This is a genomic window from Piscibacillus salipiscarius (genome assembly GCF_042685285.1).
Classification (GTDB): domain Bacteria; phylum Bacillota; class Bacilli; order Bacillales; family Alkalibacillaceae; genus Piscibacillus; species Piscibacillus salipiscarius.
The window spans coordinates 1-57,671 of record NZ_JBHUMZ010000019.1; the positions used below are offsets into that span (position 1 = coordinate 1).

General features: G+C 38.3%; 61 protein-coding genes, 2 pseudogenes and 1 riboswitch (1 of these 64 running past the window's edge). Of the genes and pseudogenes, 20 read left to right on the forward strand and 43 right to left on the reverse strand.

Annotation, left to right across the window (positions count from 1 at the left end):
• Window positions 1-125: 125 nt before the first annotated feature.
• Window positions 126-953 (reverse strand): tryptophan 2,3-dioxygenase, encoded by an 828-nt coding sequence (kynA, locus tag ACFSW4_RS06885; RefSeq protein ID WP_054752275.1) that lies wholly within the window; start codon window positions 951-953, stop codon window positions 126-128.
• Window positions 954-1,107: 154 nt separating this feature from the next.
• Between kynA and cysK the strand changes: the two genes are divergently transcribed.
• The 7 genes from cysK to ACFSW4_RS06920 all read left to right on the forward strand — a co-directional run bounded on the left by cysK (window position 1,108) and on the right by ACFSW4_RS06920 (window position 8,784).
• Window positions 1,108-2,037 carry a cysteine synthase A gene (gene cysK, locus ACFSW4_RS06890; protein WP_377328295.1) on the forward strand — a complete coding sequence of 310 codons (930 nt, stop codon included), beginning with the start codon at window positions 1,108-1,110 and terminating at the stop codon, window positions 2,035-2,037.
• A gap of 164 nt (window positions 2,038-2,201) precedes the next feature.
• Window positions 2,202-3,239, forward strand: a complete 1,038-nt coding sequence (locus ACFSW4_RS06895) for a Fe(3+) ABC transporter substrate-binding protein (protein WP_377328297.1) — start codon at window positions 2,202-2,204, stop codon at window positions 3,237-3,239.
• 159 nt (window positions 3,240-3,398) lie between these two features.
• A complete protein-coding gene (locus ACFSW4_RS06900) occupies window positions 3,399-4,991 on the forward strand; it encodes an ABC transporter permease (RefSeq protein WP_377328669.1) in 1,593 nt (530 codons plus the stop codon).
• Between the two features lie 4 nt (window positions 4,992-4,995).
• The gene (locus ACFSW4_RS06905; RefSeq protein WP_377328299.1) at window positions 4,996-5,733 is read left to right on the forward strand and encodes an ABC transporter ATP-binding protein; all 738 of its coding nucleotides are present in this window, start codon (window positions 4,996-4,998) and stop codon (window positions 5,731-5,733) included.
• 373 nt (window positions 5,734-6,106) lie between these two features.
• On the forward strand, window positions 6,107-7,348 hold the full coding sequence (locus ACFSW4_RS06910) for an MFS transporter (protein ID WP_054752277.1): 1,242 nt from the start codon (window positions 6,107-6,109) through the stop codon (window positions 7,346-7,348).
• A gap of 83 nt (window positions 7,349-7,431) precedes the next feature.
• The gene (gene pdxK / locus ACFSW4_RS06915; protein WP_054752279.1) at window positions 7,432-8,241 is read left to right on the forward strand and encodes a pyridoxine/pyridoxal/pyridoxamine kinase; all 810 of its coding nucleotides are present in this window, start codon (window positions 7,432-7,434) and stop codon (window positions 8,239-8,241) included.
• A 72-nt stretch (window positions 8,242-8,313) separates the two neighbouring features.
• On the forward strand, window positions 8,314-8,784 hold the full coding sequence (locus tag ACFSW4_RS06920; RefSeq protein WP_054752281.1) for an S-ribosylhomocysteine lyase: 471 nt from the start codon (window positions 8,314-8,316) through the stop codon (window positions 8,782-8,784).
• A gap of 39 nt (window positions 8,785-8,823) precedes the next feature.
• Here ACFSW4_RS06920 and ACFSW4_RS06925 read toward each other — a convergent pair whose 3' ends face one another.
• Together ACFSW4_RS06925 and ACFSW4_RS06930 are read right to left on the reverse strand one after the other, a co-directional pair.
• Window positions 8,824-9,741, reverse strand: coding sequence for an ABC transporter permease subunit (locus ACFSW4_RS06925; RefSeq protein ID WP_377328301.1), 918 nt, complete (start codon window positions 9,739-9,741; stop codon window positions 8,824-8,826).
• Entirely contained in the window at window positions 9,734-10,600 is an 867-nt protein-coding gene (locus ACFSW4_RS06930) for an ABC transporter permease subunit (RefSeq protein ID WP_377328303.1), read from the reverse strand. Before ACFSW4_RS06930 ends, ACFSW4_RS06925 begins: the two co-directional genes overlap by 8 nt.
• A gap of 252 nt (window positions 10,601-10,852) precedes the next feature.
• Here ACFSW4_RS06930 and ACFSW4_RS06935 point away from each other — a divergent pair, with 252 nt between their 5' ends.
• Window positions 10,853-11,467: a spore coat protein gene (locus ACFSW4_RS06935; protein WP_054752291.1), complete on the forward strand. Its 615-nt coding sequence runs from the start codon at window positions 10,853-10,855 to the stop codon at window positions 11,465-11,467.
• A 290-nt stretch (window positions 11,468-11,757) separates the two neighbouring features.
• On the opposite strand, the gene ACFSW4_RS06940 is transcribed toward ACFSW4_RS06935, so the two are convergent.
• Window positions 11,758-12,426, reverse strand: a complete 669-nt coding sequence (locus tag ACFSW4_RS06940; protein ID WP_377328305.1) for a polysaccharide deacetylase family protein — start codon at window positions 12,424-12,426, stop codon at window positions 11,758-11,760.
• Between the two features lie 217 nt (window positions 12,427-12,643).
• On the opposite strand from ACFSW4_RS06940, the pseudogene ACFSW4_RS06945 reads away from it, so the two are divergent.
• From ACFSW4_RS06945 to phoU, 7 genes and pseudogenes are all read left to right on the forward strand, one after another.
• Window positions 12,644-12,883 (forward strand): annotated as a pseudogene (locus ACFSW4_RS06945) (DMT family transporter); the annotation flags it as partial.
• Window positions 12,883-13,203, forward strand: a complete 321-nt coding sequence (locus ACFSW4_RS06950) for a DMT family transporter (RefSeq protein WP_377328309.1) — start codon at window positions 12,883-12,885, stop codon at window positions 13,201-13,203. The pseudogene ACFSW4_RS06945 and the gene ACFSW4_RS06950, both read left to right, overlap by 1 nt.
• A gap of 176 nt (window positions 13,204-13,379) precedes the next feature.
• Window positions 13,380-14,354: a PstS family phosphate ABC transporter substrate-binding protein gene (locus tag ACFSW4_RS06955; RefSeq protein WP_377328311.1), complete on the forward strand. Its 975-nt coding sequence runs from the start codon at window positions 13,380-13,382 to the stop codon at window positions 14,352-14,354.
• Between the two features lie 69 nt (window positions 14,355-14,423).
• The gene (pstC, locus tag ACFSW4_RS06960; RefSeq protein WP_377328313.1) at window positions 14,424-15,359 is read left to right on the forward strand and encodes a phosphate ABC transporter permease subunit PstC; all 936 of its coding nucleotides are present in this window, start codon (window positions 14,424-14,426) and stop codon (window positions 15,357-15,359) included.
• A gap of 1 nt (window position 15,360) precedes the next feature.
• Window positions 15,361-16,245 (forward strand): phosphate ABC transporter permease PstA, encoded by an 885-nt coding sequence (gene pstA / locus ACFSW4_RS06965; protein WP_377328315.1) that lies wholly within the window; start codon window positions 15,361-15,363, stop codon window positions 16,243-16,245.
• Window positions 16,246-16,298: 53 nt separating this feature from the next.
• Window positions 16,299-17,108: a phosphate ABC transporter ATP-binding protein PstB gene (pstB, locus tag ACFSW4_RS06970; protein WP_054752295.1), complete on the forward strand. Its 810-nt coding sequence runs from the start codon at window positions 16,299-16,301 to the stop codon at window positions 17,106-17,108.
• A gap of 28 nt (window positions 17,109-17,136) precedes the next feature.
• Window positions 17,137-17,793 (forward strand): phosphate signaling complex protein PhoU, encoded by a 657-nt coding sequence (gene phoU, locus ACFSW4_RS06975; RefSeq protein ID WP_054752297.1) that lies wholly within the window; start codon window positions 17,137-17,139, stop codon window positions 17,791-17,793.
• Between the two features lie 314 nt (window positions 17,794-18,107).
• On the opposite strand, the gene ACFSW4_RS06980 is transcribed toward phoU, so the two are convergent.
• The 10 genes and pseudogenes from ACFSW4_RS06980 to ACFSW4_RS07025 all read right to left on the reverse strand — a co-directional run bounded on the left by ACFSW4_RS06980 (window position 18,108) and on the right by ACFSW4_RS07025 (window position 26,159).
• Window positions 18,108-18,644 carry a YdeI/OmpD-associated family protein gene (locus tag ACFSW4_RS06980; protein ID WP_377328671.1) on the reverse strand — a complete coding sequence of 179 codons (537 nt, stop codon included), beginning with the start codon at window positions 18,642-18,644 and terminating at the stop codon, window positions 18,108-18,110.
• Between the two features lie 87 nt (window positions 18,645-18,731).
• A complete protein-coding gene (locus ACFSW4_RS06985) occupies window positions 18,732-19,127 on the reverse strand; it encodes a glutamate ligase domain-containing protein (protein ID WP_377328317.1) in 396 nt (131 codons plus the stop codon).
• Window positions 19,040-20,197, reverse strand: a pseudogene (locus ACFSW4_RS06990) (Mur ligase family protein). Before ACFSW4_RS06990 ends, ACFSW4_RS06985 begins: the two are co-directional and overlap by 88 nt.
• Window positions 20,198-20,353: 156 nt before the next feature.
• On the reverse strand, window positions 20,354-20,998 hold the full coding sequence (locus ACFSW4_RS06995; RefSeq protein WP_377328319.1) for a queuosine precursor transporter: 645 nt from the start codon (window positions 20,996-20,998) through the stop codon (window positions 20,354-20,356).
• A complete protein-coding gene (gene queF, locus ACFSW4_RS07000; protein ID WP_054752305.1) occupies window positions 20,991-21,398 on the reverse strand; it encodes a preQ(1) synthase in 408 nt (135 codons plus the stop codon). The genes ACFSW4_RS06995 and queF overlap by 8 nt, the downstream gene beginning before the upstream one ends.
• A gap of 431 nt (window positions 21,399-21,829) precedes the next feature.
• Window positions 21,830-22,735, reverse strand: a complete 906-nt coding sequence (locus ACFSW4_RS07005) for a glycine betaine ABC transporter substrate-binding protein (protein ID WP_377328321.1) — start codon at window positions 22,733-22,735, stop codon at window positions 21,830-21,832.
• Between the two features lie 10 nt (window positions 22,736-22,745).
• Window positions 22,746-23,390 carry an ABC transporter permease gene (locus tag ACFSW4_RS07010; protein ID WP_377328323.1) on the reverse strand — a complete coding sequence of 215 codons (645 nt, stop codon included), beginning with the start codon at window positions 23,388-23,390 and terminating at the stop codon, window positions 22,746-22,748.
• A complete protein-coding gene (locus ACFSW4_RS07015; RefSeq protein ID WP_377328325.1) occupies window positions 23,383-24,354 on the reverse strand; it encodes an ABC transporter ATP-binding protein in 972 nt (323 codons plus the stop codon). The genes ACFSW4_RS07010 and ACFSW4_RS07015 overlap by 8 nt, the downstream gene beginning before the upstream one ends.
• A gap of 115 nt (window positions 24,355-24,469) precedes the next feature.
• The gene (locus tag ACFSW4_RS07020) at window positions 24,470-25,756 is read right to left on the reverse strand and encodes a M20 family metallo-hydrolase (RefSeq protein WP_377328327.1); all 1,287 of its coding nucleotides are present in this window, start codon (window positions 25,754-25,756) and stop codon (window positions 24,470-24,472) included.
• A gap of 10 nt (window positions 25,757-25,766) precedes the next feature.
• Window positions 25,767-26,159, reverse strand: coding sequence for a hypothetical protein (locus ACFSW4_RS07025; protein ID WP_054752307.1), 393 nt, complete (start codon window positions 26,157-26,159; stop codon window positions 25,767-25,769).
• A 75-nt stretch (window positions 26,160-26,234) separates the two neighbouring features.
• Between ACFSW4_RS07025 and ACFSW4_RS07030 the strand changes: the two genes are divergently transcribed.
• Window positions 26,235-26,702 carry an ASCH domain-containing protein gene (locus ACFSW4_RS07030; RefSeq protein WP_377328329.1) on the forward strand — a complete coding sequence of 156 codons (468 nt, stop codon included), beginning with the start codon at window positions 26,235-26,237 and terminating at the stop codon, window positions 26,700-26,702.
• Here the strand turns inward: ACFSW4_RS07030 and ACFSW4_RS07035 are convergent.
• From ACFSW4_RS07035 to ACFSW4_RS07090, 12 genes are all read right to left on the reverse strand, one after another.
• Window positions 26,699-27,031, reverse strand: a complete 333-nt coding sequence (locus ACFSW4_RS07035) for a thioredoxin family protein (RefSeq protein ID WP_279401361.1) — start codon at window positions 27,029-27,031, stop codon at window positions 26,699-26,701. The genes ACFSW4_RS07030 and ACFSW4_RS07035 overlap by 4 nt on opposite strands.
• 42 nt (window positions 27,032-27,073) lie before the next feature.
• Complete coding sequence (locus ACFSW4_RS07040) at window positions 27,074-27,529, reverse strand: SRPBCC family protein (RefSeq protein WP_054752310.1); 456 nt, start codon at window positions 27,527-27,529, stop codon at window positions 27,074-27,076.
• Window positions 27,530-27,759: 230 nt separating this feature from the next.
• Window positions 27,760-28,683, reverse strand: a complete 924-nt coding sequence (locus ACFSW4_RS07045; RefSeq protein ID WP_279401362.1) for a type II secretion system F family protein — start codon at window positions 28,681-28,683, stop codon at window positions 27,760-27,762.
• Between the two features lie 3 nt (window positions 28,684-28,686).
• A complete protein-coding gene (locus ACFSW4_RS07050) occupies window positions 28,687-29,661 on the reverse strand; it encodes a type II secretion system F family protein (RefSeq protein ID WP_377328331.1) in 975 nt (324 codons plus the stop codon).
• Window positions 29,662-31,086 (reverse strand): CpaF family protein, encoded by a 1,425-nt coding sequence (locus ACFSW4_RS07055; protein WP_377328333.1) that lies wholly within the window; start codon window positions 31,084-31,086, stop codon window positions 29,662-29,664.
• Window positions 31,087-31,112: 26 nt separating this feature from the next.
• Window positions 31,113-31,901: an AAA family ATPase gene (locus ACFSW4_RS07060; protein ID WP_054752314.1), complete on the reverse strand. Its 789-nt coding sequence runs from the start codon at window positions 31,899-31,901 to the stop codon at window positions 31,113-31,115.
• Window positions 31,902-31,921: 20 nt separating this feature from the next.
• Complete coding sequence (gene cpaB / locus ACFSW4_RS07065; RefSeq protein ID WP_377328335.1) at window positions 31,922-32,632, reverse strand: Flp pilus assembly protein CpaB; 711 nt, start codon at window positions 32,630-32,632, stop codon at window positions 31,922-31,924.
• 14 nt (window positions 32,633-32,646) lie between these two features.
• Window positions 32,647-33,540 carry a pilus assembly protein TadG-related protein gene (locus ACFSW4_RS07070; RefSeq protein WP_377328337.1) on the reverse strand — a complete coding sequence of 298 codons (894 nt, stop codon included), beginning with the start codon at window positions 33,538-33,540 and terminating at the stop codon, window positions 32,647-32,649.
• A gap of 15 nt (window positions 33,541-33,555) precedes the next feature.
• Window positions 33,556-33,939, reverse strand: coding sequence for a TadE/TadG family type IV pilus assembly protein (locus tag ACFSW4_RS07075; RefSeq protein ID WP_054752320.1), 384 nt, complete (start codon window positions 33,937-33,939; stop codon window positions 33,556-33,558).
• A gap of 1 nt (window position 33,940) precedes the next feature.
• Window positions 33,941-34,450, reverse strand: a complete 510-nt coding sequence (locus tag ACFSW4_RS07080; protein WP_054752322.1) for an A24 family peptidase — start codon at window positions 34,448-34,450, stop codon at window positions 33,941-33,943.
• 33 nt (window positions 34,451-34,483) lie between these two features.
• Window positions 34,484-34,672: a Flp family type IVb pilin gene (locus ACFSW4_RS07085; RefSeq protein ID WP_054752324.1), complete on the reverse strand. Its 189-nt coding sequence runs from the start codon at window positions 34,670-34,672 to the stop codon at window positions 34,484-34,486.
• A gap of 15 nt (window positions 34,673-34,687) precedes the next feature.
• Window positions 34,688-35,038 (reverse strand): DUF192 domain-containing protein, encoded by a 351-nt coding sequence (locus ACFSW4_RS07090; RefSeq protein WP_377328339.1) that lies wholly within the window; start codon window positions 35,036-35,038, stop codon window positions 34,688-34,690.
• A gap of 141 nt (window positions 35,039-35,179) precedes the next feature.
• Window positions 35,180-35,269, reverse strand: a riboswitch (cyclic di-GMP riboswitch).
• A gap of 343 nt (window positions 35,270-35,612) precedes the next feature.
• On the opposite strand from ACFSW4_RS07090, the gene ACFSW4_RS07095 reads away from it, so the two are divergent.
• On the forward strand, window positions 35,613-37,013 hold the full coding sequence (locus ACFSW4_RS07095; protein WP_377328341.1) for a hypothetical protein: 1,401 nt from the start codon (window positions 35,613-35,615) through the stop codon (window positions 37,011-37,013).
• A gap of 95 nt (window positions 37,014-37,108) precedes the next feature.
• On the opposite strand, the gene ACFSW4_RS07100 is transcribed toward ACFSW4_RS07095, so the two are convergent.
• The 4 genes from ACFSW4_RS07100 to ACFSW4_RS07115 all read right to left on the reverse strand — a co-directional run bounded on the left by ACFSW4_RS07100 (window position 37,109) and on the right by ACFSW4_RS07115 (window position 39,872).
• Window positions 37,109-37,342 (reverse strand): 4a-hydroxytetrahydrobiopterin dehydratase, encoded by a 234-nt coding sequence (locus tag ACFSW4_RS07100; RefSeq protein WP_279401365.1) that lies wholly within the window; start codon window positions 37,340-37,342, stop codon window positions 37,109-37,111.
• A gap of 62 nt (window positions 37,343-37,404) precedes the next feature.
• Window positions 37,405-37,965, reverse strand: a complete 561-nt coding sequence (locus ACFSW4_RS07105) for a cupin domain-containing protein (RefSeq protein ID WP_377328343.1) — start codon at window positions 37,963-37,965, stop codon at window positions 37,405-37,407.
• 121 nt (window positions 37,966-38,086) lie between these two features.
• A complete protein-coding gene (locus ACFSW4_RS07110; RefSeq protein WP_377328345.1) occupies window positions 38,087-39,451 on the reverse strand; it encodes a sensor domain-containing phosphodiesterase in 1,365 nt (454 codons plus the stop codon).
• A gap of 268 nt (window positions 39,452-39,719) precedes the next feature.
• Entirely contained in the window at window positions 39,720-39,872 is a 153-nt protein-coding gene (locus tag ACFSW4_RS07115; protein WP_279401367.1) for a hypothetical protein, read from the reverse strand.
• A 184-nt stretch (window positions 39,873-40,056) separates the two neighbouring features.
• On the opposite strand from ACFSW4_RS07115, the gene ACFSW4_RS07120 reads away from it, so the two are divergent.
• Window positions 40,057-40,965, forward strand: coding sequence for a helix-turn-helix domain-containing protein (locus ACFSW4_RS07120; protein WP_377328347.1), 909 nt, complete (start codon window positions 40,057-40,059; stop codon window positions 40,963-40,965).
• Window positions 40,966-41,067: 102 nt separating this feature from the next.
• On the opposite strand, the gene ACFSW4_RS07125 is transcribed toward ACFSW4_RS07120, so the two are convergent.
• Both ACFSW4_RS07125 and ACFSW4_RS07130 read right to left on the reverse strand, forming a co-directional pair.
• The gene (locus tag ACFSW4_RS07125) at window positions 41,068-41,637 is read right to left on the reverse strand and encodes a hypothetical protein (protein WP_377328349.1); all 570 of its coding nucleotides are present in this window, start codon (window positions 41,635-41,637) and stop codon (window positions 41,068-41,070) included.
• A gap of 109 nt (window positions 41,638-41,746) precedes the next feature.
• Window positions 41,747-42,187, reverse strand: coding sequence for an Rrf2 family transcriptional regulator (locus ACFSW4_RS07130; RefSeq protein WP_377328351.1), 441 nt, complete (start codon window positions 42,185-42,187; stop codon window positions 41,747-41,749).
• Between the two features lie 178 nt (window positions 42,188-42,365).
• On the opposite strand from ACFSW4_RS07130, the gene hmpA reads away from it, so the two are divergent.
• Complete coding sequence (hmpA, locus tag ACFSW4_RS07135; RefSeq protein ID WP_377328353.1) at window positions 42,366-43,592, forward strand: NO-inducible flavohemoprotein; 1,227 nt, start codon at window positions 42,366-42,368, stop codon at window positions 43,590-43,592.
• A 50-nt stretch (window positions 43,593-43,642) separates the two neighbouring features.
• Here the strand turns inward: hmpA and ACFSW4_RS07140 are convergent, their stop codons facing one another.
• From ACFSW4_RS07140 to ACFSW4_RS07190, 11 genes are all read right to left on the reverse strand, one after another.
• Window positions 43,643-44,590, reverse strand: coding sequence for an ABC transporter permease (locus ACFSW4_RS07140; protein ID WP_377328355.1), 948 nt, complete (start codon window positions 44,588-44,590; stop codon window positions 43,643-43,645).
• Complete coding sequence (locus ACFSW4_RS07145; protein WP_377328357.1) at window positions 44,583-45,503, reverse strand: ABC transporter ATP-binding protein; 921 nt, start codon at window positions 45,501-45,503, stop codon at window positions 44,583-44,585. Before ACFSW4_RS07145 ends, ACFSW4_RS07140 begins: the two co-directional genes overlap by 8 nt.
• A gap of 261 nt (window positions 45,504-45,764) precedes the next feature.
• Window positions 45,765-47,351 carry a cation:proton antiporter gene (locus ACFSW4_RS07150; RefSeq protein ID WP_377328359.1) on the reverse strand — a complete coding sequence of 529 codons (1,587 nt, stop codon included), beginning with the start codon at window positions 47,349-47,351 and terminating at the stop codon, window positions 45,765-45,767.
• Window positions 47,352-47,467: 116 nt separating this feature from the next.
• Window positions 47,468-48,847, reverse strand: a complete 1,380-nt coding sequence (locus tag ACFSW4_RS07155) for an SLC13 family permease (RefSeq protein ID WP_377328361.1) — start codon at window positions 48,845-48,847, stop codon at window positions 47,468-47,470.
• A gap of 16 nt (window positions 48,848-48,863) precedes the next feature.
• Window positions 48,864-50,354, reverse strand: coding sequence for a tripartite tricarboxylate transporter permease (locus tag ACFSW4_RS07160; RefSeq protein WP_377328363.1), 1,491 nt, complete (start codon window positions 50,352-50,354; stop codon window positions 48,864-48,866).
• A 15-nt stretch (window positions 50,355-50,369) separates the two neighbouring features.
• Window positions 50,370-50,828 carry a tripartite tricarboxylate transporter TctB family protein gene (locus tag ACFSW4_RS07165; RefSeq protein WP_377328365.1) on the reverse strand — a complete coding sequence of 153 codons (459 nt, stop codon included), beginning with the start codon at window positions 50,826-50,828 and terminating at the stop codon, window positions 50,370-50,372.
• Between the two features lie 76 nt (window positions 50,829-50,904).
• Complete coding sequence (locus ACFSW4_RS07170) at window positions 50,905-51,957, reverse strand: tripartite tricarboxylate transporter substrate binding protein (RefSeq protein WP_377328367.1); 1,053 nt, start codon at window positions 51,955-51,957, stop codon at window positions 50,905-50,907.
• A 468-nt stretch (window positions 51,958-52,425) separates the two neighbouring features.
• The gene (locus ACFSW4_RS07175) at window positions 52,426-53,100 is read right to left on the reverse strand and encodes a response regulator (RefSeq protein ID WP_054752357.1); all 675 of its coding nucleotides are present in this window, start codon (window positions 53,098-53,100) and stop codon (window positions 52,426-52,428) included.
• A 6-nt stretch (window positions 53,101-53,106) separates the two neighbouring features.
• The gene (locus ACFSW4_RS07180) at window positions 53,107-54,693 is read right to left on the reverse strand and encodes an ATP-binding protein (RefSeq protein ID WP_054752359.1); all 1,587 of its coding nucleotides are present in this window, start codon (window positions 54,691-54,693) and stop codon (window positions 53,107-53,109) included.
• A gap of 94 nt (window positions 54,694-54,787) precedes the next feature.
• Window positions 54,788-55,522, reverse strand: coding sequence for an aspartate/glutamate racemase family protein (locus tag ACFSW4_RS07185; protein WP_054752361.1), 735 nt, complete (start codon window positions 55,520-55,522; stop codon window positions 54,788-54,790).
• A complete protein-coding gene (locus ACFSW4_RS07190; RefSeq protein ID WP_377328369.1) occupies window positions 55,523-56,254 on the reverse strand; it encodes a maleate cis-trans isomerase family protein in 732 nt (243 codons plus the stop codon).
• Window positions 56,255-56,594: 340 nt separating this feature from the next.
• On the opposite strand from ACFSW4_RS07190, the gene ACFSW4_RS07195 reads away from it, so the two are divergent.
• Window positions 56,595-57,671: the 5' portion of an L-aspartate oxidase gene (locus tag ACFSW4_RS07195; protein ID WP_377328371.1), read on the forward strand. Its footprint extends 546 nt past the window's final position; the window shows 1,077 of its 1,623 coding nt (coding positions 1-1,077); the start codon lies at window positions 56,595-56,597; the stop codon falls past the right edge of the window.

Below are 57,671 nucleotides of genomic sequence, written 5' to 3' on the forward strand. Positions count from 1 at the left end.
ATCGATTTTTACCCATAAAGAAAAACACCTCCTAAATTGTCGAATACTTTTACATACGACATAGGGGGTGTTTTTTCCTGTCTCATATTATTGGGTCACTCTATTTTGATGACGGGGGTCTTCTATTATAATTTCGTACGAACGTTCCAGAGCTCTGGGAAAAAGTAATGATCCAGTACTTTTTTCAAATAACCAACACCTGATGAGCCCCCAGTTCCAGTTTTATGCCCAATGATTCTCTCGACCGTTTTCATATGACGGAAACGCCACTGCTGCATCCAGTCTTCGATATCAACTAACTTTTCGGCTAACTCATATAAATCCCAATACTTTTCAACATTTTGATAGACTTCGATCCAAGCCGCCTCAACACTCTCATTCGCCTCATAAGTCTTTGTATAGTCACGTTCTAATACTTCTTGATTAATGTCAAAACCTGATTTTGCTAAGGCTTCGATTGCTACATCATATAATCCAGGTGCTTCATAAGCCTCTTTTAACATGGCATGAAGTTCAGGGTCCTTTTCGTAAATTTTTAACACGTGAGGCGTTTTATAACCTAAAGCGAATTCAACCATACGATATTGATACGACTGAAAACCAGAGGCCTGACCTAAGTAGTCGCGAAACTCGAGATATTCAGCCGGCGTCATAGTAGCTAACACATCCCATGCCTGTATAATCTGGTTCTGTATTTTAGACACACGCGCTAGCTTTTTAAACGCGCTATCAAAATTTCCGGATTGAATGGCTTCGCTAGCCGCCTGAATTTCATGAATCGTTAACTTCAGCCACAGCTCACTCACCTGATGAATGACGATAAATAACATCTCATCATGGTGACCGGACAATCGATGCTGCGCATTCAATATGGAATCTAAATCTAAATAATCACCATACGTCATTCGCTCTTTAAAATCAGTATGGATTCCTTTTTCATTCTTAAATGTCATACAGTTAGCCCCTACCTTTTTTCTTTTATCTTAACACATAATTCATGGCCAAAATTAAGATGCTATAATAAGATAAACTAAGCATTTGAATTCAACTAATCCCTATTGATAAACTATGATTAGGTTGAATGAAAATTGTAAGGGATGTGAAAACATGCGTGTTGTCAATAATATAGCTGAATTAATCGGAGATACACCACTTGTTAAACTAAATCGACTAAGTCCAGCAAACGGAGCTGACGTCTATTTAAAGCTTGAGATGTTTAATCCAAGCGGAAGTGTTAAAGATCGCGCGGCTTATAACATGATTGTCGAGGCTGAAAAAGAAGGTCTACTAAAAGAAGGTTCAACGATTATCGAGCCAACGAGCGGCAACACAGGCATTGGCCTGGCGATGAATGCGGCTGCACGTGGTTATAAAGCGATTCTAGTGATGCCGGATACGATGACAAAGGAACGCATCAATTTACTAAAAGCTTACGGAGCTGAAGTCGTGTTAACGCCTGGCGATCAAAAAATGCCTGGCGCAATTGAAAAAGCCAAACAGCTTTTAAACGAAATTCCAAACAGCTTTATGCCAATGCAATTTGAAAACAAAGCGAATCCAGATGCCCACCGAAACTCCACTGCTAAAGAGATTAAAGAAGCAATGGACTTCTTAGGCAAACCCCTTTCAGCATTTGTAGCAAGTTCAGGAACTGGCGGAACGGTGACAGGCACTGGTGAAGAACTTAAGAAGATTTATCAAGATTTAACGGTTCATGTCGTGGAACCAGCAGGGTCACCTGTCTTATCAGGTGGTAAACCTGGGAAACATAAACTAGTCGGAACAAGCCCAGGCTTTATTCCTGATACACTTAACTTAGATGTTTGCGATGAAATTTTAAAAATTGAAGACGATCAAGCCTATAACGTGACTCGTCGCCTCGCACGTGAAGAAGGTATTCTCGTTGGACCTTCAGGCGGTGCTACGACTTACGCTGCGTTAGAGGTTGCTAAGCGCAAACAACCAGGTGATGTGATTGTCGCCATTGCCCCTGACACAGGTGAACGTTATCTATCTGGTGACTTATTTGATTTTTAATCGGCTAAAATCCACTCTTTTAATGGGAGTGGATTTTTTTATTTGTGAAAAAACTAAAGTTATTTCTAAAAACATCTTGACTTGAGAATGATTATCATTAACAATATAAATTGAAATTGATAATTATTCTCATCCATTACAAATCTAGAAAGGACGTTACTAACATGCATAAAAAAATATTATTAATCGGTTCACTTGTATTATTAATGTTTTTCCTAGCTGCTTGTGGCGGGGAACAAAGTGCATCTAAGGATGACGAGCTTAACTTATACACAAGTCGCCATTACGATATTGACGATGAACTTTATAAACAATTTGAAGAGGAAACAGGTATTAAAGTTAATGTCATTGAAGGTAGTGCAGATGAATTAATTGAGCGCATGAAACGTGAAGGTGAACAAACGGCTGATCTTTTCTATACATCAGATGCAGGACGTCTTCATCGAGCTAAAGAAGAAGGCTTATTGCAAAGTGTTGAGAGCGACACTTTAAATAAAAATATACCAGAGAAGTTACGCGACAAAGATCAAGAGTGGTACGGATTAACTAAGCGTGCACGTGTCATTGTCTATCATAAAGATCGCGTTGATCCGAGTGAACTTTCTACTTACGAAGATTTAACTAACTCTAAATGGGAAGACCGAATTTTAATTCGCTCTTCTGAAAACATTTATAACCAATCACTATTAGCTTCATTAATCGAATTAAATGGTCGCGAGGAAGCTAAGGCTTGGGCTGAAGGCATCGTAAATAATATGGCACGTGACCCTCAAGGTGGTGACCGAGACCAAGCGAAAGGTGTTGCAGCTGGCGAAGGTGATATTGCTGTCATGAATACTTATTATTTAGGCGGTATGTTAAATTCAGCTGATGAAGAAGAAGTTAAAGTAGCTGAACAACTAGGTGTCTTCTTCCCTAACCAAGAAACGACAGGAACACACGTAAACGTTAGTGGTATTGCTGTTACTAAGCATGCACAAAACAAAGAAAACGCAATAAAGCTAATTGAATTCCTATCGTCAGAAGACGTTCAAAAACAATTTGCAAGTGCAAACTACGAATACCCAGTTAATCCAAATGTCGAACCTGCTGACACACTTAAGCAATGGGGAGACTTTAAAGAACAAGATATCAATTTATCAATTTTAGGCGAAAATAACGCTGAAGCAGTCAAGATTTTTAATGAAGTCAATTGGAAATAAGCATCATCAGGTTGTTGTCCTCAACAACCTGATTTTGTCTATTTTATAACAAGTAGTTAAAACGCTTACTCTAGGCTTTATTTTTTTGTAAGATGGATATGGTGATAGAACTAAAGGGCGTGAACACTTTTGAGTTGGATTAGAAATATTAAAAACAACATGAATAGCTGGACGATTTTAAGCATCATATTTGTCAGCCTTATATTACTCCCAAACTTATCCATCATTATTCAATTTTTTAGTGAATCAAATGAAAACTGGACTCATATTAGAGAATACATGCTTGGTACTTACATCACGAATTCTCTTACTCTAATTATATTTGTTGGTTTACTGACTGCATTGATTGGTTCAAGTCTCGCATGGATTATTTCAGCTTATGATTTCCCTTTACGAGGCTTTTTTCAGTGGGGATTAATCTTACCACTCGCGATCCCACCTTATATTGGTGCATACACATATCACGGTATCTTGAACTATACAGGCGTCATTCAAACAACTTTAAGAAACCAATTTGATCTCACAGTTAATCAAGATTATTTCAATATTATGAACATGCCTGGGGCTGTTTTTATATTTGTCATGTTCTTATTTCCATATGTATTTACAATCACGAAAGCCTTTCTTGCTCGCCAGTCAACATCTTTAATTGAAAACGCCAGAATCTTAGGTAGTAGCTCTTGGCGAATTTATTTTAAAATCGTCCTTCCAATTACAAGAGCATCGATCGTTGCAGGTGTCAGTTTAGTTATTTTAGAAGTTTTAAATGACTATGGTGTTGTAAAATATTATGGGATTCAAACGTTTACAACTGCCATATTCCAGACCTGGTTTGGATTGGGTGATTTAAACTCAGCGATTAAACTATCAGGCACTCTTATGCTGATCATTTTAGGGTTACTTATATTAGAACGGGTGCTTCGTGGTCGTAAGCGGTTTAGTTTTACAACTACTAAAGTAAAGCTTTTAAAGCCCATTAAGTTAAAAGGGCGACATAAGTGGCTAGCCTTTAGCTATTGCATGGCCATTTTTCTGTTAGCATTTATGATTCCATTTATACAATTAATCGGTTGGAGCTTGTTAACTTACGAACAATTTTTCTCAAGTGAATTATTAACCGTCATTGGAAACACCGTACTTGTGGCATTCACTGGTGCAACACTGATCACAATTATGGCAATTGTTATAAGTAATTTCTCTAGGCTAAATCGCGGTTTAACTGCAAAACTCTTCCCTAAAATTACTATTTTAGGTTATTCTATACCTGGTGCTGTCATCTCAGTTGGAGTTGTCACCTTATTCATAGGGATTGACAAAATAATTTACAATTGGGGATGGACATCATCTTACGTATTAAGTACAAGTGTATTTATGTTAATTTTTGCATATATCGTACGTTATCTTGCTGTTGCATATAATTCTGTTGAATCTGGATTTGAACGCATCGGAACGAATTTCACAGAAGCATCTCGTATGCTAGGAAATAGTGTGACACAATCATTTTTTAGAGTAGACATCAAATTAATTCGCGGTGCTATATTCGGAGGATTTATTCTAGCTTTTATAGATATACTAAAAGAACTACCTTTAACTTTAATCTTAAGACCCTTTAACTTTGAAACACTTGCGACAAACGCGTTCAACTATGCCACGAATGAAATGATTCAAAAGGCGGCAGTTCCATCGATTTTAATTATATTGATCAGCGCATTATCAATTTATGTTTTCCATTATGTGTTAGAAAGGGAGTAAACCTATGTTTGTTCATATCCGAGACTTACATTTCCAATATCAAAATACTGATGAGCGAACAATTGACCAGTTTAATTTAACTATTAATCAAGGTGAAATTACGACTATTCTTGGCGAATCTGGCAGCGGTAAAAGTACATTATTAAGATTAATTGCCGGGTTAGAAATGCCAACGAAAGGTAACATTATGGTTGGTGATGACTGCATGTGCAGTCAGTCAAAGTTTGTTCAGCCTGAAAAACGTGGAATTGGCATGGTATTTCAAGATTATGCTTTATTCCCACACATGACTGTAAAGGAAAATATACAATTTGGCCTATTAAAGTGGTCACGCAAAGAAAAAAAGGCACGCTTGCAAGAAGTTTTAGAGCTAGTAAACTTAGAAGGCTACGAAAAGCGTTATCCGTATGAATTAAGTGGTGGCCAGCAGCAACGAGTCGCCTTAGCACGTGCACTTGCACCTAAACCTAAATTATTACTCTTTGATGAACCTTTCAGTAATTTAGATGCTGATTTACAAATTAAAATTAGAGAAGAACTACGTAAAATTTTAAAAACAACTGGAGTAACCTCTATTTTTGTAACCCATGACCAGGAAGATGCACAAGCACTAGCAGATCGCATAGTCATTTTAAAAAATGGTCAGATTACTGATACAGGAACTCCTGAAGAAATCTTCGGTACAGACTGCGACATTTCTGAGCGATTAGCCGTTAAACCAAGAGTGCTGTCGAAGTTATAACTAAACTCCCTCTCGCTTTAAACAAGCGAGAGTTTTTATTTTGCCTACCTCCTCCCCTCTCTCTGGAAATGCGAACAGTTTTCTAGCAGATGCATACAGTTCTCCCTGATATGCGAACAGTTTTCTCCCAAATACGGACAGTTGAACTACAAACGTGAACAGTTCCTGCGAAAATACGAACAGTTTCATCGAAAATGTGGACACTTCGTTCGAAAATGTGGACAATCAATTGATTGAACACGACCCCAAGCTGTCTTAAATCTTTGCTGTTACTCCGCCTAAGCAGGTTATTCGACATCAACTTGGAATTGTGATATTATTTAGCCTAGCGAAATAAACGTGTTCCGAAACATTAGAAAGAAGGGTCTATATAATGGATCAGCATTCACGAGCAAAGCGTAATTTGGCGATCATGTGGTTCGCCAATTTTTTTGTGGCAGGTAGTATGACAATGGTGATGCCGTTCCTCTCACTTTATATCGAGACGTTCGGCAATTTCTCAGATGATTATGTACAAAAATGGGCAGGATATACATTTGGAATTACATTCTTAACCGCGTTCTTAGTATCCCCGCTCTGGGGTCGTATAGGTGACCGTTACGGAAGAAAACCAATCCTAATCATAGCGGCATTTGGTTTAGGTACAAGTGTCTTCCTAATGGGAGAAGTTCAAACGGTCTTTCAATTATTTTTACTAAGATTTGTCATGGGTGTCTTTACTGGGTTTATCCCTTTATCACAGGCGCTCATATCGACTCAAACTGAAAAAGGCATCTCTGGGCGCGTTTTGGGGACGCTACAAACAGGTACCGTCACTGGTACGCTAATGGGACCGATGCTTGGTGGTGTATTAGCCGATACATTTGGTTATGCTCAAGCCTTTCAGTTCACATCAGGTACTATTTTCTTAGCAGGCGTCCTTGTCATCATTGGATTAAAAGAGTTCAAAGTAAAAGATGATGAAAACGAACAAGAAAGTTATTCTAGAAAAGAAGTAGTAACTTTTATTTTAAAACAACCGATGCTAATTTCAGTCATCATTCTATCAATGTTTATCCAAGTGGCTCACTTCGCGGTGCAGCCGATTCTAGCACTGTATGTCAGTGAATTAAATGGTCCGGAAAACTTAGCATTCATTTCAGGAATCGCATTTTCCATAACTGGACTTGGTAACTTACTTATGACGAGACGCTGGGGCCGTATTGCCGATAAAGTCGGTTATGAAAAGATCCTAATTGCATTGCTCTTAGCAGCTGGATTAGTTTATTTACCTGGTGCGTTCGTTACTGAAGTATGGCAGCTTGTTATTGTGAGATTCTTGCTCGGAGTCACACTCGGCGGAATTATTCCGGTTAGAATGGCATACATTCGCCAGGTCGCACCAATTAACATGCAAGGTGAAGTGATGGGTTACAATACAAGCCTCCGATTCTTAGGTAACATGCTCGGACCTGTCTTAGGCGGAGTGGTGGCTGGTTTTTACAACATTTCATCTGTCTTTATCATGACAAGTGCAATGCTATTTGCCTGTGGTCTTATTCTCTTTTTCATCAAATTCAGAGAAGATCATGCAGAATCATCGGTTCGTTCTAGGACCAAGCATTCTACGTCTTAAAAATTTACTAATATAACTTATTTGTCATAAGTATGAAATTGTCTTAAAATACAAACAGGAACTAAGAAAGTGAGGGAGTCTCCATGAAAAAAGCGTTAGTATTAGCTGGCTCTGACACCAGTGGTGGAGCAGGCATTCAAGCAGATATTAAAACATCTCAAGAAATTGGCATCTATCCGATGACAGCTTTAACAACGATTGTTGCACAAAACCCATCGACAAGCTGGGCGCATGATGTGTATCCAATCGAGCTTGATACAGTAAAAGCACAACTGCACACGATTCTAGATGGTGTAGGTGTTGATATTATGAAGACAGGTATGCTTCCAACAGCGGAAGTGATCAAACTTGCGGCTGAGGTGATTGAGAAGCATAACTTACCGGCTGTTATTGACCCTGTTTTAGTGTGTAAAGGTCAGGACGAAGCTCTACATCCTGAAAACTCTGAAGCATTACGTGATGTTTTAGTACCAAAAGCACTAGTGACAACGCCTAACTTATTTGAAGCAGGACAGCTGGCAGGTATGTCGAACATCACAACCGTAGACGAAATGAAAGAAGCTGCTAAACGTATTTACGAACTAGGCGCTAAAAACGTCATCGTCAAAGGCGGTTCAGAAGTTGAAGGCGACAAAGCTGTTGATGTATTTTATGCTGGGGATGAGTTCATCTTAATTGAAACAGATGCCATCGACACAACTTACACACACGGTGCAGGCTGCACATTTGCATCTGCGATTACGGCTTATATCGCCAAAGGGCAAGAGCCTTTAGAAGCCATTAAATCAGCTAAAACATTTATTACAAATGCGATTGAAGGCGCATCAGAATTAAATCAATATGTAGGTTCGGTTAATCAATTTGCGAATCGCCATAACCACGTTAATGTCTAAAACTGGGAGGTCGGCTTGTGCCGATTTCTCGGTTTTTTTTAATACACAAAACCATTGAGAGGAGAATGCTAAATGGCTAATAAAATGAATGTTGAAAGCTTTAACTTAGACCATACAAAAGTCAAAGCACCTTATGTTCGCTTAGTTGGTGTTACGGAAGGCCCAAACGGAGACAAAATCCATAAATATGACATCCGTTTTAAACAACCCAATAAAGCGCACATGGACATGGATGCCCTACATTCTATCGAACATTTAATGGCCGAAAATATTCGTAATCACTTAGATCATGTCGTTGATATAAGTCCAATGGGTTGTCAGACTGGGTTTTATCTAGCCGTATTAAATCATGATGATTATGATGAAATTTTGAATGCATTAGAGCAAACGTTTAAAGACGTTTTAGCTGCTGATGAAGTACCAGCCTGTAATGAAGTTCAGTGCGGATGGGCCGCAAACCATAGTCTAGAAGGTGCTAAACAGCTCGCTCAAGAAATGTTAGATCAACGAAGCGATTGGGAACAAGTCTTCGGAGATGACTAAAAACTCGAGCCGTGATGCTTAACATCACGGCTCATTTATTTAGATATGTGGATACCGCTTCAATTGGTCTCGTTGATGAATCTCTATTCCCCTAGATAATAAATAAAACGAAAAAATGGTAAAAACAAATGCTGCAAGCGGATACCATATAATCCATTCGTAATTATAAAGAAACGATTGCCACTGTCCGATCAACCCTGCCCATTCATTTGTTTTAGAAAGGTAAACCTCAGGACCATGCAACCTTAGAATTGTTCCACCTAAAAATAACTTAAAGATCCCTAGCTGACCAATCAGAGTCAGTGTAAGAATCATTTCTTTTACCATCATCGATAAAAGGGTCCCTTTTAGATGAGGGAAAACTTGCTTAGTGGTCACCCACCAAGGACTGGCGCCTAATGACTTAGATGCGGTTATAAACTCGTTCTTTTTCAGTTCAATAGTCTTACTTTTAGTTGCCGAAAACACCCCTGGAATGCCGATTAACACCATTAGGACGGTTTGAAGAGTAGTTAGTTCAAACACGGATAATGTAGAATTAATGGTAATTCCGACTAACACGAAATATAACACTAAAAATTGCGGGATTCCCCCTAACAAACCAAAACCGAACCCTAATTTATTCGATTTAGAATTGTTCAGATTTCCAACTAAAATGCCGAGGCCTCCACCAACGACAACTCTTATAAAGGCTACGAATAAACTAATAAAAATCGTATATTTCGCTCCATACAATAACAACGTCAATATATCATAACCCCACTGATCCGTCCCAAATGGATGCTTAGCTGATGGTGGCGCAGGGTTTGTAACCATTTCATAATCTTCACCTTGTGAGATATACTCTACTTCCATTGTGTAATTATCATCATATGGCGCAATAAATGGTCCGATAATTGCGATGATGATCAGTATTAGAGTTAAGCTTAACCCTGTCCAAAGTCTCCAATTAGTCATTAGCAAAAATCCTTTCGAGAAAACGAATAAATAAGGTTAGACATAGGTATAAAAGCATATAGACAACCATTAATGCGATCAGCGTATTGACCGTTAAATTAAACTGATACGAGTAATTATTAAAAATAAAAGCCGATAAGCCATTGATATTAAACAAATACTCAACTATAAATAGGTTTGACATCATAATCGCAAGTATTTTATGTAAGTCTGCTTTTAAAAATGGCAATACATTTCGGATAACATGGTTGAAGATAATAGGTAACCGCCTTATTCCTTTTGCTTTTGCATTTAAAATGTAGTCTTCTCCCATCACATCAAATGTTCTCTCAGATAAATTACGAATTAGATAAATGAGCGGTATTAAAATCATCACGATTAATGGCAATAGTACAGCTGGTTCTTCAGAAGATTTCGTGGCCACTCTTGATACAGCAACTCCGTATTCCTCGTAAATATAAACAACCACTAGTTGTAAAAAGATAATCATGATGAAGTCTGGAATGACACTCAAAAAACCTATTACATCTTTAACCCATTCCTTTTTAGTCAAACTAACCCATATCGATAAGACCAAAGATAATGAAATTGCAATTAAAGCAGCTACTAATAAGTATAAAAATGAGGTCATAAAATGACTTGGTACATCTGCAAAAAAGTGCTGAGTCCGATCCTTGCCTTCTGTATATGTAAATGATTCTCCTGACAAAACCCCGTTAAAGTATGCTAACGTTTTATCATAAATGATGGACCATTCAATGAGTAGTGAATCACCGAAAATTGTTACAGTTAACGGTAAGCTAGCTAATATAAAAATGACAGCGCCAACTAAACACAATGTTGAGATCGTTCGATACATGTCTATTCCCCTATAATTTAAAAAGAGCCTGTTGGCCCAATTTGTCTAAATATATTTAATTTTATAATAACATTTATTCATCAAATTGTAAGCGACTTATAGTTATTTTGTAGGATTACTAGTGAATCATACTTCTTGCCTAATGGTAATTTTTAAAACAATTTATAGTAAGTAACAGTATTGAAACTGCATATTTAAACGTGTTTTGAACCACCTTAATAATGTAATCCAAATTATAAAGGAGGAATGACTATGCATCAGCAACAGAACCCAAATAGTCAAATGAAAAACTCAAATCAAATGCCAGCTCAACAAAGCCATTCAGCACATGAAATATACGATGTAAAAGAAGTATTAGGTGGTTTAATCGGTACAATGGAGCACTACAAAATTTACGAACAAGGTATTCAAGATCAAAATTTAAAAACGATCTTAAACAAGCAACATCAACATTTAAAGCAAACCTATAACACACTAGTGGATGCTTACCAATCTGGACAGCGCCCTCCCCAACCGACAACCACTTATAACATGGAATTAAGCAACGATGTTACTTACGGTTTAACTCCAGGTCAACCTAAGTCACCTAAGGAAAACCCTTCACAGCTTAATGATGAATGTTACTCAGGATTTATGTTAGGTCATTTGAAACAGTGTGCATCAGGTGCAACCATGGCAGCTCTTGAAGCAACAAACCCTGTTGTACGTCGTGTGTTACAGGACAGTATTCCTAACATTTGTGAGATGGCATATGAAATTTTCTTATACCAAAATGACAATGGCTATTATCAGGTGGCACAGTTTGATCAACAAACTCAAGATCAACTGCTTAACGGTTTTACTAAAGCATCACAACAACAACATTAGCGTTTAAAACCCGTCCTATTTGACGGGTTTTTTACATATTCTTAGAAAATAAATTAATTAATTCGATTAATTTTTTGGACAAGGGGTAAATAAAACCAAAGGAAGCTGATTCTAGTGGCAAACAACCAAGGAAAGAGTGGCGAAAACCGCAAAGAGAAAACAAACAAGGAATATGGCCGTCAAGGTAAATACGCAAAAGGAAACAAAGAGAATAGCGATTCAGATGAGTAATTTAAAAAGAAGCATTTGCATCCAGCGCAAATGCTTCTTTTTTTTTGAGAAGGTCTTCTTTACTGTAATCCGACAACTTGAAGATCTTCCGATTGTAAATAATCTAAAATTTGCGGCAAGGCTTCTACCGTATCAGGATTTTCATGTAAAATGTAGATGCCACCTGCAGAATCAACGGTATAAAAATAGTCTAGAATATCTTGGGCTTCAGCTCGATTCCAGTCTTTAGGGTCTCGGTTCCACATGACCATCTTAAGGCCTTGATCTTTCACCACTTCAACGACTTCTTCATCTGCAGAACCAAACGGCGGTCTGAACAACTCTACTTGATGACCGACTAAGCCTTCGAGCCCTGTAACTGCCTCTAACATATCATTTTCTAATAGTTGAGGCGTAAGCTCAGTCAAATTGTTATGTTCATAAGAATGACTGCCCACCATATGCCCTTGGTCCTTGACATAATGAACAATTTCAGGGTGTTCCTCAATTTTCTCACCTATAAAAAAGAATGTCCCAGCTACTCCCCGTTCTGACAAAATATCAGCAATCACTTTTGTGTACTCCGAAGGACCATCATCAAAGGTTAAGGCTACGTATTGCCTTGGGAGTGATGAAATATAATCTTGATCCACTTTGTACACAGGAAATGACCTTTCCTCATCAGCAGCTAAACTTGACGACAAACTCGTAATACCAATTATTCCAACAATAAATAATGATTTTATCATAATCATGCCTCGCTTTCCAAAAGGCATTTTGAATCGTGTGTCATAATTTATCCAAATCCGATAAAATTATTCATCATAACCCGTTTCAATAGAATTCACTGAATACCAGTGATAAAATTTAAATATATGAATTTTCGCCCGAGAGAGCTATTCTCTCGGGCCTTCTCTATAAATAAGGGGTGATCTGATGCAGCGCGCTTGGATNACATTAATTGAATGGCTGATGACCGTTATCGCCATTTTTATAAGCTTTTACTTGCTTATTATGGCCGGCGAAAAGCTACCAGTTGGCACGTCCTATGCCGTATTTGTCGGACTTGGAACAGCTGGTACAGTCGCATCTGATATCTTATTTTTCGACGAGCCCTTTAGCTTTGTTAAAGTCGGCTTTATTGTGCTTTTATTATTTGGAGTCGTGGGTCTTAAACTAGTCACAATTGAACGAGGTGAAACTTAATGTACTGGACATCTTTGATTTTTGCAGGCATCTTTGAAATGTTAGGCGTTTTAATGATTAATGTTTACCATCAGAAAAAAACATGGTCGTCACTCTTTATGCTTATTTTAGCCTTCTCGTTAAGTTTTGTACTTCTATCCGTTGCCATGACCGTTTTACCTATGGGGACAGCGTATGCAATTTGGACTGGAATTGGCGCTGCTGGTGGAGCCATAGTCGGAATTATCTGGTTTAAAGAACGTGCGACAGTTTTTAGAATATTATTTATTTCAGTTATTATCACAGCGACAGTCGGTTTAAAATTAGTGTCGCCTGCTTAACCATTCAGAATTTAGTTCTGAATGGTTTTTCTTTATCCCCCTTCACCTCCCGCCAAATCAAGGATTTACAATTTCTTAACCTTATCTTTACACTTACTTTACAGACATTTGAAACAATCCCTTTTATGATGAATTTGTAACGAAAAATTAGAACATTCCTAAGGGGGACATTCCAAATGACTAAATGGTCAAAGCTTTTCATTCTATCAATCTTATCTCTAGCATTAGTAGCATTAGCTGCTTGTGGATCCGATGAGGGTTCTATTGAAGCAGCAAGCGGAGACAATAATGAAAAAGGAAGTCAAGAATTAGAAGGTAGTGTTGTCATCGATGGATCTGGAACTGTTTATCCGTTAATGGCAAAAATGGCTGAGGAATACATGATTAATTCACAGCCTAACGTATCAGTTGAAGTAAGTCGTTCTGGTACAAGCGCAGGATTCGAGAGATTTTTAGTCGAAAATGGAACAGATTTTAATGATGCATCCCGTCAAATTAAAGAAGAAGAGAAAGCTAAAGCTAAAGAATTAGGAATTGAGTATAAAGAGTTAAAAGTCGCATTAGATGGTATCTCAATTGTCATCAACCCTGAAAATGATTTCGCAACAGAATTAACTGAACAGCAAGTCAAAGATATCTTCATGGGTAAATATACAAAGTGGTCAGACATTAACCCTGACTGGCCAGATGAAAAGATTCAAACGTATGGCCCTAACGAAAACCATGGAACGTATGAGTTTTTCTACGAAGAAATTCTAGGTGAACAAGACCTAGCATCAAGCATTAATTTACAACAGGAATATTCCACTCTAGTTAAGCTAGTTTCAGAAGACAAAAATGCGATTGGTTTCTTCGGTTTTGGTTACTATGACAACAATAAAGATAAAGTAAAAGCCGTTAAAGTAGACTTTGGTAACGGACCTGTAGCTCCGTCGCTTGAGACAATCGCTGAAGATGGTCCTTATGCAAACTTTACACGTCCAGTATTCACTTATTTAAATGTTAACCACGCAAAAGAGAAGCCTCAAGTACTTGATTATGCCATTTGGTTAATGGAAAACGTCAATAACTATGCTGGTGAAGTTGGCTTTGCTCCATTGCCAGATGAGGAAACTAAAAAACTAGCAAACGAACTTAAAGAATTGAAGTAACCACTAGAATGAGAGCTTCAATGCTCTCATTTTAGTTTGCTTTTTTCCTTGAAAGGAGGAAAAGTTCTTATGACATCACGAAGCGAATCAGTCCAAGACATGATTGAACAAAAACGTAAATCCAAAAATTTATCATCACTTTTTGAAAAACTTATTCCATCAATATTATTTCTATTTGCTCTTATTTCTATTTTAACGACCATTGGTATTATTTACACATTACTCAGTGAAACGATTGAGTTTTTCAAAAGGGTTCCTATAACAGAATTCTTCACAGGAACTGTGCTAAAACCTTTAAGTCAGAACCCAGAATTCGGGATTTTGCCTTTAATTAACGGGACGATCATGTCATCCCTCATTGCCATGTTAGTAGCTGGCCCAATTGGCATGATGGCTGCAATCTATTTAAGTGAATACGCATCAGATCGCGTCAGAAGAACATTGAAACCTATGCTAGAAATTTTAGCCGGTATTCCTACAATCGTATATGGGTTTTTCGCCTTTACGTTTGTGACACCTTTACTAAGGTCTATTTGGCCGTCAATTGATGCCACGAATATTTTAAGCCCTGGAATCGTCATGGGTGTCATGATTATTCCAATGATCGCATCCTTATCAGAAGATGCAATGAGTTCAGTACCGAACTCTATTCGCGAAGGTGCTTTTGCATTAGGTGCAACAAAGCTCGAATCGACTTTTAAAGTTGTGATTCCAGCTGCCTTATCTGGTATTATTGCTTCATTTATTTTAGGAATCTCCCGTGCAATCGGAGAGACGATGATTGTCACCATTGCAAGTGGAAGCTCGAAAAACTTTACGTTTGATATTACTCAGTCAATGCAGACAATGACTGCATATATCGTAGAAGTCGCTGGTGGTGAGGCCCCGGCTGGTTCAACTATTTACTTTAGCTTATATGCCGTAGCGATGACCTTGTTTGTTTTCACATTACTCATGAATTTACTAGCACGTTACGTGTCCCGTAAATTTAGGGAGGAATACTAACATGAACTATGTAAACCTAGAGCAAGTTCAAAAGAAAATGAATACACGGATCTTAAAAAATAACATCCTTAAATATATATTCTTTATTGCAACAACGATTGGTTTAGTCGTATTAGCAGCATTAATTATTCAAGTGTTAACACAAGGACTTAGCGCCATTAATATGGACTTCCTAACAGGACGTCTATCTACTGAAGCAAGCCGTGCAGGAATTATGGGAGCAATACTCGGAACCTTTTGGTTAATGGCCGTCGTTATTCCAGTGACTTTAATCGTTGGAATTGGATCAGCTTTATACCTTGAACTTTACTTGAAAAGAGGAAAAACTCAATCGTTGATCCAAACCAATATCGCCAATTTGGCCGGCGTTCCGTCAATCGTCTATGGAATATTAGGATTGACCATTTTTGTCCGTGCTATGGACTTTGGAAGTATTGTACTTGCAGGTGGCCTGACCCTATCATTGCTCATTTTACCGATTGTCATTGTAGCAGCGCAGGAGTCAATCCGTTCAGTGCCACAGCATTTAATAGAGGCATCGTATGGAATGGGTGCAACTAAATGGCAAACGATCAGACGTATTATTCTACCTGCCGCTTTACCCGGGATGCTAACAGGGGCTATATTAGCCATTTCTCGTGCAATTGGTGAAACAGCGCCGCTAACGGTCATTGGAATTCCAGCACTACTCATTCCGTTTCCGGAGGGTATCTTTGATAAGTTTACAGCATTACCAATGCAAATTTATTACTGGACATTAGATTCAACATTAGTCGATGCTTATGCGAATCTAGCTGCAGCTACGATCATTGTATTACTCGTTCTGTTATTTGCACTAAATTCGATTGCGGTTCTTATTCGTAATAAATTTCAACAGCGTTATTAGAATAATGATTCGCTTTGGTGGACACTTTCATTTTAATAAAAGGAGTGACTCACATGAGTACAGCAACACTTAAAAAGGAACGTATTGAACAGACTCCACAAACTGAACAAAACATCGTTTTTAACTCGAAAAGTTTAAATTTATGGTATGGGGAAACGCATGCATTAAAGGATATTAACCTAGCCATTCCAGAAAAAGAAATTACAGCTATTATTGGACCATCTGGTTGCGGTAAATCAACGTACCTTAAAACATTAAACAGAATGGTCGATTTAGTCCCTTCTGTTAAAACATCTGGAGATATTGAGTATCGTAACCGAAATATTTTAAATAAAGACTTTAAAGTTGAAGAACTTAGAACTCGCGTTGGAATGGTGTTTCAAAAGCCAAATCCTTTTCCGAAGTCCATTTATGAAAATGTAGCATACGGCCCTAAAATACACGGAATTCGAAGTAAAAAATTACTTGATGAGATCGTCGAGAAAAGTCTAAAAGATGCTTATATTTGGGATGAAGTGAAGGATCGTCTTAAGGAAAATGCTTATGGACTTTCAGGTGGTCAGCAACAACGTCTATGTATTGCACGCACGTTAGCTATAGAACCAGACGTCATTTTAATGGATGAACCAACATCTGCTTTAGACCCAATCTCAACATTAAAAGTTGAGGAGCTTGTCCAAAAACTAAAGCAGGACTACAGCATTGTGATTGTCACACACAACATGCAGCAAGCTGCTCGAATTTCTGATAAAACTGCCTTCTTCTTAAACGGAGAAGTTGTAGAATTTAATGAAACAGAAACGTTATTCTCTAACCCAACAGACCAGCGTACGGAAGATTATATAACTGGTCGCTTCGGATAAATCTTATTAATTGAGAGGGGCTTGTACTATGGTAAGAGAGAATTTTGAAGATCAATTAAATGAACTGAAGCAACGTGTGTTTAAGATGAGCGAAATGGCTAAAACGTCTTTAACAAAAGCAACGTACGCTCTTGAACATCAAGATTCTGAGCAAGCTCAAGATGTGATCAATCAAGATGAAAAAATTAATTCTATTGAAGATAATATTAATGATGATGCCATTTGGTTAATTGCACAGCAGCAACCAGTTGCTAAAGACCTTAGAAGACTCGTTATGACATTAAAAGCAACGAATGATATTGAACGAATTGGAGATCTTGCAGTTAATATTTCGAAATCCGTGATCAGGATTGGAAAAGCAGAGCTTCCAGAAGAAAAGCAGCAAGTTCTTCATACGGCATCTGTCGTTAAACAAATGATCGATTTAGTCATAGATGCCTATATGAGCGAAAGTATCGAGTCTGCTTATGAAATTTCAAGAATTGATGATCAAGTGGACCGTGAATATGGAGAATCTGTTGAAAAACTACTGAAGCACATGACGGAACATCCTGATGAAATCAACCCTATCACACAACTCGCCTTTATCAGCCGGTATTTAGAACGTGCAGCAGATCACGTTACAAACATCGCTGAAGGCATCATTTATTTAGTCAAAGGAAAACATGTAGATTTAAATACCTAATCCCCTAATTGATATAGATTACCCCCTAGAAAAACTTGGCTGAAGGCCAAGTTTTTCTTATAAAATTTCAGGGTTTGTTTAGTGGTGTAATCGATGGGTATTTGTGATGATACTTGGTGACCCACACCATCCTTGATTGAAGCATTTTCACTAGACAAGTTATCTGTATACTAGACAATTCAAGGGTTTTACTAGACGATTTTGAGAATTTACTAGACAAATTCGAGAAATTACTAGACAAGAATGGGAATTCATTAGACAAAACTGAAATTTTTCTAGAAGATTTTTTCAAATACTAGACAAAACTTAACCCATTAATCATTCAGGCCCCTTCCATCCAGAATCCTAAGCATGTGCTTTTCGATTCTAGATTTTCTTGTTTCTGATTTTTTAGCCTTAGAGAAATAAATGATATAGGCACGCTGCCTTCCTGGTGTTAATGATTCAAAAGCTTCTTTAAAGGCAGGGTTTTCATCAAATTTTAATTGTAGTTCTTCAGGCATCTCATCTTCTCGCCTATTAGGTTTAGGATCAAGTCCAGCTTTTTCATGTTCGATAGCTTCTTCTAAATATGACTTAATAATTGTTTCAATCTGATCTATATTTTGTACATTAGTGAAACGCAGTTGACGCTGTGATTGTGAATGCTCACCTGGTTTAATCAACAAATGATGAGGGTCCTTTAATAGAGTTCCATTGAAAAACATAATGGCACAATAATGTTTGAATCCTTGTATTATAGCGACATTACGGTTGTCCACCATATAACAAGGCTTGCGCCACTTGAGCTCTTCCGTTAAACCACAATCTAGCATCATCGATCTTAACTTTTTTATCTCATCACGCCACATATGTACATGGCTTAAATACTCATCAACTTTAGGATCTATACGATTTGTCACGCTAACAGACACCTCACAGTTCAAGTTATTAGCTAGCTAACTTGTGCGACTCACTTCCCTAACTCTGTCTCTTAAAAGTTTGACTGTTTCTAAATCATTAGAAGTACCAAGCTCAAACTCCTCTTTATACGACTCATGACCTTTACCAGTAATGACAACCCAATCTCCGTCTTCTGCAAATTCAATTGCCCTCTCAATCGCTTTCGTTCGATCGTAGATAACTTCACCTTTTCCATAATTCTGATGGAATTCATTTAAGGTTTCTTCCATTTCTGACATAGTTGAGTTATTTAAGTCATCTAACGTTAGAATATAATAATCACTAACCTTTGCTGATTTATCCATCATGGCCTTCCTTTTCGAAGGGTCACGTGAACCGCGAAAGCCAAAGACATGTATAACTTGATTTGCACCGGCCCCGTGTTTAAACAATGATAAAAACCTTTTGGTGTATGTGCATAGTCGACAACAATCGTTTTATTTCCTGGGAAATTGACAATTTCAAATCGCCCGCTTACATTTTCCACATCATTTAACGCCTTAACAGATTGCGCTCGATTCAATTTAAATATATCCCCAACTAATAAACTAAAAGCAGCATTAAACCGGTTATGCAAACCTGGCATTTTCAAATCCAGTAATACGGTAGAACGATCACTCTTAATTGTTGCACTATGGTGATGAGGGCTAACGATTATATCAGCTACTGAACTGATGCCAACTGAATAAACGTCGGTCCCTTTTTCTTTTAATAAGGCATAAGCTCTCCCGCCCCATTCATCATCAATATTCACGAAAGCCTTTCCATTTTGTTTTAATAAACCAAAAATTTTAAATTTAGACTCAAAATATTCAGCCATACTGTAATGATAATCTAAATGTTCTGAATCTAAATTAGTAAAAACGGCTGCATCTAACCTAAGCCCTTCAACACGATGCTGTTTTAAAGCATGTGATGAAATTTCAACAATGACCACATCATCTTGGCTTTCATAAAGTAAGTGTTGTAGTGCGGCAGTGCCAGGAGTTGTGTTTTAACTTTTATAAGACGTTCCATTAATGAAATATTCAATCGTTCCAATTAATCCGACTGAATAACCATTAGCTTCGAATACAGCTTTTAGCATATAACTAGTCGTCGTTTTTCCGTTCGTACCCGTAACACCAATTACTTTTTTATGAGAAGAAGGGTGATGATAAAACTCACATAACATACGTCCTAAAGCCTCTTTACTATTTTCAACTTGAACATAAGGTACCGTTAGAGTTAAATTGTCTTCACCTACTATAATCTGGGCTCCATTTCGAATAGCCTCATCTATATAAACATGTCCATCATGCGCATAACCTTTGACAGCTACAAACATCGACCCTGGTTTAACTTCTCTTGAATTGTCTGTAATATGATTTATATCTAAATCAGGTAGTTCATTTTTATATAAAACGTTTACCTGTTTTAAAATTTTACTTAAATTCATCGTTGGTTCCCCCAAACTATTCATACCTTAGTCTAGTTTACCCCATATTGCATCAAGAATAACTCAATCAAAAGTACATTTATTTTGTCAATTTCTACCGAAAAATGTTGGATTTAGAAATCTAAATGTACTTCTAATTAAGCAAAAAAAGCTCCGGGTTCCCTCCCGAAGCTTAGAATATTAAGATGTTGCCTGTATAGGCTCATCCATTCTCTTTTGTTTACGCTTTTTCGTTAATAAATAAAAAATCGGTGTATCTAAGACCGCAATACCTAATTTGATCACATACTGACTTAAAATCATGATCCAAATATTTGGAACAGAACCGATGAAAGCAATCGTGATAAACACGGTTGTATCAATTAGCTGTGACGATGCTGTACTGATATTATTACGAAGCCATTTATGACGAGTATTGGTCAGCTTTTTTAGTTTTGAAAAAATCACAACATCTAAATACTGTGACGTTAAATAAGCTGCTAGCGACGCAATAACGAACCGTGCATTTTGACCTAACAATGTTTCGTAAGCCTGTTGTGATTCCTGAGCAAATGGCGCAGCAGGAAGCATCTGTCCAAAGAGGATCATAACACTGGCAAAGATTTGGGCAATAAACCCAAAAATAATCGTCTGCTTTGCTTGTTCACGCCCATAATTCTCATGCACAATGTCCGTGATTAAAAATGTTACAGCATACACAACGACTGCCGCTGGAATCGTCAAGTTTTCACCTAGCATGACTATTTTCCCTGCAATGACGTTGGCAACCACTAAGCTACTAGCAAAAATAACATTAAGTAAAATTAACTTCTGATCTTTACTCATCATGTTCACGCACCGCTTTAGTCGTTAGTTCAATACCACCACGTGCTGATTGATAAACCGTCACTTCAACGCGTTTAGGCTCTATAGCATAGCTAACATCATCTGCGATTTGTGCTGCTAATGATTCACAGAATGCTCCTTGATCTCTAAATGACCAAAGATAAAACTTTAGCGATTTTGATTCAATACACTTATTTTTCGGCGTATATGTTATTTCAACCCGGCCAAAATCAGGCTGACCCGTTTTCGGACAAACCGCCGTAAACTCCAATGCATTAAATGTAATCTCCTGTACGTTCGGGGCATCAAATGCCTCGTTTTTAAGAATTTCGCGCCCTTCTTCAACGCTATTTGGTCTTGGCATTGGCCCAGACCTTGGTAAATAATAGTTTTCAGACATAAGTCTCATCTCCCTTAGTTTTGATTAAGCAGGATTTTCCGAACTGCTCGTGCCGAAGCACAAGTATATATTATACCAGACAATAAGCCAGTTTTACATAAGAAAAGCGTAGGGCGGTGATTGGGCGCATTACGCTAGATAGTGCTATACAACATAATTTATCAGAACTTAAGTTAAAAATTTTTATTATCTTACCTTGCAAGAAAAGCCCATTTAACGACCCTAAAATCAGATATATCTACCCCTTTTCAGAATTTATCTACCCAGAAATTTGTCGACGGAGTAAAAAAGCTATTTTATCTACCCTTTAAATGAGTATATCTAACTTTGTTAAGAAAAGCGCACCTTGCGTTAAACCTACATAATAAGCCGAATCATAGAAATTTTTATTCTTCCCTAGCATTTAAAAAAGACGGGGGTGTATCCCCGTCTTAATCAATCAAACCTTTATCCTGTAAAAATTGTTTAGCAACCTCTTCTGGTTTCATATTGTCAATGTCTACTTTAGCATTCATTTCTTGCATTTCCTTTTCAGAAATTTGACCAGCGAGTTCGTTGATGACACCTTTTAGATCTGGATGCTTTTCTAATGTTTCCATTCTAACGAGCGGAACGGCGTCATACTTAGGAAAGAATCCTTTGTCATCAGTTGTTGTCTGCAGATTATAACGTTCAATTCGGCCATCAGTTGTAAAAGCCGGTATAAGATCTACTTCTTTGTTATGAACCGCCTCATACATCACATTCGCATCTAGTGAATCCTTTCGGCTAAATTCAAATGGATACGTTTCAATCATAGCTTCATACCCATCACCTTCTCTTTCATAAAAGGCGTGCGGGGCTCCAAATGACATCTCTTGATTTTTTGATATATCAACTAAATCAGAAAACGTTTCGGCATTATATCCAGCGTCCTGGTGATAAGCTAGCGTATAAGTGTTTTCAAACCCTAATGGCTGAAGCCAAGTCACATTGAATTTTTCTTCATAACCTTCGCGAACCCGCTTCAAAACACTTTCTGATGATTCGCCTTCTTTTGCTTGCTCTTTTAACACAGCTTCAAGTCCTGTCCCCGTATACTCAACATAAACATCAATGTCACCTTTATCAATTGCAGGCGTGATCACTGCTACTTCACCTAAACCTTCTTCATACTGAACATTTAGGTCTGTGTGAGCTTCAACGTACTGTCCAATAATTTGAGGTAAAATATACTGTTCTGTCCAAGGCTTCCCGCCAATTTTAATGGTTTGCTCATCGCCAGAGCTACTACATGCAGTCACTAAAGCTAACAAAAGGGCCAATATCATTAATACAACTCTTTTTTTACTAAGCATAAACATCCTCCTACTGATCTATTTTCATACCTTTCGGCGTCGTTTTTTTCTCTAAATACTTTAATATATAATCGAATGCAATTGCTAGAAGTGCAACAGAAATGGCACCAGCTAGGATTAAATTAGGCTTATAACCTTGAAGGCCACGGTAAATAACATCACCTAATCCACCTGCACCCACAAAGGTTGCTAACGTCGCAACTCCAACAGTTAATACCGTCGCAGTTCGGATTCCCGCCATGATAAATGGTAATGCGAGAGGAATTTCAATTTTAAGTAACCGCTGATTTGCTGTCATTCCCATTGCACTAGCGGCTTCAATCATTGCTGGACTCACTCTTGAAATCCCTGTGTAAGTGTTACGCACAATCGGAAGCAGAGCGTACACCGTTAAGGCAATCAAGGCACTATTTGTACCAAGGCCAATAATCGGTACTAAAAATCCAAATAGCGCTAAACTAGGGATTGTTTGTAAAATAGCCGTGATACCAATAATCGGTTCGGCAAAACGCTTGGCTCTCGCAACCCAAATGCCTAATGGTAACGATATTAAACAAGCAATCGAAATAGATACAAATGATAACCATAAGTGCTCAATAAAAGCCGTTTGAATAAGATCACGGCGATCCATAACCGTCATAAAGAATTCATTCATCTAGATCACCTCTTTCTGAGGCCAATGCCTTAATAAAGGCATCTTTCGTTAAATAACCGATGACTTTATTTCCATCCGTAACTTTTGCTACGTCATACTGCTTTTCCACAAAAAGTTCCGTTAATGATTGCAGGGTTTCCGAAGCATCTATTTCGTATTGGTTTCCATCCGGTTGATTTGGGATTAACCAATCTTGATAAAATTTCACTGTTTTATGTGATGTTTTTAGGAATCTAGACATTCGATCTTTCCCAATAAAGGATTTCACAAAATCTGTTTTAGGATTTTGTAAAATATCATCTGGTGTTCCGTACTGCTCAACTTCCCCTTCTTTTAAAATAACAATTCTGTCAGCTATTTTAAGTGCCTCATCCATATCATGTGTCACAAAGACAATCGTCTTTTTCAGTTGTTTATGTAAAGCTTTAAGCTGATCCTGTAATTGTTCACGGCTAATCGGGTCAAGCGCACTAAATGGCTCGTCCATTAAGATAATCTCTGGGTCACCAACTAATGCCCTAGCAACGCCTACTCTTTGCTGCTGACCACCACTTAGTTCAAGTGGATAGCGATCTCGAAACGTATCTGGTTCTAAATTAACCATTTCCAGCATTTCGTCCACTCGCTCATTTATTTGCTCATCAGACCACTTTAGTAATTTCGGAACGACTGAAATATTCTCAGCAATCGACATATGAGGAAACAATCCGATTTGCTGAATGACATACCCAATCGAACGTCTTAATTCAACGACATCTTGGTCATAAACAGAGACATCCTTGATGAGAATGTCGCCTTCACTTGGGGATATTAAACGATTAATATGCTTCAATAAAGTAGTTTTACCACAACCACTTGGTCCAATGATACACGTCAGTTCACCAGGGTTTAGTTTAAGATCAATTCCTTTTAAAGCCGTCGTGCCATCATCAAATGCTTTAACTAATTGCTTGATTTCAATCAACGATTCTCCCCCCTTAACTGTTACTTACCCTAAACTTTACCATTAAAATCATTAAAAAGAAAAACGACTCTATTTTAAAGAGTCGCTTTTAGTATGCTTATATAACAATTTTCAATCACTCATCACAAACTTTTTCAATAAATCGTTTTAAAACATGAACCGTCTGGGTGCAGTCATTAAGTGACGACCACTCTTTTGGGTTGTGGCTGATGCCGTCTTTACTTTGTGTGAAAAGCATTGCTGCTGGAACATAACGACCGACTACCATTGCATCATGTCCCGCACCACTAGGCAAGTAGAATGGATCTTGTCCTAATACCTCTTTGGCAGCCTCCCCTGCTTTTTGTTGCATATCTTGAGGAATCTCAACTGGGTCGACGCTCATTAGTTCATCAAGATCCACTTTAATATCGTGCTCGCCTGCAACAGCTTCAGCACACTCTTTGACTGAACGGACAATGGCATCTTTCCATTCTTTTTTGATGTCCCGAATATCAACTGTGAGCTCTACTTCACCTGGGATAACGTTCACCCCATTAGGTTTAACCTCGAGCTTTCCAACTGTCGCAACGCCAGAGTCACTAACCTGAGGCGGGAAGTCTTTCACTTTTTGGATGAAATCACTCGCGGCAACAAGTGCATCCTGACGGTCATTCATCGGTGTGTTACCAGCATGGCCTGCAGCACCTGTGAATACTACTTTTAGCCAAGTCGGACCAGCGATGCCAGTAACGACACCTGCCGGAAGCCCGGCTTTTTCTAGCCTTTTCCCTTGTTCGATATGGACTTCAATAAATGCATGTACTTGGTCTAAATCCCGTTTGGCACTTGCAACACTCTCTGGAGTTAAGCCTACACCTTTTAGAACTTCTTCGTACGAACGACCTTCATAATCTACTCGCTTGCGTTCTTTTTCCGAATCGATTTCACCTACAAAAGCTTGGCTTCCCGTTAAACCGCCATTAAACCTTGCTCCCTCTTCATCTGAGAAAATGACGATTTCAAAAGGTCGCTTCGGCTGATAACCTTGTTCACGCCACGCGGAGACGACCTCTAAAGCTGAAAGCACCCCTAATGGGCCGTCAAAATGCCCACCGTGAGGCACGCTGTCCACGTGCGATCCAGACAATACCACAGGCAAATCCTCTTGTCCTTCAAGTCTTCCGAATACGTTACCCGCTCCGTCCATCTCTACTTCTAGTCCTTCTTCCTCCATCCACTGCATTACCAGTTTTTTTGCCGCAAGCTCTTCTTGTGAAAATGCAATTCGAAGGCAGCCTCCCTCTTCAGTCCAGCCTGTTTTCGCAAGTTCAGCTAACCGGTGAGCTAGTCTTTCCCCGTTCACACCTGAATGTGTCCATTCATCGTTATACCCGTTCATAAGCTGATCGTAAAAATTCATTATGTGCCTCCTATTTTTCATCTATTTGTTTACTTAAGGTTAATAGGAAGAATAACCCAAAACTTACTAAAAGAATAGTTCCACCCACGATAAAATAGACTGTTACAAAACCGTCTGGTAATCCGAGTGGCCGAGTGTAGTAGATCCACATTCCAGTTGTTAATCCAAACGCTCCTAGAATGGCTGTCCATACGTGAGCCGTTGCTAATTTTGTTTTGACTTTATAAAAGATTTTATAAAATACAGCCCAAGCAAATAAAGAAAGCCAACCCACAACTAAAATGTGCGCGTGAACTGACTTGAACTGCAAATCCATAGACCCTGCCATATGTGAACCAATAAACGCTCCCACGACCGCAAATAAAGCTGAAAACCTTAATAACGTCGTACTATAATTTTGCATCTCCAAAACCCCTTCCAACGTGTTAAACTATGATTAAGTCCATTATGACATAAATATTGGTAGGTGAATGAAGAAATGATTAAACAATCTGTGAAAACCATGTGGGGACAATTTATTGAAACATTAAATCCACAAGAGGCTAAATTTGCGGATTACGAAGCGTGGCCTTTTGGTGATGGACCTGAGCTTGCAGAGGAATTAGCCGGGTTAGTTAAAAGCGGTGATAAAACGGCTACGTGCTCTTTATATCAATCCTATTTAGATGACTTAGAAGAACTACCAAAGGTTGGAGCTTATAACGTCATCACAGACTGGAACGGTAACCCGATCGTCATTACGCGTACAATGAAAGTCGAACTCATACCTTTTAATGAAGTTTCTGAGGAATTCGCTTATAAAGAAGGTGAAGGAGATAAAAGTTATGACTACTGGAGGCGTGAGCACATTAAATTTTTCAACCGTGAACTCGCTGAAAGTGGACGAACGTTTGATGAAAATATGTATGTCGTTTGTGAAGAATTTAAAGTTGTCTATGAGGGCTAACCTAATATGCCCTCATAGATTTTACTCACTTTCTCATCGAACTGATCCATTTGAACAATTCTAGCTTCTCTTAAGTATTCCTTGCCATCAACAAACAAGATTAATACAGGCACTGTGAAGATCGAAAACCGTCCCGCTACTTCTGGCACCTCATTGACTTCTATATGTCCAAGTTCAATTTGCGGATAGTTCTCCATTAGATTTTGAACTTGCGGAAGTAAACTATGACATACACTACAACCTTCACGGGAAATATACAAAAAGGATAACTGATGCTCTAATAGTTCATCCACTTCACTTAATTGGTGCAACCTTTTAAACTCACGCATTTAACCACCTCTATAAAGATAGACTGTCCACCTTTGAACAGTCTACTCTTGAGTTTCCTTATAATTTAATTCCACATATTGCTTAAGTTTATTCAAGTGTTCCCCGTCTTCTTTTTGAATAATTTTATTAATCACCGGTTTCGTAAGCAAGTTACGAATACCTTTTGTTTTGATTGTTCCTACAAAATGAACGTCTGTCCCTTCTTCAATTTCACTTAGTGTATAAGAATAATGAAGGTCAAGCCCATTTTGTTTACTATACGTTCCAAATGACGTGTTTGGCTCATAGTCGACCACTTCTAAGATATTTTCAACTTTTTGCTTTTGCTTACCAATGCTCCTAACCTCTTTGATCTTGGTGCCTACGGTCATTTCCTCATCTAACACCTCAACACTCTCAATGTGGTCTAGTACTTTGGGTGCATATTCGAATGTCGATAACACCTTAAACACCACATCAACAGGAGCCTTTATATGTACATCTCGTTTAAATCCCATCACATTCACCTCTATGATTATTCTATCATAAAAAAAGAATGCATAGCACAGTGTGAAACTATGATATAGCTAATTTAAAGCAACATTTCTAATGAGCGTGGTTTCAAATTTTATGGGTGTGTTTTCACTTCTAAGGGAGTATCTCACAATTTTATAGGTGTAAGTCCTGTCCCTACATAGACTTAATAAAGCTTTCACGCTAACCAGGCGCAAAAGCTTCAACTTAATCCTTATTGATTTGCGAACATTTCAATGATCTGAATAATAGCTGGGCCCAATAACACGATAAAGATACACGGAAAAATGAACATTACGAGTGGAAAGAGCATTTTAATCGGAGCTTTCATCGCCTGCTCTTCTGCTCGCTGTTTTCGGCGCTGACGAATTTCTTCTGACTGAACTCGAAGTGTCTGCACCATCCCAACCCCTAATTGCTCAGCCTGAATAATACTTCCGATTAACAGCTTAAGGTCATCAACGTTAATCCTTTCACGGACACCGGATAGTGCTTCTTTTCTTGTTTTACCTAGCTTTAATTCCTCTAAGCACCGAGTAAATTCAGTAAAAAGTACTCCTTTTTGTTTACCCACAACCTTACTGATCGCCGAATCAAAGCCCAATCCAGCTTCCATACTTACAGCTAATAAATCAATGAAATCGGGTAATTCTTTTACAGCCTGCGTTTGCCTTTTTGCTGTTTTCATTTTTAAATAGACGACCGGTAAGTAAAAAGCCATACCAAGCCCTAACAACACTAAAAATAACCCCCGTCCGAACGACACATTGCCTAATACAGACAACATACTGAACAATAACGGTAGGGAGACAACCAAAATGAGCTGAGCGATTCGATATTCAAATGGTGCAAGCCCCATTGGGTTACCTGCACGCAGAAGCTTTAGTTCTAACTTCTCTTGTCTATCAGCCGGCATATTTCTTCGGAACTTACGTTTAAATTCCTTAAGCTTCGGCTCTACTAATCGCTTAAATAAAGGTTCACGTTTGTCCACTGGTTCATCTAATGACGGAGTTGAACCATCGGCACCTAATATCATTGCTTTCCTCGAATGAACTTTTACACTTTTTTCCCTTCGGCTTAACAAGATGCCACCTATAATGAGCACAATCATGATCAAATACAAGAAAGGAACCATTCCTTACACCTCAATTGATGTTACTTTTTGAATTAAAACAAACCCAATAACCATTGATATACCTGCGACGACTAACAGTCCAATCCCTACAGGATGTGTAAATAAAACCGTGATGTATTCAGGATTTATTAAAAATAACATCCCCGCTAAACCAATTGGTAATAGTCCAACAACAACACCTGACATTTTACCTTGTGCCGTGAGTGTTTTAATTTGACCTTGGATTTTAATTCGCTCTCGAATCGTGAACACAATTTTTTCAAGAACCACAGCCAAATTCCCGCCGACTTGACGCTGAATGACAATGGCCTGAATCATGAGGTCTAAATCTTCACTTGGCACACGCTCTTTCATGCGATTGAGCGCTTCTTCAACTGATGAACCATACTGCATTTCTTTAATTAGTTGTTCCAGCTCTTCTTTTACTGGAGAAGGAGACTCATTCCGAACGTTTTGAATCGCCTGCGGAAAACTAAACCCAGCCCGAAGTGCACTTACAATAGCTGAGATCATTTCTGCCAAGTGATCATTGAACTGACTAATACGTTTTTTCTTCTTATAATTCAATACAAACTTTGGAAGCATTACACCAAAAATGGCCCCAACTAATATAAAAACAACGTGGCCAAATATCAGCTTAAACAGCCCTGCAAAGAACGCGACAGAGATCCACTTAAACATGATGAGCTCTTCTGGTTTAATCGGAATACCGGCCTGTTTAAGTTCAAGTTCCAGCTTCTGGGTCCGATCTTGCTTTTGAAGCCGTTTTCTAATTTTACTTTTTGTCAGGTTAAAATTAACCGCCATTTTGACTTTCTTTTTATGTTCGTCTGGTGGAGCTGGTTCTTCATCGTACAAATACTGCTTCATTCGCTCCTTCATCCGGCGATCTTTATAGAAAAATTTAGTTAATAGTGCAAGGAAAAACAACGTAGAAGTGAGCAACACACCGAGCCACATTAGTAAATTGATGCTCATTTAGCTCCACTCCTCTTCCTTTACAAACACATTTGTTGGAATATGAATATTCGCTTGTTCAAATCGGTCGATAAACTTAGGTCTAACCCCCGTTGGAACAAGCGCTCCTTGAATCTTCCCGTTAGAATCTATTCCTGTCTGTTCAAACTCAAATATATCCTGAAGGACAATGACGTCCCCTTCCATTCCTTGTACTTCCGTAATTTTCACGATTTTACGCGATCCGTCTTTTAATCTTGATTGCTGAATGATAAGGTCAATAGCACCTGAGATCTGATCGCGAATCGCCTTTATCGGGAGCTCTACTCCTGCAAGTAACACCATTGTCTCTAAACGAGATAACATATCGCGAGGACTATTCGAGTGGCCTGTCGCAAGCGAGCCATCGTGCCCTGTATTCATGGCTTGTAACATATCTAGCGCCTCTGCACCACGCACCTCACCAATCACTATGCGGTCAGGTCTCATACGAAGGGAGTTACGTACCAAATCCCTTATACTAATGGCCCCTTGACCTTCTAAGTTGGGTGGCCTAGATTCAAGCGACACGACATGATCCTGCCCGAGCTGTAGTTCAGCTGCATCCTCAATGGTTACGATCCGTTCATCATTCGGAATAAAATTCGATAAAACATTTAGTGTAGTCGTTTTACCAGAGCCGGTTCCGCCACTGACAAAAACATTCAACCTTGCTTTAACACAAGCATCTATAAACGTTGCCATTTCATGGGTTAACGTTCCAAAACTCACTAAATCGTTTATCGTAAAAGGGTCCGCAGCAAACTTACGAATCGTTAAGGTAGGTCCATTTAATGCGAGCGGTGGAATAATCGCATTTACACGCGAGCCATCTGGAAGTCTAGCATCTACCATTGGACTACTTTCGTCAATTCGCCTTCCTAACGGAGCGACAATTTTTTCAATGACATGAAGTACATGCTCATCATCACGAAAAGATAAATCTGTTAGCTCTAATCTGCCTTTGCGCTCACAATAGATTTGATCAGGTCCATTCACCATGACTTCCGAAACATCTTCATCCTCTAATAAAGGATTAATGGAACCATATCCCGTTAAGTCATTAACCAGCTCCTCAACGACTCGTTTTCTGTCAACGGTTCGATAATCATCTTTCTCCTTGATTAATTCGACGGCCAGTTCTTCAACAACAGGCACAATCTCTTCTTTTGGCTGATCACCTTTTATTTCTTTTAAGATCTCTTTATGTAATGTTTGTTTGAATGCCCGGTCTTTTTCATCTAATACTGGACGAGCCTTCACAACCTGCTTTGGCTTCATTTCTTGTTTAGTTTTGTCAGATGATTGTGGCTGTGCTTCATCTTTCGAAACAGAACCTTCCTGATGAACAGCTTTATTGGGTTGTTGTGGCTGCTCTTGATTTTTTAAACGTTCTAATAAACTCATATCAAAGCCCCCAGTGAACTTCTATATTAGAAAAACATTCTGGAGATTAATGAATGTTTCTTTTTACTTGGTTTTGATTCCACTTGATCATCAACAATGGATTGAGCTAACTTAAAAATCTTTTTAGCTAAATCTGATTTTGAATGACTGATGACTGCCGGATCTCCTAAATTCAGTGACTGCATCGCAACTTTATTGTTATTAGGTATGTCATGGAGTTTATCAGCTCTTAGCATACCTGGTATTTCTTCGGCTTTTATCAAACTATCAAGCCCATGCCGATTAAGAAGCACGTCAAGCTTTTCGTTCATTTGAAGCTGATGAATGGTCTCAATTAACCTTTTCGTATTTTTTAACGATGCTACCTCAGGTGTTGTCACTGCCAAAATCTGATCAGCAACATCCATAAAATCTATAGCCGAATCATCTATTCCATGTCCACCATCAATGACAATGTAGTCAAATCGTTCTTTAAGCAAATTAAGTGTGTTCTTAATAAACTCACCATCGATTAACTCAGCGTACTCTGGCCGCTCCGGAGCAGATAAAACGTATACGCCGCTTTTATGTTCTACTAAATAATTAGTGATATTGTGTGAATCTAAGCGATCTTGTTCATCTAATAGGTCTTTCATTGTTAAAGTTGGTTGAAGGTCCATAGCCATCCCCACATCTCCAAATTGGAGATCGCCATCAATCAGTACAACGTCCTTATTTTTCTTGCTTAATGCGATTGCTAAATTTACAGCTAAAAATGTTTTCCCTACGCCGCCTTTGCCACTGCATAGAGTTATGATTTGAATCATATCTGCCATGTTTCTCCTCCCCAATAACCTTACTCTTCGCCTTCTGTTATTTTAGAATGAAGCGTTAAATGAATCGCACCCTGTTCAGCTGCATTGACCAAGGCAACTGAATCATCAGGCATTAGCTCTAAAGTCACCTGACTATACTCTGCCACTTCGGTTCCATCATCTAGCGTCGTCATTCGTTTCCCAACAGACAACACACGAATATTTTCTAGTAGTAAAACAGATTCCATTTGATCAAGAAGATTCTTAGATTCCCCATTTAATTTCTTATTTTTTGTCTCATCTTTAGTTTCATATGTAAAAATAACATCGACGTAATCTTCTGGTTGAATCAAATTCGAAACAGACCTCACAATATCTACACCAATAGAGACAGCCCGGTGCCCGTCTGTTACTTTTCGGGATACCCGTGCCTTCTCTTCCTGACTAGATTTTAGCCGATGAGATAACAAAAGCTCACCCGTCACCATATCGGCTGTCGCAAACTTTCCTTTAACTTCTTCTAAGGATTTGATTGCGGACGGATGAACCTGATCTTTTGGTAGCGTTTGAAATTGTAGGTCCTCTTCTGTTATTTTTTGATTTTCTTCAATATCCTGCGCTAGAGTAACGACATCAACCATTGGTGCTTCCTCAGTTGGTTCTGGCGTCTCAGATTGACTTGAATAGAAAAAAATGGCTGTTGTAAAAACTCCCATTAAAATCGCTAATAAAAATAATAATTTCGATTGCATTAAACTCACCTTACCTACTCTGTCAGACGTACGATGAATGCCCCACGTTCTGCTGCTTCATCTAGTTCAAAGCCTTGACCCGTTCGCTTAATAAACTCACCTTTAATCTCTTTTTCATTCCCATCCATCGGTTCTGTTAAATAAAAGTAAGCGAAACCTCTGATTTCTACTTCCTTCATTTGATTTTGGTCATGATTATGAGGTTTGTAAACGGGTATAAGTAACACTCTTGGACAATCTCGCTCATACATGTTGTCACAACTATTAATTAAAATATCTGTTGCGTTCTTCGTTTTACCGGCAATATTACCTGTCTCTGTTTCGACAATATCACCAACTTTTAATTCTTGATCAAAACCGTGAATTAACGTTTGTTCGTAGGTTTTAGCCCCGCCCCCTGCGAGTGCTAAAACACCGAAGTTACCTGTGTCGACTTCTTCTTCATCCACTTTCAAGGTGTATTCTTGCCCATACACAAGTTCAATGGACTCATCAATTCCAAGCGGAGCTGCCCCCATTGCCCGGCCCATTACACCAATTCTCGCTGTAGCTTTAACGTTTATATCTACGTTGTCGATTCCAAATAACTTCATGAACGTAAGCTCTGTTGGTTTCGTTAATCGAACTGTAACACGCTTATCTTTTACTACCACTGTATCTTGTAACGAACTTAGTTCTTCGTGATGTGTCAACGTCTCCTCGACAATTCCTTCTACAACCGTTTCATCTCTTGTCAGCTCTTGTCCTCCCGATAATGCAGCTGCATTTGCCGCCTTCTGGAGATGAGCATGTGTTGAATATAAAAGGCCACCATCGACAACGAGTCCAGTTAGCGCAAGCAATCCTGTAAACGCTAAGGCGACTAATAACGTGGCGCCACCTTTTTCACTTTTCCAAAACTGAAACATTTCGCCGCCTCCTCATCACTCAACCCTAATCGTTGAGTCGGCTGTTAGTTCTATAGAATCTCCAAACACCTCTTCGGCAAATGGTGTAATGGGTTCAACTGGATACGTTAAGGTGACCGTTACATACTCACCAGACTGCCGCTCAGCTTCTGCTGGAGTAACGGTGATCGTAAGTAAATCAGTATCTCCTGTTTCAAAATGCCCCTTCGCAAAATCAATAATTTCTTCATCTGTATAGCCAAAACCGCCAAGTCTGACTGATTCTTGAGCAGTGAAATGGAGGCCCGAATAAGAATACATCATCCTGCCGACATCAAATATGCCGACTAACATTAATATTAACAATGGGATGATCAGAGAAAACTCTACAATAGACTGACCATTTTCATTGCGCAACATATTACATCACCACTCCATTCAATAAGAACGATAAACAAGCGCCACCGACAATTGCGACCCCATATGGAAAAGTTCTTTTCATGGAGTCACGATCTGGCATCAATAATTGAATTCCATATCTCATGCTAGAAAGGGCGTAATAGAGTTTTTTAAAGATTCCTTTTTGAAACAAAATAATTGCAATGCCAATGATTCCTCCAATAAGCGCCATATAAAAAGCCGTAAGTAGCACAAATCCAGGACCTTTTATAGCACCAATAACCGCGAGTAACTTTACATCACCAGCACCCATTCCACCCATCAGATATGGAATTAATAGAAGCCCAAATCCTAAGAAAAAACCTAGGAAAAAGCTTTTCACACCATCAATTCCAAATAACAAAGGTTGCAGGAGGAGAGCAAGGAAGAACGCCGGAAATAATACTTTGTTGTAAATTTTCCTGTGCTTAAGATCAGTGATAAGACAAATAAATAAGACCGTAAATAATAGTAGATTTAATATCCATTCCATTGCTCGGGGCCTCCTTTCCTTTAAATTTAATCATTAGGTAGTAGGTTCTGTTGGCTTTGTTTGGAAGCTAGTAATAACATCATTAAATACTTTCATAATTTCTTCACCAAATGTAACTAATACTCCAACAACTCCAACAGCAATAACACCTAATACTAAGGCATACTCTGCCATACCTTGTCCTTCTTCTTCGCGAATCATATTTAAGAAAAGTTCTTTCATTACAACTCTCTCCTTTTAATTTTTATTTTCTATTTCTAAATAGTGACCGATTTGAATATTGGTACGCGACACGGTACCAGTGGGGAGTTCTAGTACCGAGTGCGCACCTTTTTTCCGTCTTCCGAACTTACCTGGAGGTAGATTTTCGTCGATATCGACTACGACTAAATCTTTCGTTAAATACACAACATCAATGGGGTAACGCATAAAATGTGTGTGTACCGATTGACAGGGTAAAATATGCAACCCGCAACCTGAGGCTAGCTCATCTGTAAACATTAATCCTTTAAGTCTTTTACTAAATGAGTAAGCTGGTCTAATATGACGTGCCACTTCTGCATCTGTACTCAGGTTGCGTAGGATCACGTTTGTCACCTCCATCCAAATTAAATTACCCCGCCATTACCGAATGACGGGGTTCATTGTAAGGTAGGAGCAATGGATGACCTACATAACCGGTCACTTGTTAAATAGGACGCCCATACTGCTAACTTACATCCCTGATCTTTCGGTAGCTGGCTGGCATTGTGCTCAAAATGCACAGAAGCCCCTGTAGCTTTGCGTCACTGGTTTTCACCAGTTTTGCCTTTATCGAGATTAGGTCATTTTAGATTTCTGACTAATCTCTTAACGACATATTAATTCATAACGAGATTCATAGAAATCCGTCAAATAAACTATAAAATTGTCGATTCACTTCCAATTTATGATTGGTCCTAGATTTTATTTGGGACTATATGTTATGTCTTTTTCCAGTCAGAATGTCGTAATTTGTCGAATGATGGTAATTATAGTTATTACATTAGGTCATAATACCTCAGCTTTATTATTACGAAATTTTTTCATTTTTTTGTCGGTTATTTTACAAAATAGTTCAAAAGTATTACTTATAAATGTAAAAAGTGTTATTCTCAGCAACTAATTGAAGTAGGAAGATAGGATGGATTTTGTTAAGATTAGGAGGGATAATGCTTTAAGAAAGCGTGATATCATGAACCGATTATTATTTTATCTATATACAAGCTATGCACTACTATTTATCTTAAATCTATTCATTGCTTGGGATGGGATCTTAACGATTCAAGGGGTTATTGGTGTATTGGCTTTAATCTTTTCTATTAGAGGGGCGAACCGTACCTACCAATCTATTGGAATCGTTTTTTTAATTATTGCTCTTGCTCTCATGGTTACATATGACCTGCCATTTCAAGATCTAGCAACTTATTTTACTTCAATGGCATTACTATTAACATTATTATATTTTATTCCGTTCATTAACCATTACATGATCGTTGGAGGTTATGAACAGTCACTTTTTAATTTACTTCAAAAAAATACACCTAATTTAGGGAAGTTTTATGTAAAGTCATACCTGACAAGTTATACATTAACCTTATTTATTTTTATTTCAACCATTCCATTAGTTTATTCGCTGGTTAAAGAGAAGACTGCGCATTTATCCAGTCAGGTGACCCACCAATTTGCAACGCGAGCTATTTTAAGGCCCTTTGCAGCAGCTAATACGTGGAGTCCTATTGAAGTCTACATCGCAATGGTTGTCGCCTTTACAGGTTCATCTTACTTAATCTTACTGCCCGTTTTATTTGCATTTTCAATCACTATGCTGCTGATTGATGCATCACTCGGCTATATGAAGTTCAAGCACATCACATTTGATGGGCCTGATGAAGACCAAGAAGACCTGCATGTGAATAGACGCCACCTTACATCACTTGCTGGATTTTTGATTTTATTTATTTTAGTAGCAGCGGGAGTGCATTTATTATCGGGGTTAGACTTCTTTGAATCTATTATATTAATTATTATTCCGTACACATTTTTATGGGCATACGCTACTAAAAAACAACGAACATTTATGCGTTATACACAAAAGGTTTGGGGCGATCACATTTGGACGATGCAAAATTTCATGGTGCTCCTGCTTCCAATTGGACTATTTAATGAGATTATTAGCCAAACCCCCATATTAGATGCTGCAATGACATCTTTCGCATGGCTTGAACAAACACCACTTCTGTTATTTATATTTATCCAGTTAAGCTCCATGGTGCTTGCATTCGTCGGGTTCCATCCGCTAGTCACTTTGAGCTTACAAGGGTTATTCGTCACACCATTTTTAGATACGATTAGCCCACTCAGTATCTCAGTTGTGATGATTGTATCCGTCATCGCTAATGATATGACCGGTACATTTAATATTCCTATTACAATGCTCAATCAATACTTTAAACGTAACCCATATCAACTGACGCTTTGGAACATTGGTTACGCCTTAACATTTGGTGGTGTAGGCGTACTCATTGCTTGGCTGCTTTTATGAACTTCACAAAAATAGCCACCAAACGCTTGGTGGCTATTTTTCCTGTTCGTTATACAATTTATCAAAATGGTGAACCATCTCAAAGTCTAGGTCCGTCATCCGCGCATTGACCATGATGAAATTTTAAGTGTAACAACCTTATAGTCAATCGCAATGTTCGGGTGGTGGTTCTTGCCTTCAGCATATTCAGCCACTTTTCGGACAAACTCAATTCCGTTTAAATAATCCTTAAACTTATAGCGGCGGCGAACCCAAATGTCATCTACTAACTTCCAGTCAGGAAGCTGATCGAGTTCTTGCTTGATTTGTTCATCAGTTAACTTTTCCATCATCATCCACCTCCTACTAAGAGTTTTCCCTACTCTATATTATTAAAACTGTCCCGCTATAACTACTGATGAGCATACCTATTGATAAGCTCTTGATCGATCCCTTTTTTCCTACCCTTTTTAGCCAACCATTTCAGTAATAATTTTAATATAAATGGTAATTCAACAACATGAGAATCCTGCATCTCCAGGATAAGCGCGATATGAATACGGTCATTCGGAAAACCCTTCTCATCTGTTTTATCATCTTCCATGAGTCCGTACAAAATTCGCATCGACTGTTCAAAATGATGAGCAGGTGTCATTCTAATCCGAAACTTAACTGGTTCTTCGCTTGATGCATTTATGAACACATGATTGGTTTCCTTTGGAATGAGCAACTTTTTCCCAGCTTCTAAAATGGTCGAATGACTTCCCTTAACAACCTTCAATTTACCTTCTAACACCTCAAATTGCTCTTCAAAATGTTTATGATAGTGTAAGGGCTGCCCCTCACCATTAGGTGGTAATAACATTTCAACATACTCATATTCACCATTTGTATCTTGGCTTGATTCTAAGAATGTAATTTTCTCACCAGTGAATTTATGAATCATGGACTTTTCTTTAATGGCAGTCGCCAACAGCACCTCCTCCTTTCACTAATACCTATCTTAATAAATTCTATAAGAATCAATAAAAACCTTTATAAACAAAAATAGCCGCCCAGGTTGGGCAGCTAAATCTATATGGTGATTAGGGGGATTAAAATTGTTCAAGATAAGTTTTCCAACCGTCTAATGTTAACGGTTTACTGAAATAGTATCCTTGATAAATATGACAGCCGAAGTCTTGGATAATAGATAAATGTTGATCACACTCAACACCCTCAGCGACCACATTTAAATCTAAATCACTACCAAGCTGGATTATGGTTTTACAAATCCGCCTGTCAATTGGACTTTTATCCACATCATGAATAAACGTCTTATCCAGTTTGATTGTGTCGACTGGAAGGTATTTTAGATAATTAAGAGATGAATAGGTCGTTCCGAAATCGTCAATCGCGATTTTCACACCTAAGTTCTTAAGCTGCTGAAATGTCACAGCGACATCCGATAAATTATCAATTAATGATGTTTCAGTAATTTCAATTGCTAAGTATTCAGCTGGAAAACCAGTTTCATACAGTATTGCCTCTATACGATCAGCAAAATCTTGCTTACGAATATGCACAGCTGAAATATTAACAGACAACATAAACCTTTTTCCGGTCTGATCCATTAACTCTTTCATATCTTTACAAGCCCTGCGGCAGATCACTTCATCTAACCAATCAATAAAATCATACTCTTCTGCATGATCAATAAAATCAATCGGCGGCACAAGCCCTTTCTCAGGATGTTCCCAGCGAGCCAACGCTTCCACACCATGCAATTCTTCACCATCTGAAGTTAATACAGGCTGATAGTACGGATAAATATTCCCATTTTCTAAGCCCTTCTTAATCGATTCTGCATATAACGTTTTAGAATCAACCTCTTCTTGCTGATGATTGTTTAATGGTTCGATTTCACCGTCATCATCTATTTTATAGTTAGAGATAATGAGACCCAATAATTCATTGTAAGCCGATAATGTGTCTAATTCTCGTTGCGATGGATAACGACTATACTTGGAATAAACCCCAAACACCGCAATAATATGAGATGTTCCTGGTTTATACACAGGTACTGACCAACAAGACTTTAGGCCATAAGGCTGCACAACATTTGCAAATGACCTCCACGTCTTGTCGTTATAAACATTTGGTGAAACCATTAGCTCGCCCCGAACAGCCGCCGTCCCACAAGTACCCAGTCCATCAAATAACCTAATGTGCAAAAAATTCTCCAACATGTCATCTGGTAGGGTATAGGCCGCTCCGTTCACAAATTCGGTGCGTTTCGAGTTTAACAGCATAATTGTACAGTAAGAATCCACAAACTGATCCTCAAAGTACTTTAACGCACGTTTTAATACATCGCATAACGGAAGACCTTCCTTTAAGTATTCCGTTATATATTGATAACCAGACACAAACTCTTCTGGGCTCAACACTCTTTCTTCTAATAATTCTTTTTCACCCATCATAAGAGCCTCCCGATCGTAAGACTTTTAAACTATTTCAATAGATTATTGCTAGAAATTTTGGTATGTACACTTGGATATATAGGCCTATTTTACGACACTTTGGAAAATTGCACCTTTTATATTGTAACATTTTCAAGTATGATGAAAAAAAAGTGCTACCAAAAATCTAGAGAAGAATTTCTGGTAGCATATAAAATTATGGACGAATAAAAATATGGACGACTTAATAAGGAAATGCTTTTGAGTTAAGTAAGTAATGTGGTGATTAATCCATTGCTCCTAAATCATCTTCACCATTACCTTTTCCGAGTAATTCAACTTGCATTGCAGCGTCATTAAGGTCACCAGCTGCGCTTACGTTTAATGAGAATCCAACGATTAGAGCAGTGATCACCGCGATTCCTAATAATTTTTTCATGTGTTTCACCTCCCCCAAACCTCAACTTTATTTTATAATTAGATATTATCAGAAAATAAAAGTCTTTGGATTTGGGATGAGAGCTGATTTAGGCTAGTACAGATTAGTTTTTCTTTGATTTTCTTCGATTTTCTCAAAAAATATAAACATTGGAATATTTCAAACTTTTGGAGGGAGAAATTAGATGGATCCTCGTGAAGAGATAGGAAAAAGAATATACGAATTAAGAAGATATTTCAAAATAACTCAAAAAGAATTGTGCGAAGGAATATGTACCCAAGCCTATATAAGTAAGATTGAAAACGGTTCATTATCAATCGCTGCAGATATTTTATTTGAGATCGCAGAACGACTTGGGGTAGACATTAACTACTTTTACGACTCTACTTACAACTCACGTGTCGACTACGCCTTAGAAGTGGAGCTCGAAGCACGAGAATTAGTTCAGAAAGATGAATTTGAAAAACTAGAAGAATTATTATCTCGGGAAGAAAAAACACCTCTAATGAATAATAAAAAGTTTAAACAGTTTATTTTGTGGCATAAAGCCTTATGTACTCGATACATCTATGATAACTTTGAAGACTCAGAAAAACTACTTGATGAAGCCCTTATGCTTAGTAATACTAGTAAAAAATCTTATTCCGAGAGAGAAATACACATTCTGATTAACAAAGCCAACCTTCATACAGACAGAAAAAATTTTAATAGAGCATTTGAGTTATACGAAGATGCTAAAGACGCAATTGAAAAATTACCATATTTACACGATGAAAAGTTAGTTACTTTAATAAATTTTAATTTAGCTAGAATTAGCTATTTTCAAGAAGATTATAAAAAAACCATTCAATATTCCGAAAATGGCATTAGTCATTGTAAAAAGAGACAATCACTTGATGGATATGGGCAGTTCCACTTTTTAATCGGTAATGCACAAAGGAGATTAAAGAACTTTAGTATAGCAAAAGAACATATTGAATTAGCTATTCAGATTTTTAAACTTATTAATCATACGAAATACTTATCCAATTGTGAAAAAGTACTCCAACGTATTCAAGAGGAGATTGAAGCAACTAATAATTCATTAATTTAGTTTGCATATACAAATATACCACAACATTTAAATTTCGTAATACTAAATTTTAAAATACCTACTAATGGAGTAGTAAAGGCTTCCGTTAGTAGGTATTTTTATCTAACTTTGTTTTGATTTTTTCTTAACATGAACTAAAAACCACGTGAACCAATAGGCTGGTAATACAACGGCTAAGTCCACTAATAGCAAGTAAAAGGAATTAAATCCTCTACCAAACTCTACAAGTCCTAATATCCTTTCCAAGTGAGCAATTCCGAATGCGAAAATGGCACTTGCTACTGTAATCCAAATATAGAAATTTTTATTGTGTTTTGTGCAATACTGATACACTAACAAAAATGCGACAGGTAAAGCTGATGCTGCCATATTAAAAATCGATGGTAACATTGGGGTTAGAAAATATGTATGAATAAAATATCGCTTCAGTTCAAGTACGTCTCCTGCATAATTCCACATGATATGGACGGCAAAACCAAAAAAGAACACTTCAAATAAACGTTCCTGATCAACAAATCTAATTAGTAACAATAGTGGAACGATTGTTATAGCTACCACTGCCCAGAACTGCCAATCACCGAATGATGAGTGATTGTCCCAGTAGCTGTTTGTAACTTGATCTAATTCTTGATATAAACTTTTGATTTTCGTCCAATATTCCTGGTAACTCACAGCTAAACCCCCGGTCATGAAAAAATTCTGACCTTTATAATTTGAGCTAACTATGGAAATTTATACTTAAACAAAAAAATTCCCCCACAGTGCTGCGAGGGATTTGAGGCTATGAACTCATGTCCATTAAGACCCTAAGTTCATCTTTATTGGCAGTTAAATCTTTTAACGTGTATTGATCAAGCACTTTTAAAAATGCTATTAGAGCATCGTTAAGCACATGTTTCAGCTTACAAGATGGCGTGATGACACAACTATTGGCATCACGGTCAAAGCATTCCATCATCGCAAAATCATCTTCCATCATGCGAACCACATGGCCGATGTTAATCTTTTCAGGTGCCTTTGATAATGCTATGCCGCCGTTACGACCTCTTATCGTTTGAAGCAACTCACATTGACCGAGTTGATACACAATTTTACTCAAATGATTTTGAGAGATCCCAAATGTCTCTGAGATTTCTTTAATACTCGCAAGCTCTCCCTCTTCTTTAGAATTTACATATATCAAAACTCTAAGAGCATAGTCTGTATATTTTTTTAGACGCATATGAACGCTCCTTATGTTTTTGTCATCTTATCTATTTTACCGCACCAGATTGATGTTCATCAAATTGAGATATTTCTTTAAAAATATTGTCATAAAAGATGCATTTATAATACTCCTTTTTATTTTACAATAAAGATGTAGAAAAAATACATCTTTTAACTCATAAGGAGTGTTGATGATGATTACGACACAAGAAAAACCAGCGTTGGATCAAAAAACAATTGATACGGTAAAAGCAACGGTACCTGTTTTAGCAGAACATGGTGAAGCGATTACAACTCGTTTTTATCAATTACTGTTTCAAAACCATCCTGAACTTAAAAACATTTTTAACCAAACCAATCAGCGCAAAGGACGTCAGCCTAAAGCACTTGCGAACACAGTTTATGCAGCTGCTCAGTACATCGACCAGTTAGAGGCGATTGTTCCAGTTGTTAAACAGATTGCGCATAAGCACCGTAGCTTGAACATTAAACCTGAACATTATCCGATCGTCGGAGAAAATTTATTACAAGCGATTAAAGACACGCTCGGTGACGCAGCAACTGATGACATCATGACAGCATGGGAAAAAGCTTACGGTGTGATCGCGGATGTCTTTATTGACGTTGAACAAGAAATGTATCATGAAGTCAGTAGCCAAACAGGAGGCTGGACTGGATTCAGAAACTTTACAGTTGAGAAAAAGGTTAAAGAAAGTGATGTGATTACATCATTTTATCTAAAACCTGAAGACCAAGGCCTTTTACCCGAGTTTAAGCCAGGAAATTACATTACAGTGAAAGCTGACATCCCTGGAGAGCCTTACACACACTTACGTCAATATAGCATGTCAGATGCACCTGGAAAAGATTACTTTAGAATCAGTGTTAAGCGCGAGGATAGCATTGACGACAATCCTGAGGGTGTTGTAAGTAATTATCTTCACAATCAGGTTGAAGAAGGTGATGTCCTTCCAATAAGTGCTCCTGGTGGTGATTTTTACTTAGATACAACCAGTGAAAAACCTCTTGTTCTATTAAGCGGCGGCGTTGGTCAAACTCCGATGTTAAGCATGCTCAATACGGTTGTCCGAAAGCAGCCAAACAGACCCGTTTATTACATTCATGCAGCTCAAAATAGTGCAGTTCATGGATTGAGGAAAGAAGTTCAAAACATCTCAAATGAGCATCTTCAAGTACAATCATTTACTTGTTACAGCGAACCACTTGCTGATGATCAGTATGACCTTGAAGGCTATGTCAATTTAAATTGGATGAAAGAGATCATTCCAAGTAATGACTGTGACTTCTACTTCTGTGGTCCTGAAGGCTTTATGAAAGTGGTTAAACAAAGCTTATCTGACTGGAATGTACCAGACGAACAAATCAATTATGAATTCTTCGGACCTAATGTTGAATTATAAAGTTAAGGAGCTGACCCACATCCGGGCCAGCTCCTTTTGAGTTGTAAGAATTATTGCCCAGCTACGTCTCGTTTATTAAATGAGAACCATGACACAGCTAAGAATATGACGAGGTATGCAATCAAGACAGCTATAGAGAAACCTAATGTCATACCTTCAAACATCACATTGCCTGTTTCGTATTGTTTTAAATCTGTATTTGCAAATAGAATAAATTTCGCAAAGTCATAACGTTGTAAAGCCCCTACAATCATGTTACCGCTAAACATTAAGAAGATCGCAAGTCCAATTGCAAGTGAACTATTTCTAAATAAAGTTGAAATCATAAAGGCAAATGCCGTCATCATAACTAAATTGACCATGCTATAGCCATATGTTGAAAACACTTCCCCAACGACAGAAACATATTGTAATCCATCTGCTGTTTCTGTTACGAAGTGAGGATTCATACCTTCAAATCCGAAGAATATGCCACCTACAATAATTGATGACAATATAGTTGTAACGAGTGTGGCTAATGCAAATAATAGTACTGCCATAAACTTCGTAAATAAAATCATCGTTCTGGATATTGGACGGATGAGTAAAAGCTTTATCGTCCCCCACTTAAATTCACTTGAGACAATACCTGCTCCAATAATAATCGTAAATAAACTAATCAATGAAGCTAACATTGCATTATCTAACGTGAATTGCCACGCTTTAAATCCAGTTGGTCTAATATCATTTTCTAAATAGTAATTGTTTTTAGCTATTTGGGATGAATACATTCCTTCAAATCCTACTTCTTCAGCTTCTTGCTTCAGCTCCTCATTCTCTTGCGTTAGCTCTTCTTGCCAGTTGTCTGAATAGCTAGTTGTTATAACATCATCAAAAATCGTTGTTAGGACGCCTGAACCAATTATTAACGCTAAGATCACGCCGTACATCACCCAAGTTGATTTACGTATATATGTTTTAATTAATTCATTTCTTAACAAACCAAAAAACTTACCCAATGACATTACCTCCCGTCAGTTCTAAGAATTGATCTTCTAATGTTGCTTTAACTGGTGTTACTCCATAAACTAATATCTCATTTTCAATTAACTGCTTCACGACGTTTGGAATGTCCTTTCGGTTTAATTCTACAATCAGTTTGTCTGATTCCTTTTCAACCGTAAGCCCTGATTCTTTTAATATTTCCTCTGCCTGCACACTTTGTTCCACGTCAAGAATTACTTTTAGACCTGCATCTTCTGCTTCATCGTCACCACGAACTGATCTTTCTTGAATGATTTCTCCCTGCTGGATAATGCCAATTCGATCACACATGAGTTCAATTTCTGAAAGCAAATGGCTCGAAATCATAACGGCCACATTGTCCTTAACTGCTAAATCACGTATGTAATCACGAATTTCACGAATACCTGCTGGGTCAAGTCCATTTGTAGGCTCATCCAAAATTAATAAAGCCGGTTTATGTAAAATTGCCTGAGCAACTCCGAGACGTTGACGCATCCCTAAAGAATACTTCCCAACTTTATCGTTTATGACCTTCTCTAGCCCCACAAGCGATACGACTTCTTTAATACGCTCTTTCGTAATCCCTTCATACATACGAGCGTAGTGCATTAAATTCTGCCACCCAGTCATAAACGGATATAACTCAGGGTTTTCGACTATGGCACCGATATTCTTTGCCGCTTCTTTGTATTCTGATTGAATACTCTTTCCAAGAATTTTGATATCTCCACCTGACAGTTTCATCAGACCTACTACCATACGAATAGTAGTCGTCTTACCTGCACCGTTCGGACCGATAAACCCGTATACTTCACCTTGATTGATGGTTAAATCGAGCCCTTTAATAATCTCTTTTTTGCCGATTGTCTTTTTAACATTTTTAAGTTCTAATGCAACCTGACTCAAGAAAACACCTCTCCCCAATTTTTGTATTCCAACAAGTATTACGGTTTGTTCAGAGTAAAGTTTCAAAAACTTTTCTCTATAGAAGGGACTTACGTTCATAAAAGTAAAAAAGCCGTTCATAAAAAGCAGATACCCGTTTATAAGAGAAGAAGTTACGTTCATATAAGTCTGATTATCATTTATAAAGAGAGGAAAGCCGCTCATTAAAACAACACTAATGAAAAAAGCTTCCACGCATTCTTTGCGTAGAAGCTTTTGAGTTTAATGATCTGTATTCATTTTTGACTCAACCGTTTCAATCTCATCAATAATATTACTCATATGCTTAGATCCCACATCATCAGAGATCATCTCTCGTCTGACCAACTCTTTAACAGACTGATATTCTTTATATAGGGCATCACGCTTAGCACTTCGAATATGTTTAATCTTAATCTCAGGGTATTGCTCATAAAGTTGTTCAAGCTGTTCATAAAGTTTCTTCAACTTCTCCTGATAGTTATTCTTTAGCTCTTCTAACTCCTCACGGGTAATGAACGATTTGCGTTGCATATCTTCCCAATCGTGAATAGCCGTTTCGTAACGATATATGCTCGCAATGACCTCTTCGTAATCTTTAACACCTTCATCTTTTTGAATAATTCCAACCATCTTAATAAGTGGCTTAATCGTTAACCCTTGAACAATTAATGAAAACAGAACAGCGCTTAACGTCAGCACTAAAATGTCTTCACGACCATCAAAATCAGTAGGTAAACTTAGCGCTAAAGCAATCGATAAGCTACCTTTAAGTCCGCCCCAATTCAAGGCGTGCTTAAATTTTAAAGGAAAATCTTTAATAAATGACAAACTTGTATAGACCGCAATGGCGCGTGAGGCAATGACAATTAAAATACCAAGCAACACCATGCCCCATTTTCCAGTTAAATCAATTTGATTAATTTCGAGTCCAACCATCAAAAATATAATTGAATTTGCGATAAAAGCAATAACGCTCCAAAACGTGTTGATGTTTAACTTCGTCACAGGACTCATTCCGATGTTTCCACCATAATTACCAAAAACAAGTCCCGATATTACAACGGCAATCACACCACTTACATGAATCATTTCTGCAGTGAAATAACTACCGAAAAACAACAGCATGGAAAGCGTAATTTCCATCGGGTAATTATCAATGAAGCTTACAGCGCGAGAAGCTAATAATCCAAATGCCGCGCCGATAATTAAGCCACCCAAAGCGAACTTAAGAAATAATAACGTGCCTTCACCTAGGCCAGCCCAACCCATGTTGATGTAATCTAACAGGTAAACCGAGGCAATCGTAAATAACACCACCGCAATCCCATCGTTAAACAAGGATTCCCCTTCAATAATGGTGGTTAATTTCTTCGTGACACCTAATGATTTAAAGATTGATAATACACTGATCGGGTCCGTTGCACTCATTAAGGCAGCAAACGTAAAGGCGACCACTAATGGTAAATCTAATAAAAAATATACGCCTGAACCAATCAGTAAGCTTGATATAAAGGTCCCTACGAAAGCAAGCGTGAAGATTGGTTTTTTGTTTTCTTTTAAATCTGAAAAGGGTAGATTCAGTGTTGCTTCACCTAAAAGTGTTGGAAGAAAAATAGAAATAATCACAACCTGAAAAACAGCCGACTGAGTAATAAACTCCTGTGCCTCTTCGATTCCAGGAAGGTGCATAAGCCCAATTAACAAACCGACAATGACGAGGGCAATGCTGTAGGGCTGTTTAAACTTCGTTGCCAGGATAGACACTGCAATGCTGATCGTTAACAAAATTAATATCTGAATAAATACGTCATTAAACTCATGTACCATAACGAACCACCTATATAATTATTTATTCTTAGTATGTACTTATACCCTATAATTCATTTCAATATAGATGGTCATTTAAGAAAAAAACCTTTACACGAAAATCGCGTAAAGGTCATTTACCAATATAAGAAGACAGCAGCGATAGCAACCACAGACATCATAATACTTGATATGATTCCAGTCATGATCATTTCAGATTTTGTTAATACACCTTCTAAGCTAGCATAAAAAGTTGATGGAGAATGAATGGGAATAATGAGCGTCCCACCGATTACCATTACCATTAGTGCCGATAAGGCCAGCGGAGATACATGAATGATTTCCGCGTACGAAATCATAATTGGAAATACAACCGCAATAGCAGAGGATGAGTTAGTAAATAGCAACCTTAAAATCCAAATAAAAAATACGACGCAAATCACTAACCATAACGCCTGTGCATCTGTTGGCATAAGGGCACTTAACCCTTCAGCAATTAACTGTGCTGTTCCATTATCAGATAAAACTAACCCTAATGAAAAAGATGTTCCTAGCAGTAAGAAGCTTTCCCAATCAAAATCCTTAATTAATCGTGAATCAACTAAGCCTATTTGAGGCAATGACAAAAACACAAAAAGGAGCATAGGCGGTATAATGATTGGAACCACATTTGGATCCGTGATTAACCAAGCGATAATCATGATAAAGAATGCTGTAATCGTTGGCCTAAACTGCTGATGTTTGTTCACTTTCTCTTGGTTTTGATTCTGGATAATAGATGCGTTCACCATCACTGACTCATTTGTTTTCCATTTTAGAAAAATAAAAACAACAATTGCCGATAAAATCATCGCTGTCCACAACGGAATGGAAAGTAACGTAAACCACTCTAACCAGCTTAGTCTGCCCACACCATACTCAACCATCAACTGGTAGGCAAACACAGAAAAGCCACCACCTGTAAAAATAATGAGCGTGGCATGCTGATTAAAGAAACTAATAATATACAAACCGAACTTCTTGAACAAACTATCTGACTTATAACGGTACAAATCATTTATTTTTGAAACTAAGGGGTATAAAAGCTTATAACGAGCCATAGCTGAAGGTAAGAAGATCGGTAGCACTAATAGTAATAGTGGTAGGCCAATTAGTATACGTTGCACCTTACCTTTACTTATTTTTTGAAAAAGCTGGGCGACCACTTGGTCAAATTGTACTTTGACTAAAACTTGACTGATTAAAGACAATAATACAATAAAATAAAGAGCCGGGGACAAAAACCCCCGGAATGCATCTTCATCTTGTTCAACTACACCTAAACCAATCATTAGAGCTAATATTAGAATACTAGATGCTCCGGATGGAATAGGTGCAACTGTCCATAAATAAATGGCTAAACCTAGTATGATTAAAGTAAATTGTTGGTCCTGTGATAGTGATTGGAAAAAATCTAACGTCATTATTAAATAGACTAATAAAGACACACTACCGAGCCAAATCCACAATCTTTTCATAGCTAACAACCTTTAGTTAAGCTTTTCTTTTGTTTAAAATACCTTTAACAATCGGGAATGCAAATGATAATACAGATAAAATAATGAGTGACAGTGAAATAGGGTCTTCAAATAAAATCGAAATCGATCCGTTTGAAATGGTCATCGCCTGACGGAATGACTGCTCCATCATACCTCCTAAAATAAACGCTAGAATAAACGGAGGAGCTGGGAACGCAAACATTCGCATGACAAACCCTAGTACACCAAATGCAACTAATAAATATAAGTCAAATACACTAAAGCTAATGGCATATACACCGATCAAGCTAAACATTAAAACTAATGAAATTAACATCGGGCGCGGTATCGTTAAAATTCTAGCAATGTAAGGAATTAACGGTAAGTTTAATACAAGTAAAAAAACATTACCGATATACATACTTGCTATAATTCCCCAGAAGACCTCTGGACGGTCGCCCATTAACATTGGGCCTGGTTGAAGACCTAATACTAAGAATGCTCCGAGCATAACAGCCGTCGTACCGGACCCTGGAATACCTAAACTTAACAGTGGAACAAAGGCACCACTTGTTGCGGCATTATTGGAAGTCTCGGGTGCTGCTAATCCTTTAACGGCACCTTTACCAAACTCCTCTGGCTTTTTCGAAATTCTTTTTTCAGTGATATAACTAATAAATGATGCGATAGTTGCACCTGCACCAGGTAAAATACCTAGAATAAATCCTAAGAATGAGTGTCTACCAATTGGGCCGCTCATTTCTTTGGCATCACTCTTAGAAATCTTTAAACTACCAATATCTTTACCAGAGCCACCAAGTGACTTATGACGGTTCATGACTAGATAACACACTTCAGCAATAGCAAATAAACCTAATGCAATCACTAAGAAGTCAATACCATCTAATAGATTGGCACTATCAAATGTAAATCTAGATGTCCCTGTTTGTGGGTCAATACCAATTGTCGCAATCATAAAACCGACAACTGCAGAAATTAAAGCTTTTACTGTAGATCCTTCTGATAAACTTGAAATCGCTGTTAGACCAAGTAACATTAATGCAAAATAAGCAGGTGGTCCGAACGAGACGGCAACACTTGCAAGCATTGGTGCAAAAATCATCAGTAACACAACACTGATCGTACCACCAGCAAAAGAAGAAATCGCAGCAATAGCAAGAGCTTTACCTGCTTTTCCTTGTTGCGCCATCGGATACCCATCAAAGGATGAGGCAACCGTACCTGATATTCCTGGTGCATTTAATAAAATGGAAGATGTTGAACCACCAAAGACAGCACCATAATACACACCTGCCATCATCACGAGCGCAAGTGAAGGGTCCATACCATACGTAATTGGAATCATAATAGCAATTGCACTGATTGGGCCAAGCCCTGGTAACATTCCGATAAACGTACCAACAAATACCCCTAGTAAAACGAATAGTATTCCTTGCCAGCTAAAGGCAACTTCAAAACCTGTTAAAATCCCATCGATCGCTCCCATATAACCCCTCCTCTCTTAAATTGGTAATATTCCTTGTGGAAGTCTAATCTGTAGTAAATAAACAAATATACTGTATAAGAATATAGGGAATAAAATAGATACAATAGCATTTGAAATGTGTTTTTTATAACCTAAGAACCAAGTACAGAAAAACACAAATAATGCTGTAACCACAATAAATCCTAGGATTTCAAATAAAGCTATATAAAGTAATAACAAGACAAGTACGCCTAGTAAGACTAAGACATCTTGTTTAGGAATTTTCCGTTTTGCTTTTTGTTCTTCTGAATCATTGTCTTTAGAGAAAAATAACGCAATAGATAGAACTAATAACGTCCACCCCAACGCTTTAGGTATTGCATCCGCATCAACAGGGATGTATGGATAGGTTGGAAGCTGATGCGCCATATATAGATAACCTGCTGAAAGCAAGAACAATATCAAACCAATCTTGCGGTTAACCCCTTTAAACAATGAAACCCCTCCTCTCAATCTATACGTAAAAACATTCAGAAGCCAACGGGTCTCCCGTTGACTTCTATGAATGCGATTATTTTGTTAAGCCAAGTTCATCTAATAATGACTTAAGATTTTGTTTTTCTTCATCTAGAAACTTCTTGTACTCTTCGCTTCCCATGAACATTTCATTCCAACCATAGTTAGAACGAATTTCAGCGAATGCTTCTGATTCACTTAATTCTTTAAATTTCTGTTCATAGTATTTAACCGCTGCTGGGTCCATGTCAGCAGGACCGAAGAAACCTCTCCAGTTCACAAACGTTTCATCAATGCCTTGCTCTTTAGCTGTTGGGAACGTAGAAAGAACTTCACCTTCTAAACGCTCTTCTGAAGTAACGGCTAGAACCTTAAGTTTATCTGCACGTACTTGTTCTGCTACTTCCGCAACACCTGTTGAGAATACGTCGGCACTACCGTTTAATACTTGCGTTACACCGCCAGCATCTGGAGCAGATACGTATTTAATTTTTGTAATGTCTACTCCCGCTGCTTTCGCAAAGCGTACGAACTGAATGTGGTCCATACTACCAGGAGAAGATGTACCAACTACTGTTACACTTGATGGATCTTCTTTCATATCTTCAAAAAGCTCATTTAAGTTATCCCATTTAGCATCTTTAGCAACCGCAAACGCACCATAGTCTGCAATCACATTTGCAATTGGAGTAAAGTCTTCATGACCATATTCAGATTGACCATTTAATGGTACTAGTAAAATTGGAGAAGATGATACGAATAAGTTGTGATTGCTTCCTGCCTGCTCAGCCATGTAAGCCCAGCCAATCGCACCACCAGCACCTTCTTTATTCACAACTCCCATATCTTGTTCAATAATACCTTCTTCCGTTAATGTTTGGGCAGCCATACGAGCTGTTGTATCCCAACCACCACCAGCGCCTGCTGGAGCAACAATTTCAATAGATTCTGATGGCGTGAATTCTCCATTACTTTCGCCTGAAGCTTCCTCAGATCCACCTTCAGATTCCGAATCACTTGAATCTCCTTCTGATGAGCTATCCCCACCACACGCTGCTAAAACCATTAACAGCATTGCAAAAATTGAGAATGCTAAAAATTTCTTCATCATTCTACCCCCTAAAATTTAATAAATTGTTAACTGATTTGTTTCAAAAATGTCAAAATTGAATCGCTACTCATCATACTAAAATGAAAATTCTAATTTGTAACCGTTTTCAAAATTAACGGTATAAAGAAAAATAAAAACATTTTGTTCATTTTGTTCACGACACTAGAAAAGCGCGGAGCGCCTGTTTAACCACGCAGTGCGCCGACTAACTACGGCCGCGTCCTGCGGCCAACGTCGGCACTAGAACGTCCTGTTCGTCGCTGAACCGGCTAAACTGAGATAAAGGAAACACGATGAGTTTCGCGAATCGATGTTGACTTATCGTAGGTTTAGACAGGAAGTCACCCAGTGATTGGGCGCTACGCGCTAGACAGTGCTAAATAAACATAATTAGTCGAAGCGTGACTAGAAATTATTATATTTAATAGCTTATAAAAAAAGAGCCAAAAACAGTCCTAGCTGCTTTTAGCTCTTATAATACTTTCGCTCTGGTCTACCCACAATTCCGTATTCTAATTCTGCTTGACACTCACCTTCTGAAATTAAATATTCTAAATATCTACGGGCAGTCGTTCTAGAGGCTCCCATCTGCCTGCCCATCTCCTCAGCTGTTAGCCCTTTTTCCTTTTCAAGAATTTCCTTCACCTTTTTAAGTGTTAAAGGATCAATTCCTTTCGGAGTATCTTGTTTCATATGAGATTCAGATAATCCTTCTTGACCGAAATACTGATCTAACAGTGTCTGGTCAACTTCATCATGCTTACTGAACTCTTCTTTAAATTGTTTAAACTTCTCTATCGCACTGACAAAACGATCGAGCGTGACTGGTTTAATAATGTAATCAAAGATCCCCTTTTTCAAAGCTTCTTGTACAATTTCACGGTCGTTACCGGCACTGATCATGATAATACCAATTTGAGGATCAATCGATCTAATCTCATCAATGGCCTCCGTGCCTAAACGATCTGGCATATAAATATCGAGAAGTAATAAATCAACTGGATGTTCTTTCAAATTTTGCATTGTATCTTTAGCATTTAGAGCTTTGAAAACAACCTCACAGCCACCAACTTTATTGACAAATTCCTCGTGAATCATCGCCACACGATAATCATCTTCTGTAATCCCTATTTTTAACACGTTTAATCAGACCTCCTCTCTTTTCGGTAGATACACGGTAAATGTTGTCCCTTCTTCACTGCTCTGTAATTCAATCGAACCATTTAATTCTTGAACGGTTTCCTCAACAATGGATAGACCATACCCTCGGTCAGTTCCTTGCTTGGTTGAAAAACCTTTTTCAAAAATTTGTTCTTGAATAGCATCTGGGATCCCTTTTCCGTTATCAGTTACTTCAAAAATAATATCGTTCCCTAAATCGGTTACGAAAAATGTAACCTGCTTATTATGACGATCTTTCACAGCATCAAAGGCATTATCAATTAAATTGCCTAAAATCGTAATCATCTTTGATGTGTTAAACCACTCAGGAAGTTTGGATAACGAGCTATTTTCATCTATGACAAGATCGACTTTCTTCTCCGATGCTTTACCAATTTTTCCGGTTAAAATCGCTTGAACGGATTCATCTTCTATATACTTAAACAGCTTCTTCGTTTGATGTTGATGCTGCTTGTATTCTTCTTGAATTAGATCTATTGCTTCTTGATAGTGCCCGAGTTGCAGCATGCCTGAAATCACATATAATTTATTCGTGTACTCATGCGTCTGAGCCCGTAAGTCTTCTGAGTAACTCTTCACTTCAGATAACGCATTTAACATTTCTTGAATCTCAGTTTTATCTCTAAAGCTCGCAACCACTCCAACAACCTGTCCATCTTGTTCATAGATGGGTGTCCGATTAACAATTACAACACGATTTCTCAAAATCATTTCATCATCAATCATTGAGTTGCCACTTTCAAGAACTTTAAACATTTTAGTGTCTGGTAATACTTCATCAATATGTTTATATTTTGCTTCTTCAGTTAGTCCTAACATTTGCCTTGCTGAATGGTTCAAGATCGTAATGCGTCCCTCTCGATCAATAGCGACAATCCCTTCTTTTACAGAACGTAAAACCGCTTTTCTCTCACGATATAACGAAACAATTTCATGTGGTTCCAATCCTAAAATATCATTTCGAATGCTCCTCGTTAGTAAAACACTTCCGAAGCTTCCGAGCATGAGTACGATTAGAGCAGATATTAGTAACACCTGCATTCGGTCAAAAATGGTACTTTTTATATCTTCTAACATAAACCCTACTGATACAAGGCCAATGACTTCCCCTTTTTCGTTAAAAATAGGCGCCTTACCACGAAGTGATGGACCAAGAGAACCAATAGCTTCCGATTGATAATACTCACCATGGATGAGAGCTTGGTCATTATCTCCGCCTACCATCCTCTTACCGATCTTATATTCCTGAGGGTGGGAGTAACGAATGCTGTCTTTGTTTCCGACAACTATAAATTCTGCTCCTACCTGCTCACGTATTCTTTCAGCTATCGGTTGAATGACTTTAGAAGGGTTCTCAGATTCAAAGGCATCAATCACCTCTGGCATTAACGAGATGGACGTAGCCACATCTAATGCTCGTTGTCCCATTGATTCCTTCGTCTGGTTCCATTCGATATATCCATTAATACCTGTGATAACAACCGTCACGAATAGTAGTAGCGTGGTAATCATCGTTATGATTTTAGTTTTCAGGGAAAATTTATGACGCATCTGCCTTCTCCTCTTTATGTGTTCTTGGATGCAAATAAATAACACTTTCATTTTAGTACATTGTACCATCTCGAAAGTGTTATAGGGATGCTGTTTACATAAACCCTTTATACCTCTTTTTCACTAAAGCAGAATGAACGTATTCGATCATCGTTATATAATCGAACACCGGAAGCCCGGTTGCCTGCTGGATAGCCTTGCCATAAGGCGGTAGACTGCTGCATTCTAACAAAATCATCTTCACCTCTGGTTCACGAGTCACTAAATCTATCGCAACTGACAAGGCTTCTTGTTCAACCACCTCAGGGTCTAGAAGGCCATTTTCAACATGCGCAGCCAGGCGAAAGTGTTCTTGTGTTTCCATACCAATAACCGATATTTTGCCAGGGTCCACATATAATCCCATACCGCTAATTAAATCGTGATCAAAGTATGTCGAATGACTACAAATAATGCCGATTTTCTCATTTGGTCCGAGCATGGCGGACATAAATGGTAATTGAAGAAGGCTCGATAAAAATACGGGCACCTTTAATTCCTTAGCAATTTCTTTTTGAAACATGGCCATATAACCGCAATCACCTGTTATGGCGCGTACACCTTCTTTTACAAGCTCGTGCCCCGCTTCAAGAAGAGGCTCAACTAATGCCTGGTCCTTTGTTAATAATTGATCAAACGTCAAACCTTGGACTCGCTGGAACCTAACAGGAAATGAATACGTGGTGGCATTTCCAACATCACCTGGCACAAACGGTGTGTACGTGTCCATTAACAATATACCAATCGACTCACCATAACTCACCTGACCCGGGTTCGCTCGGTATAACATCTATGAGTCCTCCGATATTGGCCTGCTAAAAAGTTCCCCAAACCCTGTCTGATTGGTTAACTTTCCAGCGATTCTTAGTGCTTCCCAAAAACTGACTTGGTTTGCGGTTAACACAGGCTTCTGAACAGCATCTTCTAGACCTTCAAGCCAAGCAGCCGAATGCAGGGCTGTATCTGGTATCAATAATGTGTCGGCATTAGATGTATCATACTGAGTTACAAAGTCGATGACATCTTCACGGCGTAACGTACCAACTTCCGCTGCGGTTATGATACCTTTACTTGAGTATTTAACAACTTCAAACCCGTGTGACTCGAGAAATTCTTTAAATAGCTGAGCGATATCTTTTGGGTAAGTCGCCGCAATCGCGACACGATTAGACCCCATTGCATCTAAAGCATGAATGAACGCCATCGCTGTTGTCGATGCCGGCACCTTTAAAGCATCTTCTAAAACTTTTATCTGCTCCTGAACACCTTCAATGCCTAATGTAAAACTGGCACTCGTTGATGTCCACATGACCGACTCAACGCCTTCTCCTTTTAAGTATTCCGCTCCTTCAAGTAATCTTTTATTACTGCCCATTTCTGTTAACGCCTCAACCGTATGCGCATCTCGATTAAAATTCGTATGTACTAATTTAACATCAACGGATGGTTCCACCATCATACTGAGGTAAGGATAATCATCCTCTGCCGCAAACCCAGGATATAAAAAACCGATCTTCGTCACCGAAACCCCTCCTTTCCAATAGACTATGACGGATGCTTGCGACTTTTTCTAACTTTTTAGAGCAGTATAAAATGTTTTTCAATTAACCGTCCCCAACATTAGATTAATCGACCTCAATTTTGGGTTTATCTAATACTTTTTCAGATTTATCGACCCCAGTTTTGGATTTATCTACCCTTTTTTACGATATATCGACCTTTTAATCCGTTTTATCTACCCTTATCTCAGATTTATCTATTAATCTTTAACTTTTCACTTCATATTCGACCAATTTTTTGAGACATTTTTAAAAAAATCATGATACGCTTAAGTCAAAAGGTTTTCTGAAAGTGGTGATCGCGTGAAAACAATCGAGACGGATGTTCTAGTCATTGGCTCTGGAACTGCTGGGCTATCAGCAGCTACATATGCAGCGCAAGACAATAAACGAGTACTCATCTTAGATAAAGGTGCGCTCGGCTGGAGCGGCTCTTCAACGGGAGCCGTTCAGGTGGCAGGACTTGGGTCGTGGTCACACGAACAAGATGGGCCTGAACCATACTTACAAGATATTTATAAAAGTGGGCGTGGCCTTAGTAGCCCCGTACTTGCACAAACTCTTGTGAATGACATTAAAACTAGATTAGAAGATTTAATCGACTGGGGACTGAAACTGGACCGCGAAGGTGAGCAAGTGACTGTGTCCCACACTTCCGGACATTCCCTCCCTCGCTCAGTTAGTGCCAAAAAAGGTAAAACAGGCCTTGGCCTTTTACATACGTTAAGAAAAAAAGTAACCAAAGACGACCGGGTAGCAACATGGAGTGATGTGATGACCGTCGAACTTCTAAAGACACACAAACGAGTCTATGGTGCACTAGTGTTGGACTTATCGGACAACACATTTTATAAGATTAAGAGCAAAGCAACTATTCTAGCAACGGGCGGAGCCGGACAACTATATCCTATAACTAGTAACCCCGTTCAGTCGACTGGTGATGGTTATGCCCTTGCACTAAAAGCCGGTGCATCTTTAATAGATTTTGAGCAGGTGCAGTTTTATCCAGTTAGTATTATGGAACCAAAGTCTATCGCAGGTCTGTGCATCAGCTTTTATCATTATTCGAAACTTTTTAATAAACATGGCGAACGATTTATGAAAAAATACGCTCCAGACACACTTGAAGATGCCACTCGTGATAAGCTATCTATTGCCATTGCATCCGAAACCGCTGAAGGCCGTGGTCCGATTTGGCTCGATGCAACAGAAGTCATCGATCAAGTTAAAAAAGAGTTTCCACACGAGTACCAGCTTTGTAAAGATAGGGGAGTCGACCTTGCGATTGAGCGTGCTCAAGTTGGCCCGGCAGCTCACTTTATAATGGGAGGAGTCCGAATTGATCAGGACGGCCAAACGGATTTAGACGGGCTTTTCGCA

What these genes read in the sequence shown, in the direction of transcription:
- kynA (WP_054752275.1), bottom strand. Translation starts at nt 953, where the DNA reads ATGACATTTAAGAATGAAAAAGGAATCCATACTGATTTTAAAGAGCGA.
- ACFSW4_RS07095 (WP_377328341.1), top strand. Translation starts at nt 35,613, where the DNA reads ATGGATTTTGTTAAGATTAGGAGGGATAATGCTTTAAGAAAGCGTGAT.
- ACFSW4_RS07025 (WP_054752307.1), bottom strand. Translation starts at nt 26,159, where the DNA reads ATGCAAAATTATAGTACGACGTTATTAAGGTTTTCAGCTTTATTTGCG.
- pstC (WP_377328313.1), top strand. Translation starts at nt 14,424, where the DNA reads ATGACATCACGAAGCGAATCAGTCCAAGACATGATTGAACAAAAACGT.
- ACFSW4_RS07115 (WP_279401367.1), bottom strand. Translation starts at nt 39,872, where the DNA reads ATGAAAAAATTATTAGGAATCGCGGTGATCACTGCTCTAATCGTTGGA.
- ACFSW4_RS07020 (WP_377328327.1), bottom strand. Translation starts at nt 25,756, where the DNA reads ATGAATTTTTACGATCAGCTTATGAACGGGTATAACGATGAATGGACA.
- ACFSW4_RS06950 (WP_377328309.1), top strand. Translation starts at nt 12,883, where the DNA reads ATGTACTGGACATCTTTGATTTTTGCAGGCATCTTTGAAATGTTAGGC.
- ACFSW4_RS07120 (WP_377328347.1), top strand. Translation starts at nt 40,057, where the DNA reads ATGGATCCTCGTGAAGAGATAGGAAAAAGAATATACGAATTAAGAAGA.
- ACFSW4_RS07150 (WP_377328359.1), bottom strand. Translation starts at nt 47,351, where the DNA reads ATGGTACATGAGTTTAATGACGTATTTATTCAGATATTAATTTTGTTA.
- pstA (WP_377328315.1), top strand. Translation starts at nt 15,361, where the DNA reads ATGAACTATGTAAACCTAGAGCAAGTTCAAAAGAAAATGAATACACGG.
- ACFSW4_RS06910 (WP_054752277.1), top strand. Translation starts at nt 6,107, where the DNA reads ATGGATCAGCATTCACGAGCAAAGCGTAATTTGGCGATCATGTGGTTC.
- ACFSW4_RS07155 (WP_377328361.1), bottom strand. Translation starts at nt 48,847, where the DNA reads ATGAAAAGATTGTGGATTTGGCTCGGTAGTGTGTCTTTATTAGTCTAT.
- queF (WP_054752305.1), bottom strand. Translation starts at nt 21,398, where the DNA reads ATGTCTGAAAACTATTATTTACCAAGGTCTGGGCCAATGCCAAGACCA.
- ACFSW4_RS06955 (WP_377328311.1), top strand. Translation starts at nt 13,380, where the DNA reads ATGACTAAATGGTCAAAGCTTTTCATTCTATCAATCTTATCTCTAGCA.
- ACFSW4_RS06925 (WP_377328301.1), bottom strand. Translation starts at nt 9,741, where the DNA reads ATGACTAATTGGAGACTTTGGACAGGGTTAAGCTTAACTCTAATACTG.
- ACFSW4_RS07010 (WP_377328323.1), bottom strand. Translation starts at nt 23,390, where the DNA reads ATGAATGAATTCTTTATGACGGTTATGGATCGCCGTGATCTTATTCAA.
- cysK (WP_377328295.1), top strand. Translation starts at nt 1,108, where the DNA reads ATGCGTGTTGTCAATAATATAGCTGAATTAATCGGAGATACACCACTT.
- ACFSW4_RS07045 (WP_279401362.1), bottom strand. Translation starts at nt 28,683, where the DNA reads ATGGTTCCTTTCTTGTATTTGATCATGATTGTGCTCATTATAGGTGGC.
- ACFSW4_RS07040 (WP_054752310.1), bottom strand. Translation starts at nt 27,529, where the DNA reads ATGGGATTTAAACGAGATGTACATATAAAGGCTCCTGTTGATGTGGTG.
- ACFSW4_RS07060 (WP_054752314.1), bottom strand. Translation starts at nt 31,901, where the DNA reads ATGGCAGATATGATTCAAATCATAACTCTATGCAGTGGCAAAGGCGGC.
- ACFSW4_RS07185 (WP_054752361.1), bottom strand. Translation starts at nt 55,522, where the DNA reads ATGTTATACCGAGCGAACCCGGGTCAGGTGAGTTATGGTGAGTCGATT.
- ACFSW4_RS07100 (WP_279401365.1), bottom strand. Translation starts at nt 37,342, where the DNA reads ATGGAAAAGTTAACTGATGAACAAATCAAGCAAGAACTCGATCAGCTT.
- ACFSW4_RS06905 (WP_377328299.1), top strand. Translation starts at nt 4,996, where the DNA reads ATGTTTGTTCATATCCGAGACTTACATTTCCAATATCAAAATACTGAT.
- ACFSW4_RS06895 (WP_377328297.1), top strand. Translation starts at nt 2,202, where the DNA reads ATGCATAAAAAAATATTATTAATCGGTTCACTTGTATTATTAATGTTT.
- ACFSW4_RS07080 (WP_054752322.1), bottom strand. Translation starts at nt 34,450, where the DNA reads ATGGAATGGATATTAAATCTACTATTATTTACGGTCTTATTTATTTGT.
- ACFSW4_RS06930 (WP_377328303.1), bottom strand. Translation starts at nt 10,600, where the DNA reads ATGTATCGAACGATCTCAACATTGTGTTTAGTTGGCGCTGTCATTTTT.
- ACFSW4_RS07130 (WP_377328351.1), bottom strand. Translation starts at nt 42,187, where the DNA reads ATGCGTCTAAAAAAATATACAGACTATGCTCTTAGAGTTTTGATATAT.
- ACFSW4_RS07180 (WP_054752359.1), bottom strand. Translation starts at nt 54,693, where the DNA reads ATGCGTCATAAATTTTCCCTGAAAACTAAAATCATAACGATGATTACC.
- pstB (WP_054752295.1), top strand. Translation starts at nt 16,299, where the DNA reads ATGAGTACAGCAACACTTAAAAAGGAACGTATTGAACAGACTCCACAA.
- ACFSW4_RS06900 (WP_377328669.1), top strand. Translation starts at nt 3,399, where the DNA reads ATGAATAGCTGGACGATTTTAAGCATCATATTTGTCAGCCTTATATTA.
- ACFSW4_RS07005 (WP_377328321.1), bottom strand. Translation starts at nt 22,735, where the DNA reads ATGCTTAGTAAAAAAAGAGTTGTATTAATGATATTGGCCCTTTTGTTA.
- ACFSW4_RS06980 (WP_377328671.1), bottom strand. Translation starts at nt 18,644, where the DNA reads ATGTGGCGTGATGAGATAAAAAAGTTAAGATCGATGATGCTAGATTGT.
- ACFSW4_RS06920 (WP_054752281.1), top strand. Translation starts at nt 8,314, where the DNA reads ATGGCTAATAAAATGAATGTTGAAAGCTTTAACTTAGACCATACAAAA.
- ACFSW4_RS06940 (WP_377328305.1), bottom strand. Translation starts at nt 12,426, where the DNA reads ATGATAAAATCATTATTTATTGTTGGAATAATTGGTATTACGAGTTTG.
- hmpA (WP_377328353.1), top strand. Translation starts at nt 42,366, where the DNA reads ATGATTACGACACAAGAAAAACCAGCGTTGGATCAAAAAACAATTGAT.
- ACFSW4_RS06995 (WP_377328319.1), bottom strand. Translation starts at nt 20,998, where the DNA reads ATGAGTAAAGATCAGAAGTTAATTTTACTTAATGTTATTTTTGCTAGT.
- ACFSW4_RS07085 (WP_054752324.1), bottom strand. Translation starts at nt 34,672, where the DNA reads ATGAAAGAACTTTTCTTAAATATGATTCGCGAAGAAGAAGGACAAGGT.
- ACFSW4_RS07160 (WP_377328363.1), bottom strand. Translation starts at nt 50,354, where the DNA reads ATGGGAGCGATCGATGGGATTTTAACAGGTTTTGAAGTTGCCTTTAGC.
- ACFSW4_RS07170 (WP_377328367.1), bottom strand. Translation starts at nt 51,957, where the DNA reads ATGAAGAAATTTTTAGCATTCTCAATTTTTGCAATGCTGTTAATGGTT.
- ACFSW4_RS07030 (WP_377328329.1), top strand. Translation starts at nt 26,235, where the DNA reads ATGATTAAACAATCTGTGAAAACCATGTGGGGACAATTTATTGAAACA.
- ACFSW4_RS07035 (WP_279401361.1), bottom strand. Translation starts at nt 27,031, where the DNA reads ATGCGTGAGTTTAAAAGGTTGCACCAATTAAGTGAAGTGGATGAACTA.
- ACFSW4_RS07110 (WP_377328345.1), bottom strand. Translation starts at nt 39,451, where the DNA reads ATGGGTGAAAAAGAATTATTAGAAGAAAGAGTGTTGAGCCCAGAAGAG.
- pdxK (WP_054752279.1), top strand. Translation starts at nt 7,432, where the DNA reads ATGAAAAAAGCGTTAGTATTAGCTGGCTCTGACACCAGTGGTGGAGCA.
- ACFSW4_RS07050 (WP_377328331.1), bottom strand. Translation starts at nt 29,661, where the DNA reads ATGAGCATCAATTTACTAATGTGGCTCGGTGTGTTGCTCACTTCTACG.
- cpaB (WP_377328335.1), bottom strand. Translation starts at nt 32,632, where the DNA reads ATGCAATCGAAATTATTATTTTTATTAGCGATTTTAATGGGAGTTTTT.
- ACFSW4_RS07070 (WP_377328337.1), bottom strand. Translation starts at nt 33,540, where the DNA reads ATGTTTCAGTTTTGGAAAAGTGAAAAAGGTGGCGCCACGTTATTAGTC.
- ACFSW4_RS07055 (WP_377328333.1), bottom strand. Translation starts at nt 31,086, where the DNA reads ATGAGTTTATTAGAACGTTTAAAAAATCAAGAGCAGCCACAACAACCC.
- phoU (WP_054752297.1), top strand. Translation starts at nt 17,137, where the DNA reads ATGGTAAGAGAGAATTTTGAAGATCAATTAAATGAACTGAAGCAACGT.
- ACFSW4_RS07075 (WP_054752320.1), bottom strand. Translation starts at nt 33,939, where the DNA reads ATGTTGCGCAATGAAAATGGTCAGTCTATTGTAGAGTTTTCTCTGATC.
- ACFSW4_RS06935 (WP_054752291.1), top strand. Translation starts at nt 10,853, where the DNA reads ATGCATCAGCAACAGAACCCAAATAGTCAAATGAAAAACTCAAATCAA.